The sequence below is a fragment of the Croceicoccus hydrothermalis genome (assembly GCF_022378335.1).
Classification (GTDB): Bacteria; Pseudomonadota; Alphaproteobacteria; order Sphingomonadales; family Sphingomonadaceae; genus Croceicoccus; species Croceicoccus hydrothermalis.
Map to the genome: position 1 here is coordinate 55,803 of NZ_JAIQCI010000016.1, position 48,413 is coordinate 104,215.

At 65.1% G+C, this 48,413-nt stretch carries 47 protein-coding genes, 1 tRNA gene and 3 pseudogenes (1 of these 51 only partly in view); 24 read left to right on the forward strand and 27 right to left on the reverse strand.

Annotation, left to right across the window (positions count from 1 at the left end):
- Positions 1-640 carry the 3' portion of a murein transglycosylase A gene (gene mltA / locus K4G67_RS10575; protein ID WP_239806339.1) on the forward strand. It extends 593 nt beyond the left edge of the window, so the window shows 640 of its 1,233 coding nt (coding positions 594-1,233); its start codon lies beyond the left edge, outside the window; the stop codon is at positions 638-640.
- Positions 637-1,194, forward strand: a complete 558-nt coding sequence (locus tag K4G67_RS10580; protein ID WP_239806340.1) for a Smr/MutS family protein — start codon at positions 637-639, stop codon at positions 1,192-1,194. Before mltA ends, K4G67_RS10580 begins: the two co-directional genes overlap by 4 nt.
- A gap of 64 nt (positions 1,195-1,258) precedes the next feature.
- Here K4G67_RS10580 and ahpF read toward each other — a convergent pair whose 3' ends face one another.
- The 4 genes and pseudogenes from ahpF to K4G67_RS10600 form a co-directional block, all read right to left on the reverse strand.
- On the reverse strand, positions 1,259-2,857 hold the full coding sequence (gene ahpF / locus K4G67_RS10585) for an alkyl hydroperoxide reductase subunit F (protein WP_239806341.1): 1,599 nt from the start codon (positions 2,855-2,857) through the stop codon (positions 1,259-1,261).
- Positions 2,858-2,974: 117 nt separating this feature from the next.
- Positions 2,975-3,541, reverse strand: a complete 567-nt coding sequence (ahpC, locus tag K4G67_RS10590) for an alkyl hydroperoxide reductase subunit C (protein ID WP_202086444.1) — start codon at positions 3,539-3,541, stop codon at positions 2,975-2,977.
- A 207-nt stretch (positions 3,542-3,748) separates the two neighbouring features.
- Positions 3,749-4,843 (reverse strand): annotated as a pseudogene (gene aroC, locus K4G67_RS10595) (chorismate synthase).
- A 90-nt stretch (positions 4,844-4,933) separates the two neighbouring features.
- Positions 4,934-5,389 (reverse strand): PAS domain-containing protein, encoded by a 456-nt coding sequence (locus tag K4G67_RS10600; RefSeq protein WP_239806342.1) that lies wholly within the window; start codon positions 5,387-5,389, stop codon positions 4,934-4,936.
- A 222-nt stretch (positions 5,390-5,611) separates the two neighbouring features.
- Between K4G67_RS10600 and K4G67_RS10605 the strand changes: the two genes are divergently transcribed.
- Both K4G67_RS10605 and K4G67_RS10610 read left to right on the forward strand, forming a co-directional pair.
- The gene (locus tag K4G67_RS10605) at positions 5,612-5,962 is read left to right on the forward strand and encodes an ArsC family reductase (protein WP_239806343.1); all 351 of its coding nucleotides are present in this window, start codon (positions 5,612-5,614) and stop codon (positions 5,960-5,962) included.
- Positions 5,963-5,997: 35 nt separating this feature from the next.
- A complete protein-coding gene (locus K4G67_RS10610; protein ID WP_239806344.1) occupies positions 5,998-6,897 on the forward strand; it encodes a dienelactone hydrolase family protein in 900 nt (299 codons plus the stop codon).
- Position 6,898: 1 nt separating this feature from the next.
- Here K4G67_RS10610 and ubiG read toward each other — a convergent pair whose 3' ends face one another.
- Entirely contained in the window at positions 6,899-7,681 is a 783-nt protein-coding gene (ubiG, locus tag K4G67_RS10615; RefSeq protein ID WP_239806345.1) for a bifunctional 2-polyprenyl-6-hydroxyphenol methylase/3-demethylubiquinol 3-O-methyltransferase UbiG, read from the reverse strand.
- A gap of 53 nt (positions 7,682-7,734) precedes the next feature.
- Here ubiG and K4G67_RS10620 point away from each other — a divergent pair, with 53 nt between their 5' ends.
- Positions 7,735-9,003: an aspartate kinase gene (locus K4G67_RS10620; protein WP_239806346.1), complete on the forward strand. Its 1,269-nt coding sequence runs from the start codon at positions 7,735-7,737 to the stop codon at positions 9,001-9,003.
- A 102-nt stretch (positions 9,004-9,105) separates the two neighbouring features.
- On the opposite strand, the gene katG is transcribed toward K4G67_RS10620, so the two are convergent.
- On the reverse strand, positions 9,106-11,295 hold the full coding sequence (katG, locus tag K4G67_RS10625) for a catalase/peroxidase HPI (RefSeq protein ID WP_239806347.1): 2,190 nt from the start codon (positions 11,293-11,295) through the stop codon (positions 9,106-9,108).
- A gap of 175 nt (positions 11,296-11,470) precedes the next feature.
- Between katG and K4G67_RS10630 the strand changes: the two genes are divergently transcribed.
- Entirely contained in the window at positions 11,471-12,481 is a 1,011-nt protein-coding gene (locus K4G67_RS10630) for an NAD(P)H-dependent flavin oxidoreductase (protein ID WP_239806348.1), read from the forward strand.
- Positions 12,482-12,505: 24 nt separating this feature from the next.
- On the opposite strand, the gene K4G67_RS10635 is transcribed toward K4G67_RS10630, so the two are convergent.
- From K4G67_RS10635 to pepN, 3 genes are read right to left on the reverse strand one after another with little or no spacing between them, the layout of a single operon-like run.
- Positions 12,506-12,730, reverse strand: a complete 225-nt coding sequence (locus K4G67_RS10635; RefSeq protein WP_239806349.1) for a hypothetical protein — start codon at positions 12,728-12,730, stop codon at positions 12,506-12,508.
- Positions 12,731-12,771: 41 nt separating this feature from the next.
- Positions 12,772-13,536, reverse strand: coding sequence for a peptidoglycan editing factor PgeF (gene pgeF, locus K4G67_RS10640; RefSeq protein ID WP_239806350.1), 765 nt, complete (start codon positions 13,534-13,536; stop codon positions 12,772-12,774).
- Positions 13,537-13,538: 2 nt separating this feature from the next.
- Entirely contained in the window at positions 13,539-16,187 is a 2,649-nt protein-coding gene (gene pepN, locus K4G67_RS10645) for an aminopeptidase N (RefSeq protein WP_239806351.1), read from the reverse strand.
- Positions 16,188-16,265: 78 nt separating this feature from the next.
- Here pepN and K4G67_RS10650 point away from each other — a divergent pair, with 78 nt between their 5' ends.
- On the forward strand, positions 16,266-17,087 hold the full coding sequence (locus K4G67_RS10650; RefSeq protein WP_239806352.1) for a Rossmann-fold NAD(P)-binding domain-containing protein: 822 nt from the start codon (positions 16,266-16,268) through the stop codon (positions 17,085-17,087).
- Here K4G67_RS10650 and K4G67_RS10655 read toward each other — a convergent pair.
- From K4G67_RS10655 to pyk, 4 genes are all read right to left on the reverse strand, one after another.
- A complete protein-coding gene (locus K4G67_RS10655; RefSeq protein WP_239806353.1) occupies positions 17,041-18,009 on the reverse strand; it encodes a DMT family transporter in 969 nt (322 codons plus the stop codon). The two genes, K4G67_RS10650 and K4G67_RS10655, sit on opposite strands and share 47 nt — an antisense overlap.
- Positions 18,006-19,007 (reverse strand): threonine aldolase family protein, encoded by a 1,002-nt coding sequence (locus K4G67_RS10660; protein ID WP_239806386.1) that lies wholly within the window; start codon positions 19,005-19,007, stop codon positions 18,006-18,008. Before K4G67_RS10660 ends, K4G67_RS10655 begins: the two co-directional genes overlap by 4 nt.
- Positions 19,008-19,063: 56 nt before the next feature.
- Positions 19,064-21,349: a TonB-dependent receptor gene (locus K4G67_RS10665; RefSeq protein WP_239806354.1), complete on the reverse strand. Its 2,286-nt coding sequence runs from the start codon at positions 21,347-21,349 to the stop codon at positions 19,064-19,066.
- A gap of 106 nt (positions 21,350-21,455) precedes the next feature.
- Positions 21,456-22,916, reverse strand: a complete 1,461-nt coding sequence (gene pyk / locus K4G67_RS10670; protein WP_239806355.1) for a pyruvate kinase — start codon at positions 22,914-22,916, stop codon at positions 21,456-21,458.
- A gap of 94 nt (positions 22,917-23,010) precedes the next feature.
- Between pyk and K4G67_RS10675 the strand changes: the two genes are divergently transcribed.
- The 4 genes from K4G67_RS10675 (at position 23,011) to K4G67_RS10690 (ending at position 25,043) form a co-directional block, all read left to right on the forward strand.
- Positions 23,011-23,322, forward strand: coding sequence for a DUF1244 domain-containing protein (locus tag K4G67_RS10675; protein ID WP_239806356.1), 312 nt, complete (start codon positions 23,011-23,013; stop codon positions 23,320-23,322).
- Positions 23,323-23,477: 155 nt separating this feature from the next.
- Positions 23,478-23,714, forward strand: coding sequence for a DUF2312 domain-containing protein (locus tag K4G67_RS10680; protein ID WP_239806357.1), 237 nt, complete (start codon positions 23,478-23,480; stop codon positions 23,712-23,714).
- Positions 23,715-23,830: 116 nt separating this feature from the next.
- Positions 23,831-24,691 carry an SDR family oxidoreductase gene (locus tag K4G67_RS10685; RefSeq protein WP_239806358.1) on the forward strand — a complete coding sequence of 287 codons (861 nt, stop codon included), beginning with the start codon at positions 23,831-23,833 and terminating at the stop codon, positions 24,689-24,691.
- A 31-nt stretch (positions 24,692-24,722) separates the two neighbouring features.
- Positions 24,723-25,043 (forward strand): heavy metal-binding domain-containing protein, encoded by a 321-nt coding sequence (locus K4G67_RS10690; protein ID WP_239806387.1) that lies wholly within the window; start codon positions 24,723-24,725, stop codon positions 25,041-25,043.
- Positions 25,044-25,046: 3 nt separating this feature from the next.
- Here K4G67_RS10690 and K4G67_RS10695 read toward each other — a convergent pair whose 3' ends face one another.
- Positions 25,047-25,481, reverse strand: a complete 435-nt coding sequence (locus tag K4G67_RS10695; RefSeq protein ID WP_239806359.1) for a VOC family protein — start codon at positions 25,479-25,481, stop codon at positions 25,047-25,049.
- A gap of 84 nt (positions 25,482-25,565) precedes the next feature.
- Here K4G67_RS10695 and K4G67_RS10700 point away from each other — a divergent pair, with 84 nt between their 5' ends.
- From K4G67_RS10700 to ruvB, 5 genes and pseudogenes are all read left to right on the forward strand, one after another.
- Complete coding sequence (locus tag K4G67_RS10700) at positions 25,566-26,315, forward strand: YebC/PmpR family DNA-binding transcriptional regulator (protein ID WP_202086409.1); 750 nt, start codon at positions 25,566-25,568, stop codon at positions 26,313-26,315.
- A 67-nt stretch (positions 26,316-26,382) separates the two neighbouring features.
- Complete coding sequence (ruvC, locus tag K4G67_RS10705) at positions 26,383-26,859, forward strand: crossover junction endodeoxyribonuclease RuvC (RefSeq protein ID WP_239806360.1); 477 nt, start codon at positions 26,383-26,385, stop codon at positions 26,857-26,859.
- Positions 26,849-27,349, forward strand: coding sequence for a nucleoside deaminase (locus K4G67_RS10710; RefSeq protein ID WP_239806361.1), 501 nt, complete (start codon positions 26,849-26,851; stop codon positions 27,347-27,349). Before ruvC ends, K4G67_RS10710 begins: the two co-directional genes overlap by 11 nt.
- Before the next feature lie 60 nt (positions 27,350-27,409).
- Positions 27,410-28,013: pseudogene (gene ruvA / locus K4G67_RS10715) on the forward strand (Holliday junction branch migration protein RuvA).
- 19 nt (positions 28,014-28,032) lie between these two features.
- Positions 28,033-29,091 (forward strand): Holliday junction branch migration DNA helicase RuvB, encoded by a 1,059-nt coding sequence (gene ruvB / locus K4G67_RS10720; protein ID WP_239806388.1) that lies wholly within the window; start codon positions 28,033-28,035, stop codon positions 29,089-29,091.
- A 33-nt stretch (positions 29,092-29,124) separates the two neighbouring features.
- On the opposite strand, the gene K4G67_RS10725 is transcribed toward ruvB, so the two are convergent.
- The 4 genes from K4G67_RS10725 to acnA form a co-directional block, all read right to left on the reverse strand.
- Positions 29,125-29,520, reverse strand: coding sequence for a PRC-barrel domain containing protein (locus K4G67_RS10725; protein WP_239806362.1), 396 nt, complete (start codon positions 29,518-29,520; stop codon positions 29,125-29,127).
- A gap of 89 nt (positions 29,521-29,609) precedes the next feature.
- The gene (locus K4G67_RS10730) at positions 29,610-30,020 is read right to left on the reverse strand and encodes a hypothetical protein (protein ID WP_239806363.1); all 411 of its coding nucleotides are present in this window, start codon (positions 30,018-30,020) and stop codon (positions 29,610-29,612) included.
- Positions 30,010-30,468 (reverse strand): hypothetical protein, encoded by a 459-nt coding sequence (locus K4G67_RS10735; RefSeq protein ID WP_239806364.1) that lies wholly within the window; start codon positions 30,466-30,468, stop codon positions 30,010-30,012. Before K4G67_RS10735 ends, K4G67_RS10730 begins: the two co-directional genes overlap by 11 nt.
- A gap of 155 nt (positions 30,469-30,623) precedes the next feature.
- Positions 30,624-33,299, reverse strand: coding sequence for an aconitate hydratase AcnA (acnA, locus tag K4G67_RS10740; protein ID WP_239806365.1), 2,676 nt, complete (start codon positions 33,297-33,299; stop codon positions 30,624-30,626).
- Between the two features lie 302 nt (positions 33,300-33,601).
- Between acnA and K4G67_RS10745 the strand changes: the two genes are divergently transcribed.
- Positions 33,602-35,059 (forward strand): L,D-transpeptidase family protein, encoded by a 1,458-nt coding sequence (locus tag K4G67_RS10745; protein WP_239806366.1) that lies wholly within the window; start codon positions 33,602-33,604, stop codon positions 35,057-35,059.
- 52 nt (positions 35,060-35,111) lie between these two features.
- On the opposite strand, the gene K4G67_RS10750 is transcribed toward K4G67_RS10745, so the two are convergent.
- Together K4G67_RS10750 and ispG are read right to left on the reverse strand one after the other, a co-directional pair.
- Positions 35,112-35,759 carry a murein L,D-transpeptidase catalytic domain-containing protein gene (locus K4G67_RS10750; protein ID WP_239806367.1) on the reverse strand — a complete coding sequence of 216 codons (648 nt, stop codon included), beginning with the start codon at positions 35,757-35,759 and terminating at the stop codon, positions 35,112-35,114.
- 64 nt (positions 35,760-35,823) lie between these two features.
- On the reverse strand, positions 35,824-37,014 hold the full coding sequence (gene ispG, locus K4G67_RS10755; protein WP_239806368.1) for a flavodoxin-dependent (E)-4-hydroxy-3-methylbut-2-enyl-diphosphate synthase: 1,191 nt from the start codon (positions 37,012-37,014) through the stop codon (positions 35,824-35,826).
- Between the two features lie 149 nt (positions 37,015-37,163).
- Here ispG and K4G67_RS10760 point away from each other — a divergent pair, with 149 nt between their 5' ends.
- The gene (locus K4G67_RS10760; protein ID WP_239806369.1) at positions 37,164-38,174 is read left to right on the forward strand and encodes a zinc transporter ZntB; all 1,011 of its coding nucleotides are present in this window, start codon (positions 37,164-37,166) and stop codon (positions 38,172-38,174) included.
- 47 nt (positions 38,175-38,221) lie between these two features.
- Here K4G67_RS10760 and K4G67_RS10765 read toward each other — a convergent pair whose 3' ends face one another.
- The 3 genes from K4G67_RS10765 to bla all read right to left on the reverse strand — a co-directional run bounded on the left by K4G67_RS10765 (position 38,222) and on the right by bla (position 40,446).
- Positions 38,222-38,707 (reverse strand): hypothetical protein, encoded by a 486-nt coding sequence (locus tag K4G67_RS10765; protein ID WP_239806370.1) that lies wholly within the window; start codon positions 38,705-38,707, stop codon positions 38,222-38,224.
- A 234-nt stretch (positions 38,708-38,941) separates the two neighbouring features.
- Positions 38,942-39,460: a GNAT family N-acetyltransferase gene (locus K4G67_RS10770; protein ID WP_239806371.1), complete on the reverse strand. Its 519-nt coding sequence runs from the start codon at positions 39,458-39,460 to the stop codon at positions 38,942-38,944.
- A complete protein-coding gene (bla, locus tag K4G67_RS10775; RefSeq protein WP_239806372.1) occupies positions 39,457-40,446 on the reverse strand; it encodes a class A beta-lactamase in 990 nt (329 codons plus the stop codon). The genes K4G67_RS10770 and bla overlap by 4 nt, the downstream gene beginning before the upstream one ends.
- A 143-nt stretch (positions 40,447-40,589) precedes the next feature.
- Between bla and K4G67_RS10780 the strand changes: the two genes are divergently transcribed.
- Positions 40,590-41,531 (forward strand): isoaspartyl peptidase/L-asparaginase family protein, encoded by a 942-nt coding sequence (locus K4G67_RS10780; protein WP_239806373.1) that lies wholly within the window; start codon positions 40,590-40,592, stop codon positions 41,529-41,531.
- A 23-nt stretch (positions 41,532-41,554) separates the two neighbouring features.
- On the opposite strand, the gene K4G67_RS10785 is transcribed toward K4G67_RS10780, so the two are convergent.
- Complete coding sequence (locus K4G67_RS10785) at positions 41,555-42,481, reverse strand: prephenate dehydratase (protein WP_239806374.1); 927 nt, start codon at positions 42,479-42,481, stop codon at positions 41,555-41,557.
- A gap of 187 nt (positions 42,482-42,668) precedes the next feature.
- Between K4G67_RS10785 and K4G67_RS10790 the strand changes: the two genes are divergently transcribed.
- Positions 42,669-43,412 (forward strand): c-type cytochrome, encoded by a 744-nt coding sequence (locus K4G67_RS10790; protein WP_239806375.1) that lies wholly within the window; start codon positions 42,669-42,671, stop codon positions 43,410-43,412.
- A gap of 94 nt (positions 43,413-43,506) precedes the next feature.
- On the opposite strand, the gene K4G67_RS10795 is transcribed toward K4G67_RS10790, so the two are convergent.
- Positions 43,507-44,169 carry an RlmE family RNA methyltransferase gene (locus K4G67_RS10795; RefSeq protein ID WP_239806376.1) on the reverse strand — a complete coding sequence of 221 codons (663 nt, stop codon included), beginning with the start codon at positions 44,167-44,169 and terminating at the stop codon, positions 43,507-43,509.
- Positions 44,170-44,201: 32 nt separating this feature from the next.
- On the reverse strand, positions 44,202-45,548 hold the full coding sequence (locus tag K4G67_RS10800; RefSeq protein ID WP_239806377.1) for a Ppx/GppA phosphatase family protein: 1,347 nt from the start codon (positions 45,546-45,548) through the stop codon (positions 44,202-44,204).
- A gap of 297 nt (positions 45,549-45,845) precedes the next feature.
- Here K4G67_RS10800 and K4G67_RS10805 point away from each other — a divergent pair.
- Positions 45,846-45,919: transfer RNA gene (locus tag K4G67_RS10805), tRNA-Gln, on the forward strand.
- Between the two features lie 327 nt (positions 45,920-46,246).
- Here K4G67_RS10805 and K4G67_RS10810 read toward each other — a convergent pair.
- Positions 46,247-46,957 carry an IclR family transcriptional regulator gene (locus K4G67_RS10810; protein WP_239806378.1) on the reverse strand — a complete coding sequence of 237 codons (711 nt, stop codon included), beginning with the start codon at positions 46,955-46,957 and terminating at the stop codon, positions 46,247-46,249.
- A 137-nt stretch (positions 46,958-47,094) separates the two neighbouring features.
- Between K4G67_RS10810 and K4G67_RS17770 the strand changes: the two are divergent.
- The 3 genes and pseudogenes from K4G67_RS17770 to K4G67_RS10825 all read left to right on the forward strand — a co-directional run.
- A pseudogene (locus K4G67_RS17770) lies at positions 47,095-47,250 on the forward strand (putative quinol monooxygenase); the annotation flags it as partial.
- 168 nt (positions 47,251-47,418) lie between these two features.
- Positions 47,419-47,913: a VOC family protein gene (locus K4G67_RS10820; RefSeq protein ID WP_239806380.1), complete on the forward strand. Its 495-nt coding sequence runs from the start codon at positions 47,419-47,421 to the stop codon at positions 47,911-47,913.
- Positions 47,914-47,932: 19 nt separating this feature from the next.
- Positions 47,933-48,292: an EthD domain-containing protein gene (locus K4G67_RS10825; RefSeq protein WP_239806381.1), complete on the forward strand. Its 360-nt coding sequence runs from the start codon at positions 47,933-47,935 to the stop codon at positions 48,290-48,292.
- Positions 48,293-48,413: the final 121 nt, after the last annotated feature.

Consider the following 48,413-nt stretch of genomic DNA (forward strand, 5'->3'; position numbering starts at 1 on the left):
TGGGCGATTCGTGCCCTATTTCGAACGGGCGGAGATCGTCGCCGGGGCGCTCGACGGGCGGGCACCGGTGATTGCGTGGGTCGCCGACGACATCGATTTCTTCTTCCTCCAGATTCAGGGTTCGGGACAGCTGATCGCCCCCGATGGTTCGGTCCTGCGCATCGGCTATGCCGGGCAGAACGGGCGCGGCTATACCGCCATCGGTCGCACATTGCGCGAACGCGGCGTGTTCGCCCCGGGCGAAGCGACGATGCAGGGGATTGTCGATTGGCTCCGCGCCAATCCGGGCGAGGCCGATGCGGTCATGAACGAGAATCAAAGCTGGGTCTTCTTTCGCGAGCTGACAGGCGACGGACCGCTGGGTGCGCTGGGCGTGCCGGTCCGTCCGCGGGTCAGTGTCGCGGCCGATCCGCGTTTCACCCCGCTCGGCGCGCCGGTGTGGATCGACGCGGCGAATGACCGTGCCGACGGGCTCTGGATTGCGCAGGATACCGGCGGCGCGATCAAGGGGGCGGGCCGGTTCGACACGTTCTGGGGCGCGGGCGAGATGGCGAAGGCCACCGCCGGCGCGATGAGCAGCGAGGCGCGCACGCTTCTGCTCCTGCCCAAGGGGACGCTGGCGCGTATCGCGCCGCGATGAGGCCGCCAAGGGGATTGAGCGCGGAGGAGCAGCGCGCCTGGGCCGCGCTTGCCGCGACGGTGACGCCGATGGATGGACGTCAACGGCCCGCGACGCCTCCGCCGGCGAAGGGAGCGAAACCCGCGCCCCCCCCGCCAAAACCGGCAAAGACGCAACGCCGCATGCCGCCACGCGCCACCCCGCAGCCCGTGCCCATGCGCGAAGGGGGCGGCACGCTCGATTCGTCCTGGGAAAAACGCATGAGCCGCGCCGCCATCGCGCCCGATTTCACGCTCGACCTGCATGGCCACACGCTCGACACCGCCTATCGCCGGCTGGATCGCGGGCTGGCACAGGCCAAGGCGATGGGCGCGCGCGTGGTGCTGGTCGTCACGGGTAAGGCGCGGCCCGTCGATGCCGCCGACCGGGCCGAAAGACGCGGCGCCATTCGCGCGAAATTCCTCGACTGGCTGGCGGCTGGGCCGCATGCGTCCGACATCGTCGCGGTACGCAATGCCCATCGCCGCCACGGGGGCGAGGGTGCGGTCTATCTGGTCCTGCGAAAACGGCGATAGGCGCGCATGAAAAAGGGCGACGACCGCAATGGCCGCCGCCCCGCTTCCGGTCAATCGCGCCGGTTCAGGCGGCCTGCGCCGCCGCGGCAATCTCCTCCGCCGGTTCGGTGCGGATGATATAGTCGAACGCCGACAAAGCCGCCTTCGACCCTTCGCCCATGGCGATGACGATCTGCTTGTACGGCACGGTGGTCACGTCGCCCGCCGCAAACACGCCAGGCAGGTTGGTGGCGCCGCGCTCGTCGATCTTCACCTCGCCGCGATCCGACAATTCGACGCCGCTGTCCTTCAGCCACTCGCTATTGGGGACGAGCCCGATCTGCACGAACACGCCGTCGAGATCGACCTTGCGCTGCTCGCCGCTGTCGCGATCCTTGTAGACGAGGCCGTTCATCTTCTTGCCATCGCCGGTGATCTCGGTGGTCTGCGCAGAGGTGACGATCTCGACATTGGCAAAGCTTTTCAGCTTGTCGACCAGCACCGAATCGGCCCGCAGCTGGCTGTCGAATTCGATCAGCGTGACGTGGCCGACGATATTGGCGAGGTCGATCGCCGCCTCCACGCCGGAATTGCCGCCGCCGATCACGCCGACGCGCTTGCCTTTATACAGCGGCCCGTCGCAGTGCGGGCAATAGGCGACGCCCTTGTTCTTGTATTCATCCTCACCCGGCACGCCGAGCTGGCGCCAGCGCGCGCCGGTGGTGATGATGACCGACCGCGCCTTCAGCGATGCGCCATTGTCGAACATGATTTCGTGCAATCCGCCCTTCTGCGTGGCCGGCACGAATTTCGACGCGTTCTGAAGGTTCATCACGTCGATGTCATATTGCGCGACATGGTTTTCGAGTGCCGCGGCAAGCTTCGGGCCTTCGGTATAATCGACGGAGATGAAATTCTCGATCCCCATGGTGTCCATCACTTGCCCGCCGAAACGCTGTGCCGCGATGCCGGTGCTGAACCCTTTTCGCGCGGTATAGATCGCCGCCGACGCCCCCGCCGGACCGCCGCCGATGACGAGCACCTCGAACGCGTCTTTCGCCGCGAGCTTTTCCGCCGCACGTGCCGACGCGCCGGTGTCCACCTTGGCCAGGATTTCCTTCACGTCCATGCGCCCGTTCGCAAAGGGTTCGCCGTTGAGATAGACGGCGGGCACGGCCATGACGTCGCGCTTTTCGACCTCGTCCTTGTACGTGCCGCCCTCGATCAGCGTGGCGGTGACATTGGGGTTGTAGATCGCCATCAGCGTCAGTGCCTGCACCACGTCCGGGCAATTGTGGCAGGACAGTGAAAAATACATCTCGAAATCGAACTGGCCGTCGAGATTGCGGATCTGTTCGATCACATCGGCATCGACCTTGGGCGGATGGCCGCCCGCCCACAACAGCGCGAGCACCAGCGAGGTGAACTCGTGCCCCAGCGGCAGGCCCGCAAAGGTGACCGACGCCGAATGATCGTCGGCGCGGCGAATGTCGAAGCTGGGCTTGCGGGCGTTCGTGCCGCCCTCGACCACCGTGACCTTGTTCGACTGGGACGCGATTTCGTCCAGCAGTTCCTTCGTTTCCACTGATTTCGCATCGTCGCCAAGGCTGGCGACAAGCTCGATCGGCGTCTTGAGATTGCCGAGATAGTTTTGCAACTGCTGCTTCAGATTGGCGTCGAGCATGTCTGTGTCCTGTAATGCTGATTGTTGCGCGGGGGCCGGACGCAACACGGCCCGGGGCGGCGTATCCCACCCCGGGCCGCGCGCATCGTCATGGCCCTTGTCGAAAGGGCGAAGCGATTAGATCTTGCCGACGAGATCCAGCGAAGGCGCCAGCGTATCGCTGCCTTCTTCCCAGTTCGCGGGGCAGACCTGACCCGGGTTGGCGCGGACATATTGCGCGGCCTTGATCTTGCGGACCAGTTCCTTGGCGTTGCGGCCGACGCCCTCGCTCGTGATTTCCATCACCTGGATCACGCCGTCGGGATCGACGAGGAAGGTCGCACGATCGGCGAGGCCCATTTCCTCACGCAGGACGCCGAAATTGTTCGACAGCGTGTGGAGCTGATCGCCGAGCATCGGGAACTTGATCTTGCCGATCTTGTCCGAGGTGTCGTGCCATGCCTTGTGGCTGAAATGCGTGTCGGTCGAAACCGAGTACACCTCGACGTCCATGTTCTTCAGCGTGTCGTACTGACCGGCGAGATCTTCAAGCTCGGTCGGGCAGACGAAGGTGAAGTCGGCGGGATAGAAGAAGAATACCGACCAGTGACCCTTTACGTCGCTGTCCGAAACCTCGAAGAAATCCTTGCCTTCCTGGTAGGCGGTGGCGTTGAACGGCTTGATCTGGCTTCCGATGATACCCATGCGGTCTTCTCCTGTTTTGGTGAGGAAAAGCGCGGCAGCAGCGCCGCACCCTTCGAATTTCTGATGCTGAGATAGGTGCGGCCCCGCCAAAACCCAAGCGGCAAAAAGCGATGATATTAATCGACTAAACCGATGAAACCTTTTGCGTCAGCCGAAACGTTCGATCAACGCGGCAAGTCGTTGATACGAGGCGAAATACGAAAGGTTTCAAAGTTCGCCCGGCCCGCATTGCGCCCGATGCAACATCGCATGATCGGCGAGGACAAGCGCCATCATCGCCTCGACCACCGGCACGCCGCGGATGCCGACGCACGGATCGTGGCGCCCTTTCGTCACGATTTAGCCGGCCCCGCCATCGCGCGTGACGGTCGGCACGGGGATCAGGATGGACGAGGTCGGCTTGAACGCGACCCGCACGCGGACGGGTTGCCCCGTTGAAATGCCGCCGGCGATGCCCCCTGCGTGATTGGCGGCGAAGGTCACGCCGTCCTCGCCGGGGCGCATAGGGTCGGCATTTTCCTCCCCGCGAAGTGCCGCCGCGCCAAACCCGTCGCCGATTTCCACGCCCTTTACCGCGTTGATGCCCATCATCGCGGCGGCAAGATCGGCGTCCAGCTTGCCATAGACGGGCGCCCCCCATCCCGCGGGCACGCCGGATGCCTCGCATTCGACCACCGCGCCGAGGGAGGAGCCGGCCTTGCGCGCATCGTCCACCGCCCTGGTCCAGCGTTCGGCGGCCTCGGCATCGGGACAGAAGAACGGGTTGTTGCCGATTTCTTCCGTATCGAAATTCGACAGGTCGATTGCGTCGCCGCCGATGGCCGACACCCATGCGCGGATCGTAACCCCGCCCACGATCCGCCGCGCCACGGCGCCCGCCGCGACGCGTGCCGCGGTTTCGCGCGCACTGCTTCGCCCGCCGCCGCGATAATCGCGAAAGCCATATTTCGCGTCATAGGCATAATCGGCATGGCCGGGGCGATAGCTTTGCGCGACGTCCGAATAATCTTTCGAGCGTTGATCGGTGTTTTCGATCATGAGCGAGATTGGCGTTCCGGTCGTACGCTGTATCCCATCCTCGCCTGCAAATACGCCCGACAGGATGCGCACCGCGTCGGGTTCGCGCCGCTGCGTCGTGAAACGGCTGGTGCCGGGGCGGCGTGCATCGAGGAACGGTTGTATGTCGGTTTCGCAAAGTGCGAGCCCCGGCGGGCAACCGTCCAGCACGGCGCCGAGCGCGGGCCCATGGCTTTCCCCCCATGTGGTAAAGCGCAGCACGCGGCCGAAAGTGTTGACGCTCATTTCCAGGCCCCCGCATTCCTATAGGATGACAGGGGCGCTTTTGGCGGTTTGCGCGCAAATGTCCACCGCAACCGATCGAACGTGCGGCGGTCAGGCGATATGCGCGACGATCGTGGTGTCGCCGTGTTCGGTGATGTCGCGCGACACGCACAGGATCGACACCACCGGTCCCGCCCGCGAAATCAGCGGCTTGAGATTGACCGACCAGCGTCGCGGCGTGCCGAGCGCCGTCGGGCAGTGCGCTTCGAACATGCGCGGCGTTCCGGAGAGTGCTTCCATGAATTCACGTTGCACGAACTGCCTGGATCGTTCGGGCCAGATCTCCCACCAGATCTTTCCGAGGAAGTCATTTTCATGCGACAGCTCCAGCGCCCGCAACCCGCCGCAATTGATATGCTCCAGCGTGCCGTCCACGCCCAGGATCTTGACACAATCCGCGCTCTGCAGCAGCAGGTCGATCGCAACATCGCCGTGCGAAAGCATGATGTCTTCATACAGTGGAAGGGAGATCGTGTTTGGAAGATCCCTTCGAGGTTTCTGTTTCATCGGCTTGAACCAGTTCAAATTTTGCGCAAGGAAGTCACGCAAGAGTGCTCAACCCGACGATAGAGGACGGTCCTTGAGAGACGATTTATAGGTGCCCTAAGGGAGATCGCGGGGTTCGATGCCGGGGCCGGGGCACCCGATATTAACCGCGAGGCACGACATTAACCCTAACAAGTGACAAGCGGCGTTGCGCTCGTTTCCTTTGACAGGAGGATCATGCCCATGACCGGGATCGTGCTTTACGGCATTCCCAATTGCGACACCGTGCGCAAGGCGCGCAAATGGATGGATGGCGAAGGCGTGCCCTATCGCTTTCACGATTACCGGAAAGACGGCACCGATCCCGAACGGCTGGCCGGATGGGTGCGTAAGGCGGGGCGCGATACGCTGCTCAACCGGCGGGGAACCACGTGGCGCAAGCTGCCGGATACGGCGAAGGACGGGATCGACGACGATGGGGCAGTCGCGCTCATGGCGGAGCATCCTGCGCTCATCAAACGTCCGGTGGTGGAACATGCGGGCGGGCTGATGGTTGGGTTCGACGAGGCGGAATGGCGCGCCGCATTGCTCTAGGCGCCTTATCGAGAACAGCGACAGGAGCGTGACCCATGTGCGAGGACCGGACCGGGCCGGACGATTTTTCCGAGCATGAGGCAGCGCTCGCGCGGCGCGGCCTTTCGCGGCGGCAGTTCGGCGCGATGGGGGCGGCCGCCTTCGCCGCGTCCTGCACGACCCTGGATGGCGGCATGGGCGGCGGCGCGACAAATGGCGCGGCATTGACCGAAGGCATGGTCGATATCGCGACGCCCGACGGCGCCGCCGATGCGTTTTTCGTCCATCCTGCAGAGGGGCGGCACCCCGCAATCCTGTTGTGGCCCGACGTGGCCGGCCTGCGCGAGGCGTTCAAGGTCAAGGCGCGCAAGTTCGCAGCGCAAGGTTATGCCGTGCTCGCCGTGAACCATTATTACCGCAATGCCCGCGCCCCGATCCTCGACACGTTCAGCGAATGGCGCACGCCCGAAGGCAGCGCGAAGATCGAACCGATGCGTGCCGCGATCAATCCCGCCCGCACGACAACCGACGCGCGCGCCTTCATCGCATGGCTCGATGCGCAGCCCGCCGTCGATACCGCGCGCGGCATCGGGACGCAGGGCTATTGCATGGGCGGTCACTATACCGTCCGAACAGCGGCGGCGGTGCCAACGCGGGTGCGGGCGGCGGCCTCGCTCCACGGCGGGGGGCTGGTCGTGACAGAATCCAATAGCCCGCATCGCATTCTGGATCAGACGCAGGCCGCGTTCCTGTTCGCCATTGCGCAGAATGACGATGCAAAGGATCCGTCGGTCAAGACCGAGCTGCGCCAGGCCGCCGATGCGGCGAACGTGCCCGCGGTGGTGGAGGTCTACCCCGCCGATCATGGCTGGACCGTGATCGATTCGCCTGCCTATGACGAGGCGGCGGCCAACAGGGCCTATGCCGCAATCCTGTCGCTTTACGAGGTGTTGTGAGCTAGCGGTGCGTGACCGCCACGATATAGTTCAACGCCACATCGTCCGACAGTTCCAGCCCGCGCATCGGTGAAAAGCCGATTCCGCGCAGGCCGTGCATCGCCAGCCCCGCGGCACTCAACAAAGGCTCGAGCTCCTCCGGCGTGAGGAACCGGTCCCAGTCGTGCGTGCCGCGCGGCACCATGCCGAGACGCTCCGCCCCCTCCACCAGCAGCAGCCGTGACCGCGCCGTCCGGTTCGGGGTGGACAGGATCATCAACCCGCCCGGCGCAAGCTTTTGCGACAGCGCGTGGACGAAAGCGCCCTTGTCCGCGACATGTTCGATCACCTCCATCGAGGTGACGAGGTCAAACGGCTCTGCCTCCAACGCGGCAAGCTCGCCCGCGTGGTAATCGATGGAAAGACCCATCGCATCGGCATGGGCCTGCGCCACCGCGATATTTTCCGCCGCCGCATCCACACCCGTGACCGCCCCGCCGAGCCGGGTCAGCGGTTCGCACAACAGCCCCGCGCCGCACCCGACATCGAGCACGCGCTTGCCCGCAAGGGGGCGGCGCACGTGAATATCGCCCGCCCAATGCGCATCGATCGCCTCACGAATATAGCGCAGCCGCACGGGATTGAGCCGGTGCAGCATCGCCGAGGATCCCGCCGGATCCCACCATTCGCGGGCGAGCGCGCCGAAATGCGCGGCCTCGTCCGCACGAATGGTCGCGCCGGCGGGGGCGGCGGCACGGGTTTCGGGCGATAAGCCGGTTTCAGGTGATACAGTTGCATTTTCCATAAAGGTCAGACTAACAGCGCGGCGAACCCACTTCCAGCGAAAGGCACAGCGGCTTGGCGCGTATCGTGATGAAATTCGGCGGCACCTCGATGGCAGGGACGGAGCGTATTCGCCGCGTCGCCAATATCGTGCGCCGTCAGCAAGAAGCAGGCCACGAGGTCGCCGTCGTCGTGTCGGCCATGGCGGGCGAAACCGACCGGCTGGTCAATTTCTGCCGGGAGGCGAACCCGCTGTTCGATCCGGCCGAATATGACGTCGTCGTCGCCAGCGGCGAACAGGTGACCGCGGGACTGCTCGCGCTCACGCTGCAGGCGCTGGGATGCAAGGCGCGGTCGTGGATGGGCTGGCAGGTACCGATCCGCACGGTGGAAAGCCATGCGAAGGCGCGCGTGGACGCGATCGATTCGGACCGGCTGTGCAATGCCATGGCCGCGGGGGAGATTGCCGTCCTGCCGGGGTTTCAGGGGCTGTCGATCGACGGGCGCGTGACCACCATGGGGCGCGGCGGGTCCGACACGTCGGCCGTGGCGGTCGCGGCGGCGGTCTCTGCGGATCGCTGCGACATCTATACCGACGTGGATGGCGTCTACACCACCGATCCCCGCATCGTCGCCCGCGCGCGCAAGCTGAAGGCGGTGACGTATGAGGAAATGCTCGAACTCGCCAGCGTGGGGGCAAAGGTGCTGCAGACCCGCTCGGTCGGGCTGGCGATGAAGGAAGGCGTGCGCGTGCAGGTCCTGTCGAGCTTCATCGACGACGACGCACCGCCGGCCGACGATTTGCCGGGAACACTGATCGTCTCTGACGAGGAAATGGAGAAGCTGGACATGGAACGCCAACACGTCACCGGCATTGCGCATGACAAGAACGAGGCCAAGGTCATCCTGACCCGCGTGCCGGACAAGCCGGGCGCGGTGGCCAATATCTTCACCCCGCTGGCCGATGCGTCGATCAACGTGGACATGATCATTCAGAACGTCGGCCGCGAAAAGGGCGAGACCGACGTGACCTTCACCGTGCCGCAGGCCGACCTCGCCCGCACCCAGGCGCTGCTCGAAGACCGGCGCGAGAGCATCGGTTTCAACCGCATCATCACCGACAGCCAGGTCGCCAAGATCAGCGTCGTGGGCGTCGGCATGAAGAGCCACGCCGGCGTCGCGGCACAGATGTTCGCCGCCCTGGCCGATCGCGGCATCAATATTCAGGCGATCACGACATCGGAAATCAAGGTGTCGGTGCTGATCGACGAGGACGAGACCGAGCTTGCCGTGCGTATCCTCCACACCGCCTACGGTCTGGATGCGGTGGACGAGGCGGCCTGACCCGTTCGCGTTGAAAAAATCGCCCCGCTCCCATGACGGGGGCGGGGCGAAGTGCCGGGCGTTTCAGGGGGGGCGCCCGGCTATTCCGTCACAGGGGCCCGATCATTTCAGGTCGAAACGATCGGCGTTCATCACCTTCGTCCACGCCTTGACGAAGTCGGTCACGAATTTCTGCTCGTGCCCGTTTTCGGCATAGACCTCGGCGATCGAGCGGAGTTGCGAGTTCGAACCGAAGATCAGGTCGGTGCGGGTCGCGCGCCAGATTTCCGCATCGCTGGCACGGTCCGAGCCGATGAATTCCTCGTCCCCGCTGTCGTCGACGACCTTCCACGCCGTGTTCATGTCGAGCAGGTTGACGAAGAAATCATTGGTCAGCTGGCCTTTGCGCTTCGTCAGCACGCCATGGTCGCTGTCGCCGTGATTGGCGCCGAGCACGCGCAGGCCGCCGACGAGCACCGTCATCTCCGGCGCCGACAGGCCCAGCAATTGCGCCCGGTCGAGCAATAGCTCCTCGGTCTTCACCGCATGCTTGGTCGACAGGTAATTGCGAAAACCATCGGCCTTGGGTTCGAGCGGCTCGAAGCTTTCGGCATCGGTCCATTCCTCCAGCGCATCGCCGCGTCCGCCGATGAAGGGCACGTCGATGGCGAAACCGGCGTCCTTCGCTGCCTTTTCCACAGCCGCGGTCCCCGCCAGCACGATCATGTCGGCCATCGAAATCGCGCGGTCGCCGCGAATTTCCTCCAGCTTGGACAGCACCTTAGCCAGCAATTCCGGCTCGTTCACGGCCCAGTCGCGCTGCGGAGCGAAGCGGATATGCGCCCCGTTCGCGCCGCCGCGATGGTCCGATTTGCGATAGGTGGAGGCAGACGCCCATGCCGTGCGTACCAGCGTGCCGATGGAAAGCCCGCTCGACAAAATGGCGTCCTTCAATGCGGCCACGTCGGCATCGGACGGCGCGGTCCCTGCCGGCACGGGATCCTGCCAGATCAGGTCCTCGCTCGGAACCTCCGGCCCGTGATAGCGGATTTTCGGCCCCATGTCGCGGTGCGTCAGCTTGAACCAGGCGCGGGCGAAGGCATCGGCGAATTCATCCGGATTGGCGCGAAACCGTTCCGAAATGCGGCGATATTCGGGATCGACCTTCATCGCCATGTCGGCGGTGGTCATCATGGTCGGCACGCGCTTGCCATCGCGGTGGGCATCGGGGGCGAGCTCGTCGTCGCTGTCCACCTTGGGTTGCCATTGATGCGCGCCGGCCGGGCTTTTCACCAGCTCGTATTCATGGTCGAGCAGCATTTCGAAATAGCGCATGTCCCATGTCGTCGGCGTCGGCGTCCACGCGCCTTCGAGCCCGGAGGTGATGGTGTGTTCGCCCATTCCGCTTTCGAACCCGCTGGTCCAGCCGAGACCCTGCATAGCGATATCCGCACCTTCGGGATCGGCCCCGACGAGATTCGCATCGCCCGCGCCGTGGCATTTGCCGAAGGTGTGACCGCCTGCCGTCAGTGCGACGGTTTCCTCGTCATTCATCGCCATGCGGGCGAAGGTTTCGCGGATGTCGCGTGCCGACGCCATCGGATCGGGATTGCCGCCCGGCCCTTCGGGATTGACGTAGATCAGCCCCATCTGAATCGCGGCGAGCGGGTTTTCGAGTTCCAGCTCCTTGTCCGGGTCGATACGCGTCTGGCCGAGCCATTCCTCCTCGGTGCCCCAGTACACGTCGGTTTCGGGGGCGTAGACGTCCTTGCGCCCGCCGCCGAAGCCGAACACAGGACCGCCCATCGATTCGATCGCAACATTGCCCGTGAGGATGAACAGATCGGCCCAGCTGATGTTCTTCCCGTATTTCTGCTTGATCGGCCAGAGCAGCCGGCGCGCCTTGTCGAGGTTTGCATTGTCGGGCCAGCTGTTGAGCGGGGCGAAACGCTGCTGTCCGCTGGACGCGCCGCCGCGGCCGTCGGCGGTGCGGTAGGTGCCCGCCGCGTGCCATGCCATGCGGATGAAGAACGGCCCGTAATGCCCGTAATCGGCCGGCCACCATGGCTTCGAATCGGTCATCAGCGCGTGAAGGTCCGCCTTCAGCGCATGGTAGTCGAGCGCGTTGAACGCCTCGGCATAATCGAAATCGTCGCCCATCGGGTCGGGCGAGGTGCCGCCCTGATGCAGGATGTCGAGCTGCAATGCATCCGGCCACCAGTCGCGGCTCTGCCGGCCGAGCAGGCCGCGCACACCACCATCGTGGCCAAATGGGCATCCGCCGCCGGGAATCGATCCTGTCGCTACGTCCATATCGTCTTATCCTCTTCCATCTGTGGGGCGTCGCACCCCGCTATCTGCAATGCCTCACTTCTAGCTCTTGTAGATCCATCGGGTAAAACGATGCATAATGGATAGAGTAAACGCTTTATCCGATTACGAATCCTCCTATTGCCGCAACGCCCAGGCGGGCGTAAGCGCCGTCCTCATGAGTGATTTTGTAAAAACGGCCGCGCTGATGCGGCGCGGCGCCGATTTTCTCGGCAGCGAATATGCGATCATGTGCGGCGCGATGAGCTGGGTTTCCGAACGGAACCTGGTTTCGGCCATGTCCAATGCGGGCGGGTTCGGCGTGATCGCATGCGGGGCGATGACGCCCGAATTGCTCGACACCGAAATCGCCGCGACAAAGGCGATGACCGATCGCCCGTTCGGCGTGAACCTCATCACCATGCATCCCGACATCATGGCGTTGATCGACGTGTGCGCAGGGCACGGCGTCGGTCATGTCGTGCTCGCCGGCGGGTTGCCGCCCAAGGGCAGCGTCGAGGCGATCAAGGCGTCGGGCGCGAAGGTGATCTGCTTTGCGCCGACGCTCGCGCTGGCGAAGAAATTGCTGCGTTCCGGCGCCGACGCCATGGTGATCGAGGGGATGGAGGCCGGCGGCCATATCGGCCCTGTTTCGACCAGCGTGCTGGCGCAGGAATTCCTGCCCTCGCTATCGGGCGATCATCTCGTCTTCGTGGCGGGCGGGATCGGCCGGGGCGAGGCGATGGCGGGCTATCTCGAAATGGGGGCGGCGGGTGTGCAGCTTGGCACGCGCTTTGCCTGCGCCACCGAATCGATCGCCCATCCCGATTTCAAGAAGGCGTTTTTCCGCGCCAATGCCCGCGACGCAGTGGCCAGCGTGCAACTCGACGCGCGGCTCCCGGTCATTCCGGTGCGGGCGTTGAAGAACAAGGGTACCGAGGCCTTCACCACGAAACAGCGCGAAGTGGCCGGAATGCTGGATACGCAAGGTCTCGAAATGGCGGAGGCACAATTGCAGATCGAGCATTACTGGGCAGGCGCCCTGCGCCGCGCAGTGATCGACGGCGATGTGGAGAACGGCTCGCTCATGGCGGGGCAATCGGTGGGCATGGTCACGGCGGAGGAACCGGTCGCGAAGATCCTCGCCGATCTGATGGCGCAGTCCGAAGACGCGCTGACCCGCCGATAGGGGGTAACCTGCGCGAAAGGGGCGTCAGCCGCCGATGCTGCGGCTCGTTTCCGTGGCGCGGCGCAGGCGTCGGGCGGTTTTCATCGCCTCTTCGCGGCGTTCGGGCGCGCAATCGTCGGCGACGATCTGTTCGAGCCTTTCGGCCTCTTCGGACAGCAGACGGCGCAGCATTTCGATCTGCGCTTCGAGGTTGCGCATCTCGTGGCGAAGCTTGGCGGTTTCGGCGCTGTCGGTTGTCTGCTCGGTCATTGGGCGCGATTATCCGCACCCTTTGCCCAAACGCAAGTATCCTATGATGCAATGCCGATCAGGCTGATCTGACGGCCATATCCGCCTTTACCGGCAAGCTGCGCGCGGCGATAGGAAAAATAGCGGTCCGGCTGCGACGCGGTATCCTCGCCAGTGATTGCGATCTGCGACAGGCCCGCTTCGGCAAGGCGCGACGCCACATATCCGGCGAGGTCGAATTGCGCATGGCCGGGCCGGCCGTCTTTGAAAAACCGTTCGTTCGCCTCGTCCCGGCCGACGAAGGTCAGGCGAAAGCCGTCGTCCACCTCATAGCTTTTCTGCGCGATGCACGGCCCGATTGCGGCGGCGATATTATCACGCGATGCGCCAAGCTTTTCCATCGCCGCAATCGCCGCGTCGGTCACCCCGTCTATCGCGCCGCGCCATCCGGCATGCGCGGCGCCGACGACCCCCGCGACCGCATCGGCGAACAGCACCGGCGCGCAATCGGCGGTCAATATGCCGAGCAGCAGGCCGGGCCGGTCGGTCACCATCGCATCGGCATGCGGCCGCGCATCGTCGGGAAAGGGGGCGCGGATCGTGACCGCGTCCGCCGAATGCACCTGATACACGGTACACAATTCGGCGCCGGGCATGACGGCATCCACCGCACGGGCGCGATTGGCGGCGATCGCACGCGGCAGATCGTCGGACCCCAGCCCGACGTTCAACCCCGCATATTGCCCCGACGATATGCCGCCGCGCCGCCCCAGGAATCCGTGCTCCACCGCGTTCAGCGTGTCGGAGCGGATGATGTCGACCGACATGTTCAGTCCTCGAGGCTCTTGCCGACCTGCTCGCGCACGTCCTTGGACAATCGGGGCCGCGCGGCGATACGTTCGAGCGCGGCGCGCATCATCGCCGCCCGCTTCGGCTCGATCCTGCGCCAGCGGCCGAGCGCGGGGACGAAGCGTGCCGCCGTCTGCGCATTGATCGGGTCGAGTGCGATGACGAGATCGGCGATCATGGTATAGCCGCGCCCGCTTTCGTCGTGGAACGCCGCCGGGTTGCCCGCCATTGTCATGAAGAGCGAGCGAACGCGGTTCGGGTTCTTCATCGTGAAATCGGGATGATCGGCAAGCGCGGCAATGTGATCGAGCACGTCGGCGTGGCTGGCACTGGCCTGAATGGCGAACCATTTGTCGATGACGAGCGCGTCGCCCGCATGGCGGCGATGGAAATCGGCGAGCAGTTCCTCGCGCTCGGCCACGTCGAGGTTGGCCATCACCATCATCGCGCCCTGCCGGTCGGTCATGTTGTCGGCGGCGCGATATTGCGCCTGCGCGAGCCGGGCCCCCTGCGCCGCGTCGGCGGCGGAGAGCAGCGAGAGCGCCAGCGTCTTCACCTTGCGCGCGCCGCGGCTTTCAGCCGAAAGATCATAGGGCACCGCCGCGGCCCGTTCGTAAAGCGCGTTGAGCGGCCCTGACAATCGCGTGCCCAGATATTCGCGCAAACCGTCGCGCGCGGCGACGAGCGCGCCCGGATCGGCGGGGACGGCCTGCTCGATCAGGAAGGAAATCGCCGGCAATGTCATCAGCTCGCCCCGCATCAGATCGTCGATGCGCGTATCGTCGAGCACCGCGCCCAGCGCATCGGCAATGGCCGCGCGGCGATCCCCACCGGCGCCATCCGCATCCCGGCCGAGCAATTCGCGGGTGAGCAATTGCTGCTGTGCCTCGTACCGGGCGAAGCTGTCGTCGTCATGCGCGGCGAGGAACACGAGGTCCGTATCGCTCATGTCGGCATCGAGCACGATCGGCGCCGAAAAGCCGCGATTGGCCGACACCACGGGCGGCATCGCACATCCGGTGAAGCGGAAGCTGTTCTCCGCAGCGTCCAGCATCAAGAGCTTTTCCCCGCCGTGGCGCCGCATCTCGCGGTCGAACAGCGCGATGCGCAGGGGGATCGGCATCGGTTTCTTGTCCGGCTGACCGGGGGTGGCGGGGACGGCTTGCGTGAAATGCAGCGTCACTGCCCCTTCGTCGGCGTCATGTTCGGCGCGCATGGTAACGCGGGGCGTGCCCGCTTGTTCGTACCAGCGGCGGAATTGCCTCAGGTCCAGCCCGGCCCCATCCTCCATCGCGGTGATGAAATCCTCGCACGTGGCCGCCTCGCCATCGTGACGCTCGAAATACAGGTCGCTGCCTTTGCGGAACGCCTTTTCGCCCGCCATCGCATGCATCATGCGAATGACCTCGGCGCCCTTGTTATAGACGGTCGCGGTGTAGAAATTGCTGATTTCCTGGTAGCTGTCGGGCCGGATCGGATGGGCGAGCGGGCCGCTGTCCTCCGGGAACTGCGCGGCGCGCAGGATGCGCACATCCTCGATCCGCTTGACCGGCGCGCTGCCCATGGCGGCGCTGAACATCTGATCGCGCAGGACGGTGAACCCTTCCTTCAGCGACAACTGGAACCAGTCGCGGCAGGTGACGCGATTGCCGGACCAGTTGTGGAAATATTCATGGCCCACGACCCCCTCGATGGCGTCGTAATCGGCATCGGTCGCGGTGTCCGGATTGGCGAGGATGTACCGGGTGTTGAAGATGTTCAGCCCCTTGTTCTCCATCGCGCCCATGTTGAAATCGGACACGGCGACGATGTTGAACAGGTCGAGGTCATATTCCCGCCCGAACGTTTCCTCATCCCAGCGCATCGCGTGCTTGAGCGATTCCATCGCGTGGCCGGTGCGGTCCTCGTCCCCTTCGCGCACCCAGATGGCGAGATCGACCTTGCGCCCGGACATGGTGGTAAAGCTGTCGCGGCGGGACACCAGCCGCCCGGCAACCAGTGCGAAGAGATAGGACGGCTTGGGCCAGGGATCGTGCCACACCGCATAATGGGTGTCGCCATCCTCGCCCGCCTCGGTGCAATTGCCGTTGGACAGGAGCACGGGGAAATCCGCCTTCGATCCTGTCATCCGCACGGTATAGCGCGACAGGACATCGGGGCGGTCGGGGAAAAACGTGATGCGCCGGAAGCCTTCCGCCTCGCATTGTGTGCACAGCATCCCGTTCGACGCGTAAAGGCCCATGAGCTGGCTGTTGGTAGAGGGATGCAGATGCGTTTCCACCATGATTTCGGCCGCGTCGCCCGAAAGGGGGAGCAGCAGGTTGGCGCCGCTCATGGTCCATCCCTCGGCCTGCGCGCCATCCACGGTCAGCTCCCGCACTGCGATCCCGTCGCCGCACAAATGGATCGTGCGGTCGGCCGCCCCGTCGGGATTGCGTTCCACCTTCATCGTCGTGCGCAGCTTCGTCACCTCCAGCCCCAGCTCGAAATCGAGGTGGATTTCGGGGACGAGCCATGCCGGCGGAGTGTAATCCTCCCGCCGCACGGTGGCGGGCGCCTGCGGTTCGGGGGCGGCATCCGCCATTTCGGGGTTGGCGTCGGGGCGTTCGGGGTTGCGGGCGATATCCATGCGGCACTACATGCGTGTTCGGCGGCGCGGGGCAAGGGGCAATCGCCCAATACCCCCAATCGAAAGGCAGGCGGCCCCATGCATCTCGTGATTTTCGGCCTCGGCTACACGGCAAAGCGGATTGCCGCCCATGCGCGGGAGGCGGGGTGGGACGTGACCGCGACGGGGCGCGACGGCACGCTCGACTTTGCCGATACGGCCCGGGTCGCCGATGTGCTGGATACGGCGGATGCGGTGCTGTCCTCCGTCCCGCCGGACCGGGATGGCGGCGGCGATCCCGTGCTCGACACGCATGGTGCGGCGCTGGCGCGGTTCGGCGGGTGGCGGGGCTATCTGTCCTCCACCGGGGTCTATGGCGACGCGGGCGGGGCATGGGTCGACGAAAGCGCGCCCACCGGAACCGGCCGCCGCGGCGCGCGCAGCGCCGCCGATGCGGCGTGGCTGTCCCGTGGCGCGCATGTCTTTCGCCTTCCGGGCATATACGGGCCGGGGCGCAGCGCGTTCGACAAGGTGCGCGCCGGCACCGCCCACCGCATCGCCATGCCGGGGCAGGTGTTCAGCCGCGTCCATGTCGAGGATATCGCCCGCGGGGTGATGGCCGCGCTATCCCATGACGTGCCGCCGGGCGCGTATAATCTGTCCGACACCATGCCGGCCAGCCACAATGAAGTGACCGAGGAGGCGTGCCGCCTGCTCAATGCCGAACCCCCACCGCTTCAGACGATGGAGGAGGCGGATTTGTCGCCGATGGCGCGCGGTTTCTATGCCGAAAATCGCCGCGTCGCCAATGTGAAGGCAAAGCGCGTGCTGGGCTGGTATCCGCGCTACCCCACGTTTCGCGAGGGGCTGGCCGCTATTCTGGAAGCGGAGCGGGGGGAGGGGGCGCCCGCTTCCCCCTGAGCGCGATGATGAGGCCCGCCATCGCCAGCACCGCGCCGCCGATCGCGAGCCCGCTCCACACATATCCCTCGAACAGGGTGGACAGCAGCATGGCAATCACAGGGACCGACACGCCGATATAGGCGGCCTTTCCCGCGCCGATCATGCGGATGATCCCGAAATAGAGCGGGAAGGTCATCACCGACCCCACCACGCCGAGATAGAGAATCCCCGCGCCATATTCCCAGCGCGGATCCCACGCCGGCGCGCCATAGATGACGAGCGCGAGACCCACGTTGATCGCCGCCCCGATCAGCATCGACCAAGCGAGCAGCGGGATGAAGGGCTGTGCATGGGCGGTGTCGGTATCCTGCGCGACATTGGCGATGCTGGCGCCCATCGTCGCGGTCAGCGCGAGCACGATGCCGATGGTGACCCCGCCGCCAAGCCCGGACCCCGCGCCCGCGATCCGGTATTCATGCGCGAACAGGAGCGCCACGCCCGAAAGCGCGATGACCGAGCCGACGATGAACCGCGCGGTCTGCCGCCGTTTGAGGAAAAGCCAGCTCATCGCCGAATTGGGAATGAGGATGAGCGCGAAGAGCACCGCCACGATGCCGGAGGTGAGGTAAAGCTCCGCCCGGTAGACGAATTGGAAATTCACGACGAATTGCGTCACGCCGATGAGCAGCGCCATGCCCCATCCGCCCGGGCCGAGCCGGAACCCGTCCCCCCGCACCGCGGCGAGGATGAACATGCCGATCGTCGCCACGATAAAGCGATAGGCCACGGCCCAGCCGACCGGCACGACGCTGATCTGATCCTTGATGACGAGCCAGGTGCTGCCCCAGATGAAGGTCACGAGGATGAAGGGCACCCATACGACGGGTTCGGAAAACGAACGCTGTACCGCGCGGCCGGGGCGGGGGGCGGCGCCGGTCACAACGCGGCGATCCGGGCGGCGAGCGCCTGTGCATCGGCAATGGGGGTGTTCCATGCCGCGACGAACCGCGCCGCCCCGGCGCCCCAGTCGTAGAATTGATAGCCCTGTTCGCGCAGCACGGTCCGCTCCGCCGCCGTCAGGGTCATGAACACCTCGTTCGCCTCGACCGGATGCATCAGCCGTTCGGGCGCCGCGTCACCCAGCGCCGCGGCCGCCGCATTCGCGCCGCGCGCATTGGCGAGCCACAGATCGTCCTCCACCATGGCGAGCAGTTGCGCGGCGAGAAAGCGCCCCTTCGACGAAAGATGCCCGGCCCGCTTGCGCCGCCGCCGTGCCTCGTCCGCAAGGGCTGTGTCGAAGAATATCAGCGCCTCTGCGCCCATGCCGCCGTTCTTGATGAAGCCCATTGCGAGGCTGTCGATGCCATGGGAGCAACTCGCCTCGGCAGGGGTGCAATCCAGATGCGCCACCGCATTGGCGAAGCGTGCGCCGTCCATGTGAAAGCGCAGCCCGCGTTCGCGTGCGAATTCGCCCAGCGCGGCCAGTTCGTCGGGGGTGTAGCATTCGCCATATTCGCTGGCCTGGGTGATGGCGATCGCGTGGGGCTGCACCTGATGCACGTCGTTGCGGATGGGGTCGATGACGGCGGCGGCGGCATGCGCCGTCAGTTTCGCGCCCGGCCCGTCCGCCAGCATCAGCTTTGCCCCATGGGTGAAGAAGCCCGGTGCGCCGCCCTCGTCCACCTCGATATGGGCTTCGCGATGGCATACGATGCCGCCGAACGGAGGCACCATGCTGGCGAGCGCGAGGCAGTTGGCGGCGGTGCCCGTCGGCGTCCACAGCACCGCGCATTCGGTGCCGAACAGTGCCGAGAACCGCGCATCGAGCGCGGCCGACATCGCATCGCCGTCATAGGGGGCATCGGCCGCGTCCGCGGCGCGCATGGCGTCCCACACGGCGGGATGGACGGGGGCGGCATTGTCGGAGAGGAATTGCATGTCCCGCCCATGCGAAGTGGTGCCGCCGCCGTCAAGCGCCGTATCGCGGGGCCGTCCTACCAATCGAAAGCAAGCTCCACGCCCACGCGCCGCCCTTTGATCAGCGGGCTGAACGTGCCGGTGGCGGGCGCGGGGTCGAACGGGGTGTTCTCCCCATCCGAAAACGGCCCGGCGGCGAATGGAATCTGCGTGTCGCCGCCGAACTGCACATTGTCGAGCAGGTTGCGCCCGAACAGCGTCAGCCGGATGCCCGGCTCGCCAAGGTCGAGGCCGATGCTGGCGTCCAGATTGTCGAACGCATCGACATAGCCGAAATTATTGTCGGTATAGGCGTAGCGGTCGCGATGCTGAAAATCCGCGCGGGCGGTCAGCATTGCACCCTGCCGCACCCCCGGCACCGGCACATTGGCCACCGCCCCTGCGCCATAGGTCCATTCCGGCACGCGCGGCAGGGCAAGCGCGCGATCGGCCCCATCGATGACCCCGTCGCCCGAGATATCCTGAAACACGCGGCGATATTGCGCGTCGATATAGCCGGCATTGGCGTGGATCGTCACGATCGGCGACACCGCGAAATGGCCCGCGATCTCGCCGCCGCGAATGCGGGCGTCGGCGGTGTTGTAGACCGATTGCGCAAGGCCGGATGCCACGCTCGCCACGCTGACCTCGCGCTGCAGATCGTCCACCTCGGTCCAGAACGCGGCGACGGTCAGCGCCGCGCGCCCGCCGGGGGAACGATATTTGAAGCCCGCCTCGAAACTGTCGACGCGCTCCTCGTCAAACGCCGCGCTGCCGAGGAGGTCGGCGACATCCTGAAACGCGGCGGGCTGCGTCACGCGCAGGTTGTAGCCGCCCGAACGATGCCCCCGGGTCCAGCTCGCATAGGCATTGGCGACCGGCACGATGGCGTAGGACAGCGCGATGCGCGGCGACAGGCTGTTCCAGGCGCGCGCATCGGAAAACCCGTTGTCCTCTCCGGTCACGGGGTTCGTGCCGGTAAAGGGGCAGGTGCCTTGCGTGACGAAACAGGGGGCGTTGCGCGGGCGAACGAAACTGATGTCGGCGCGCTTCTCCTCCCGCGACCAGCGCAGGCCGAGGCCGAGCGTCAGCCGCGTCGCGACGGGGTAATCGGCCTGCGCATAGAGGCCGTAGACATCGTGATCCTGCCGACCCCCGCCGTAGAAATTGAGCGCACTGAACGGCGGAAGCGAGCGATCCTCGTCATAGGCGACATCCTGCGTAAAGACATATCCGCCCGCCGTCACCTTCGCCCGGCCCAGCGCGCCGGACCAGAACAATTCGTTCGAAAACTGTTCCTGTGACGTGCCGGTGTTAGAGTGGAATATGAACGCCGGGCTGGAATCGATATCGTTGCGTGTGCGCAGGTCATATTGCCGCCACCCGAAAATATTGGTCAGCCGCCCGTTGCCGAGCCGATATTCCCCGCGCAGCACCGCAAAATCGGAGCGGCTGTCGTAAAACCCTTCCTCATCCACCGCGAGCGTATAGCCATAGCGCGAATGCTGACCGTGGTTCTGCGTCGGTGCGCCGTCGCCCGAGCTGTCGTGCCATTCGCCCTTTGCCGTGATGGTCAGCCTTTCGCTCGCCACGAAGGTCAGCCCGCCGCGCAGCACGCTCGTCCGTGCCGCGCCGAAATCGCTGTCGTTGAACCCGTTGCGAAAATAGCCGCCGTCGATGGTGTGCAGCGCGCCCAATCGGATCGCCAGCCGGTTCGACAGCGGTCCCGACACCACCGCCCGCGCCGTCGCCATCGGGGCGCCCCGGCCGCCGTCCACCGGCGTTTCCAACGTGATACCCGCGTGCCCTTCGCCGCGAAACGAAGGGTCGCCCGTTTCGACCAACACCGCGCCGCCCGTCGTGTTGCGCCCGAACAAGACGCCTTGCGGCCCGCGCAAAATCTTGACGCTGCTCACATCCAGCGCATCGAACACCGTGCCGGCATTGATGCCGACATACACTCCGTCGATGAACAGGCCGACCGCCGGGTCGATCGACGGGATCGAGCTATTGACGCCCAGCCCGCGGATCGAGAAATTGGCCACCCCGGCAAAGGTTCCGATGGGGTCGAGCGACACGTTCGGTTCGGCATAGGTCAGCGAGGACAGATCGCGAAACTGCCGCGCGTTCAGCATGGCCGCATCATAATTCGCGACATGGCCGGGATAGTCGAGCGCGCCGGTATCGCCCTTGCCCGCGGTGACGACGATCGTGTCGGCAACGGCGGGTGCTGTGGGCGCGATCTGCGCATGGGCGGTGCCGGTGCCGGCGATCAGGGCGGCCAGGCACAGAACGGGTCGGCGAAGTACGGCTGTTGCGGTCAATGTCGTTCCTACCCTCACGCGCGAAGTGCATCCTTCGCGCCGGGCAGCTATACCGGGTTTCGTCCTATTGCAATTGCGAGGCGTTTATTCCGCCCCCGCCCAAAGCTTACGGTTCGGTCAGGTAACCTTCAAGCTCGTTGCCCGTAAGGGTGACGACATGCAGCAGGTTCGTCGCGCCCGGCACACCGAACGGCACGCCCGCCAGCACGACCAGCTTCGAGCCCGCCGTGCCGAAACCGTTGCGCAGCGCCATGCGCTTGCCCTTGGCGATCATCTCCTCGAAACTGCCGATGTCCTTCGTGCGGACCGCGTGCGCACCCCAGAGCAACGCCGAACGCCGCGCCGTCTTCACCGCCGGGGTGAGCACGAGCAGCGGCACGCCCGGCCGTTCGCGGGCGACGCGCCGCGCCGTGCTGCCGGACGCGGTGAACACGGTGATCGCCGCGATCGGCAGGGTGTTGGCGATGGACGCGCTGGCCTCGGCAAGGGCATCGGAGGTCGTCGCATCCGGCTCCACATGGCCGAGTGCGATATGGTCGGAATAGCCGGGGTCGCGTTCGACCTGTCCGGCGATGCGGTCCATGATGGTGACGGCTTCCTCCGGCCATTGCCCGGCGGCGGTTTCGGCCGAAAGCATCACCGCGTCGGCCCCGTCATAGACGGCATTGGCGACATCCGACACCTCCGCCCGCGTGGGCGAGGGGCTTTCGATCATGGATTCCAGCATTTGCGTGGCGACCACGACCGGCTTGCCCGCCGCGCGGGCCTGGCGCACGATGCGTTTCTGAAGCGGCGGCACTTCCTCCGGGTTCAGCTCCACGCCGAGATCGCCGCGCGCCACCATCAGCCCGTCCGACAGTTCGAGAATTTCGTCCAGATGGCGCACGGCCAGCGGTTTCTCGATCTTGGCCATCAACGCGCCGTAGCCGCCCATGAGCTTGCGCGCCTCGGCCACGTCCTCTGGCCGCTGCACGAAGGACAGGCCGATCCAGTCCGCCTTGTGCTCCACGGCGAAGGCAAGGTCGCGGCGATCCTTGGGCGTGAGGGCGGGAATGGGAATTTCCGCATCGGGCACGTTCACGCCCTTGCGGTCCGAAATGACGCCGCCGACCTCCGCGCTGCACAGGATTTCGTCGTCGTCGGCGCGAATCACGCGCAGGCGGAGCTTCCCATCGTCGAGCAGCAGGCGCTGCCCTTTTTGAAGCAGGCCGAACAATTCGGGATGCGGCAGTTGCACGCGCGTTTCGTCGCCCGGTTCGTCCCGGCGGTCGAGCGTGAAATGCCCCGAATGACGGATCACGGCCTTGCCGTCCTTGAACTTGCCCACGCGCAGCTTCGGCCCCTGAAGATCGCACAATATGCCGATGGGGCGGCCGGTCTTTTCCTCCAGAGCGCGGATCGCGGCGATGGTCTTTGCATGATCGGCATGTTCGCCGTGGCTCATGTTCACGCGAAACGCATCGGCACCGGAGGTCAGCAGCCGCTCGATCATTTCGGGGTCGCGGCTCGCAGGGCCGAGCGTGGCGAGAATCTTGACCTTGCGGTCGCGCGGTTCGAACTTGTGCAAGAAGATTTGTCCCGATGGCTGCTCAGTGGCAAGTCCTATGGGCACAGTCCCCCGCTCGCAAGCGTTAGTGGCGATATTCAATTGGAGAAACGACATGACCGACCCCCTCGATCAGCTGCCCGACGAACAGGCCGCCGCCGCGTTCCGGCGCCTCGTGCGCCATCTGCGTCATCGCACCGACGTGCAGAATATCGAGTTGATGGGGACATCGGGGTTTTGCCGTAATTGCCTCGCCGACTGGATTCGCGACGCCGGATACGATGGCGACAAGGCAGAGGCCCGCGCGCTCATCCACGGCATGCCGATGGACGCGTGGAAGGACCGGCATCAGACCCCCGCGACCGAAGACCAGATCGCCCGGATGGAGGCGAGCGTGAAGCGCAACAAGGTTGAGAGCAATATCTGAAAATCCTGCTTCGGCGGCGGGGCGAGCGGGCTGAGGTGCACCCTGTGCATAAATCGCGCGGGCACGGGTTCACGCCCGCGCGCCTCTTGGCTAAGGCCGCGCCCTGCCGGGCATGACGCTCGAACCCGATTCTATCATTGTGGAGACACGCCGCCATGGCCGAAAACACCGACGATCGCCTGCGCCTGCTGATCGAGCGTATCGAACGCCTCGAAGAGGAAAAGAAGGGCATCGCCGACGACATCAAGGAAGTCTATGGCGAGGCAAAGGCCGTAGGCTATGACGTGAAGATCATGCGACAGATCGTCCGCCTCAGAAAGATGAAGGCCGACGACCGCCGCGAAATGGACATGGTGCTCGAAACCTACAAGGCGGCGCTGGGCCTCGACTGAACTCGACCGGCCGCCCCCGACTATTCGGCAATGCGGGCCGGACATGCGACCGTTCGCGGAACGGGGCTCATGTCCGGCCCGTTTCCTTTCAAACGCGATTTTGAAAGGACAACCCCATGGCCAATGCCGATTTCATTGGGAAGATCGACGAGGAACCCGGCCTTCCCGGCAGCGAGGCAAAGCTCGATCCGACGCCCGAATACATGCCCCGCTACCCCGGATCGGGGCGGCTGAAGGACAAGGTCGCCATCGTCACCGGCGCCGATAGCGGCATCGGCCGCGCCGTCGCCGTGCTCTATGCCCGCGAAGGGGCGAAGGTCGCGATCTCCTACCTGTCCGAGCATGAGGATGCGGAAAAGACCGCGCAGCTCGTCCGCGACGAGGGGAGCGAGGCGCTACTTTTCCCCGGCGATCTCGGACACAAGGAGCAATGCGACAAGATTGTGCGCGAAACGGTCGACAAATGGGGCCGTCTCGACATCCTCGTGAACGACGCGGGCGAGCAGCACCCCGACAAGGACGTGACCGACATCACGCCCGAACAGTTGCAGCGCACGTTTCAGTCCAACATCTTTTCGCAGTTCTACATGGTGCAGGCCGCGCGCCCGCATCTGAAAAAAGGCGCGGCGATCGTCAATTGCACCAGCGTGACGATGTACAAGGGCTCGCCCGGCCTGCTCGACTACAGCGCGACGAAGGGTGCGATCACGGCCTTTACCCGCTCGCTCTCGGGCAATCTGGTCGATGACGGCATTCGCGTGAACGCGGTCGCGCCCGGCCCGATCTGGACGCCGCTCAACCCCGCCGGCGGCGCCCCGCCCGAAAAGGTCGAGCATTTCGGCGAGGGCACGCCAATGGGCCGCCCCGGCCAACCCAACGAGGTCGCGCCCGCGTTCCTGTTCCTGGCGTGCGAGGATTCGTCCTACATGACCGGACAGGTGCTGCACCCCAATGGCGGGAGCGTGGTCAATGCCTAGTCCATGGAGCAATCGCGGCGATGGCGGCGGCATGGTGGTGACCACCACCGCCGTCGTCGAAGGGCGCGCGGTGCGCGAATATCTCGGCATCGTCACGGGCGAGGTGATCGTGGGCGCGAACCTGTTTCGCGACCTGTTCGCCTCCATCACCGACCTCGTCGGCGGGCGTTCGGGAAAATATGAGGAGGTATTGTCCCGCGCGCGCAAGGAAGCGCTTTCCGAGATGCAGGCCGAAGCACGGGAACTGGGCGGCAATGGCGTCGTCGGCGTCGATATCGATTACGAGGTGCTGGGCCAGAACGGCTCGATGCTGATGGTGTCGTGCAGCGGGACCGCGGTTACCCTCGATTGAGTATCAAGCGCCGCGGAAATTGAGTTCCAGAAGCACGCCATTCGGCTCGTGCACGAAAATCTGGCGCAGGCCGATTTCCGCGACCTCGTTGGTGCGCACGCGATAACCATTGCGGCCGAGCCGTTCGAGCAGCGCGTCATACCCGCTGCATTCGAGTGCGACGTGATCGAACGCGCCATTGTCGTCCCCGACCGGCGCGCCGGGTTTCTGCCTGAGCAGGTGGATGACGGCGCGGCCCGCCTGGTCGAGCAGCCATGCGTTATGCTCCACCTGCCGGCCCGGCGCGGCGGTGATTTCCATTTCCAGCATATCGCGAAAGAACGCGATGGTGCCGGCCATGTCCGGCGTGCGGATATTGACGTGGTCGATGGCGAGGATCGGCATGGGCGGGGTGTTCCGGATTGCGGCCTCGATGAAAGCCGGGGACGTGGACGGCATGCTGACGAAGGGTTGGCCTTGCGAAGGGATGGGCGCCGGTCTAAGCACCGCGCCAATCCATAATATGACGACAGGAGCGGATTGGTGGCAGGCCATTCCAAATTCAAGAATATCATGCATCGCAAGGGCGCGCAGGACAAGAAGCGTTCCGCGATGTTTTCCAAGCTTTCGCGCGAAATCACCGTGGCGGCGAAAATGGGCATGCCCGATCCGGACATGAACCCGCGCCTGCGCCTCGCCGTGAACGCCGCGAAGTCGCAGTCGATGCCCAAGGACAACATTCAGCGCGCCATCGACAAGGCATCGGCCAACGAAGGCGACGATTACGAGGAAATCCGCTACGAAGGTTACGGCCCGCAGGGCGTCGCGATCATCGTCGAGGCATTGACCGACAATCGCAACCGCACCGCGACGAACGTGCGCACCGCCTTTTCGAAGAACGGCGGCAATCTCGGCGCGTCGGGATCGGTCAGCCACGGTTTCGAACGGCTCGGCCTGATCGTATACCCCGCGAGCGTCGGCGGCGAGGACAAGGTGCTCGAAGCCGCGATGGAGGCGGGCGCCGAGGATATCCAGTCGGGCAAGGACGAGCACGAAATCTGGACCGCGGCGGACGATCTGCACGAGGTGGCGAGCGCATTGGAAAAGACGCTGGGCGAGGCCGAGACGGTCAAGCTGGCGTGGAAGCCCAACATCACCGTCGACATGGAAGAAGCGCCGGCGCAGACCTTGTTCAAGCTGATCGACGCGCTCGACGATGATGACGATGTGCAGACCGTCTGGGGCAATTACGAAGTGTCGGACGAGATCATGGAAAAGCTTGGCGCAGAATAAGCGGGCGATTCGGTTTCGCCTTCCAATGATCGTGCTTCGATGATCGTGCTTCGATGATTGTGCTTCGATGATCGTCCTGGGGCTGGACCCCTCGCTGACCTGCACCGGATGGGGGCTGGTCCGTGTCGACGGCGCGCGATTGTCGCATATCGCCAACGGGCAATTGCCGACAAATTCCAAGCTGCCCATTGCCGAGCGTTTGTTGCAGATACAGGAAGGCGTCGCAGCCGCCATTGCCGCGCATCACCCGGATGTCGCGGCGGTGGAGGAGGTCTTCGTCAACAAGAACCCGCAATCCACACTGAAACTCGCGCATGCGCGGGGGTGTGTCCTCGCCGCCTGTGCCGCGGGGCATGTGCCGGTGTTCGAACATTCGACGCGCATCGTGAAGAAAGCCGTCGTCGGCACCGGCGCCGCACAGAAGGAGCAGGTGCAGGCGATGTTGAAAGTGCTGCTCCCCGGCGTGAAGATTACAGGCCCCGATGCGGCCGACGCGCTTGCCGTGGCGATCGCGCATGCCCATCTGAAACCGCATGGATCATAACACACAGGACCGCGACTGGATGCGCGAGGCCATCGCCCTCGCCATTCGGGAAAAGGGCACCGATCCCGCCAATACGCCGATTGCGGCGGTGATCGTGCGCGATGGGTCGCAAATCGCGGGCGGGGTGAACCGCACCGTCGAAGGGTGCGACCCCACCGCCCATGCCGAAATCACCGCCATGCGCGCGGCGGGGCAGGCATTGGGCGACATGCAGATGCGCGGGGCGACGCTCTATTCCACGTTGCAGCCGTGCGGCATGTGCACCATGGCCAGCATCTGGGCCGGGGTCACGCGCATCGTTTATGGCGCGGGCCGGGACGACGTGCACGACATGTATTTCGAGGATCGGCACCTTTCCACGCTCGATTACATCGCCGATGCGTATAAGGACGATTTGACCATCACCGGCGGCGTGCTGGCCGACCAATGCGCGCCGCTTTACTTCGGGCCGGACGACGATGTGCCGCAGGACGCGCAGGCCAATAAATAGCGCCGGGAAAACGCGGGCGGGCATGTTCCCTTCCCGTTCCGCGTGCGCTAGCGTCCGGCCATGATTGCGAAACTCTCCGGCAGGCTGGACGAAACCGGCATGGACTGGGCCATTATCGACGTGGGCGGGGTGGGCTATCTCGTCCATTGTTCGGCGCGCACGCTTTCCACTCTGGGTGAGCGGGGGGATGGGTGCACCGTGTTCACCGATCTCCAGGTGTCGGAAAACGACATGCGGCTCATCGGTTTTGCCAGCGGGGCGGAGCGGGACTGGTTCCGGTTGTTGACGGCGGTGCAGGGGGTGGGATCGAAGGTCGCGCTCGCAATCCTGTCGGCATTGGCGACGGACGAGTTGCAGCGGGCCTGCGCGCAGCAGGACGCCGCCATGGTCGCACGCGCCAATGGCGTCGGCCCGAAGCTGGCCAGCCGCATCGTCAATGAATTGAAGGACAAGGCCGGCGCATTGCCCACCGCGCCTGGCGGGCCGGGGGGCGGTGCGGCGCCGGTTGGCGGCGCGAATGCCGACGCGGTTTCCGCGCTCGAAAACCTGGGCTTCAAACCCGCCATCGCGGCGAGCGCGGTCGCCCATGCGGCGGGCGAGCTTGGGCGAGGGCGCGGGCCTGAACGATCTGGTCCGCGTCGCGTTGAAACGGGCGGCGGGGTGATGGCATGAACATGGACGACATGCCGGGCGAAGGGCCGATCCACACCCCCGAACGCCTGCCCGACGATCCCGATGCGGCGCTGCGCCCCAAATCGCTGGCCGAATTCGTGGGGCAGAAGACCGCGCGCGAAAACCTGCGCGTGTTCGTCGAGGCGGCGAAATCGCGCGGCGAGGCGATGGACCACGTGCTGTTCTTCGGTCCGCCGGGCCTTGGCAAGACGACGCTAGCGCAGATTGTCGCAAAGGAGCTGGGCGTGGGGTTTCGCGCCACCTCCGGCCCGGTGGTCGCCAAATCGGGCGATCTTGCGGCGCTGCTGACCAATCTGGAGGCTGGCGACGTCCTGTTCATCGACGAGATCCACCGCCTCAACCCCGTCGTGGAGGAGGTGCTCTATCCCGCGATGGAGGATCGCGCGCTCGATCTCATCATCGGTGAGGGGCCGTCGGCGCGCTCGGTGCGCATCGACCTGCCGCCCTTCACCCTGGTCGGCGCGACCACGCGGCAGGGTTTGCTGACCACGCCGTTGCGCGATCGGTTCGGCATTCCGGTGCGGCTTCAATTCTATACGGTGGAGGAGCTGGAGCGCGTGGTGACGCGGGCGGCGCGGCTGCTCGACCTCGACATCGACAAAGGCGGCGCCATCGAAATCGCGCGGCGGGCCCGCGGGACGCCGCGCGTGGCGGGGCGCCTGCTGCGCCGGGTGCGCGATTTCGCGAGTGTCGCGGGCGCGCGCATCGTCACGAAGGCGATTGCGGATGACGCGCTGACCCGGCTGGAGGTCGACCGGCTGGGCCTTGACGCGATGGACCGGCGCTATCTCACCATGATCGCCGATATCTACAAGGGCGGGCCGGTCGGGATCGAGACTTTGGCCGCCGGACTGTCCGAGCCGCGCGACACGGTGGAGGAGGTGGTCGAGCCCTACATGATACAGCTGGGCCTGATCGCGCGCACGGCGCGGGGGCGGTGCCTTAACGACCGGGGGTGGCAGCATCTCGGCCTGACGCCGCCGGGCGGGGCGGTGCAGGGTGGCCTGTTCGCCGATGCGCCGGAACGCGAGGACGGGGCCGGGCCGTAACGCCCGCCCCCATCCTGTTCGCCGCGATCCGCCTTACATCGGCGTCGGGGCGAGCGCGTCGAGTTCCTCGGGCGAAAGCGTGGTCTGCACGTCCATCTCGCCGTCGATGTCCATGCGGGTCAGGCTGTCGAGCGGGACGGCGACCATTCCGCCGTTACGTTCCACGTTGAGCGCGGTCACCGTGCCCGACGCATCGCGGACCACACCCTCGACATCGCCGAGATCCTCGCCCGCAGCATCGACAAGATCGGCATCCATCAATTGCACTTCGGTCATGCCGAGCGCGGCCTCCGCACTGGGATCGGTCGCGGGGATCGTCGCGGTATCGGTCGCCATGGTGTCGGCGGGGACGGTTGCCTCTTCGGCATCGTTATCGCCACAGGCGGCAAGCAGGAGCGGCGCGGAGGCAAGAGCGATAAGGCGTTTCATAGCGGGTTCCTTCACAAACATTCGCGGACCGGGGCGACCCGCAACTCGCTGTTTCAATCGCCGGGAATGCGGCTTGTTCCGCGGCGCCGTCACGCCGGCGGATTCATCGCACGAACGAGGCGGGATCCTGTGAACCACATCGCATGGCGTCCTGCCGCCGGAATCATGTCATGGATCAAACGGTCGAACCCATCACGGTCGCCCGTCGCCGCCGCCGAGAGCATGTCGGTGAGCAGCATCTCGTCAAAGCTGAGCATGGGATCGCAAGGCCGGTTCAACGCGACCGGTTCGGGCCAGTACTGATCCACTTCGGACAAAAAGCAGTGAAAAGGGCGTATCGCAGTCCCTGAGCCGAGGAACCGCTGCAGCCCTTCATGGCAGTAACATTGCCCGATGCGCGCGACATGGACGTAACGGACCGCGCACACGATCATGGCGCGCAGGGGTGGGATCGCGCGCAGATCGTGCCGCGGGGTGAGCGTCGACAGGTCAAAGCCCATGATGCAGCGCCTCTGCCCCGGTCACGGCAGGCTGCTGCGTGCGGGGCACGGGCCGCGTTCCACGCAGGGTCGATGCGCGGGGCTTGCCCGACGGTACGGCGCCGCCCATGCCGATCGCCCGGCATACGCCGAGGGCCGCACGGTCGAGCGGATCGCGGTTATCCTCGCTCTCCGCCTTTGCCAGAAGCGCGATCAACGCCTTTTCATCAGGAGAGAACGTGCGCGCGCAGCAGCATTCGGGCCGCAATTCCCGGCCCAGCCTGTCCTCCACCATCTGAAACAGTCCGGCGCACAGCTGTGCCGCGTGGGCGGGAAGCATGAAACGTTGCGCCGCTTCGTGCATGTCGCATGCGACATTACCGTCGGTCCGCGCGGCGCTCCACAAACGAAAGAGCCGGACGAACATCGCTTCGACAAAGGGGCGGGCGGGGGAAATGGGCGACGGCATGTGACCTCCTATTCATGCTAATGAGAATAGGTTGCATTAGTGAAGCCGGGATGCAAGCATCTTTATGCCGAATGACCAAGGGCAGTTCGGCTCCATGAAAAAGGGCGGCCCCGAAGGACCGCCCTTTCATCGCCGCATATTGCGGTGGTCGCGGGTTACGCGGCCAGCTTGCGCAGCACGTAGTGAAGGATGCCGCCGTTCTTGTAATATTCCATTTCGTTGGCGGTATCGATCCGGCATTTCGCGGTGAAGGTGAACGTCTCGCCCGAAGGCCGCGTGACTTCCACCGTCACGTCCTGTGCCGGGGTCAGGCTGTCGAGGCCGAGGATGGTGAAGCTGTCCTCCCCCGTGAGGCCGAGCGACAGGCGCGTGTCGCCGTCCTTGAACTGCAGCGGAAGCACGCCCATGCCGACGAGGTTCGAGCGGTGGATACGCTCGTAGCTTTCGACGATGACCGCGCGCACGCCCAAAAGGATCGTGCCCTTCGCGGCCCAGTCGCGCGACGAGCCGGTGCCATATTCCTTGCCGCCCACGACGACGAGCGGCGTGCCGTCGGCCTTGTGCTTCATCGCGGCGTCATAGATCGCCATCTGCTCGCCATTATAGGTGGTCACGCCGCCTTCGACGCCCGGCACCATCTCGTTCTTGATGCGGATATTGGCGAAGGTGCCGCGCATCATGACCTCGTGATTGCCGCGGCGCGAACCGTAGGAGTTGAAGTCCGCCTTCGCGACCTGATGCTCCTTGAGGTAACGACCTGCGGGGCTGTCTTCCTTGATCGAGCCGGCAGGCGAGATGTGGTCGGTCGTGACCGAATCGCCCAGAATCGCCAGCGGCTTCGCATCGCGGATGTCGGCGATGGGGGCAGGCTCCATGCCCATCCCTTCGAAATAGGGCGGGTTCTGCACATAGGTCGACCCGGCGCGCCACTGATACGTGTCGGATCCGGTGACGTCGATCTTCTGCCAGTGCTCGTCGCCCTTGTAGACGTCGGCATAGCGGGCCTGGAACATGGTGCGGTCGATGGAACTGTTCATCAGCTCGGCGACTTCCTGATTGGTCGGCCAGATATCGCGCAGGTACACGTCTTCGCCCGCCTTGTCGGTGCCGATCGGCGTGGTGGTGATGTCCTCGGTCACCGTGCCCTTCAACGCATAGGCGACGACGAGCGGCGGCGAGGCGAGGAAATTGGCGCGCACGTCGGGCGATACGCGCCCTTCGAAATTGCGATTGCCCGAAAGCACCGATGCCGCGACGATATTGTTGTTGTTGATCGCCGCCGAAATCGGCTCGGCCAGCGGGCCGGAATTGCCGATGCAGGTGGTGCAGCCATAGCCGACGAGATCGAAGCCGATGGCGTTGAGGTCGTCCTGAAGCCCGGCCTTTTCCAGATAGTCGGTCACGACCTGCGACCCGGGGGCGAGCGAGGTCTTCACCCACGGCTTGGGCGTCAGGCCCTTTTCATGCGCCTTGCGCGCGACGAGGCCGGCGGCGACCAGAACGCTGGGGTTCGACGTGTTGGTGCAGCTCGTGATTGCGGCGATGACCACGTCGCCGTCGCCGATATCATGGCCCTTCGTTTCCACATCGACGCGGTCGGGCGCGGCCTTCTTGTACACCTCCGCAAGATCGGTGTTGAAAAGCTCGTCCACCTTGTCGAGCGCGACCTTGTCCTGCGGACGCTTGGGACCTGCGAGCGAGGGGACGACCTGCCCCATGTCGAGTTCCAGCGTGTCGGAGAAGACGGGGTCCGGGTTCGACGGATCGGCCCACAGCCCCTGTTCGCGAGCATAGGCTTCGACAAGAGCGATGTCGTCCTCCTCGCGGCCGGTCAGGCGCAGATATTCCAGCGTCTTGTCGTCGATGCCGAAGAAGCCGCAGGTCGCGCCATATTCCGGCGCCATGTTGGCGATGGTCGCACGGTCGGCGAGGCTGAGCGAGGCGAGCCCCGGCCCGTAGAATTCGACGAACTTGCCCACGACGCCCTTCGCGCGCAGCATTTGCACGCAGGTCAGCACGAGATCGGTCGCGGTGATGCCCTCGGCCATCTTGCCGGTCAGCTTGAAGCCGACGACCTCGGGGATGAGCATCGAGACCGGCTGACCGAGCATGGCAGCCTCCGCCTCGATCCCGCCGACGCCCCAGCCCAGCACGCCGAGGCCGTTGATCATGGTGGTGTGCGAATCGGTGCCGACGCAGGTGTCGGGATAGGCGACGGTCGCGCCGCTTTCATCCTGGCTCGTCCACACGCCCTGGCCGATATGTTCGAGGTTCACCTGGTGGCAGATGCCGGTGCCGGGAGGGACCGCCTTGAAATTGTCGAGGCTCTTCGCGCCCCATTTCAGGAAGTCGTAACGCTCGGCATTACGCTGATATTCCATCTCGACATTGTGTTCGAACGCCTTGGGGTGGCCGAATTCGTCGACCATGACGGAGTGGTCGATGACGAGATGCACGGGCACCTGCGGGTTGATCTTGGACGTATCGCCGCCCAGCGTGCCGATGGCATCGCGCATCGCGGCCAGATCGACGACGCAGGGCACGCCGGTGAAATCCTGAAGCAGGACGCGGGCGGGGCGATACTGAATCTCCTGCCCCGTGACCGGGTTCTTCTGCCAGTCGGCGATGGCCTGCGCATGTTCGCGGCCCACGGTAAAGCCTTCATCCTCGAACCGGAGCATGTTTTCGAGCAGCACCTTCAGCGAAAAGGGCAGACGCGATACGTCGCCGAGCTGCTCACCCGCCTTGTTCAGCGAATAATAGGCGATTTCGCGACCGCCGACATTCATCGTGGTGCGGGTCTTGAGGGTGTCTTTTCCAACGGCTGTCATGGTCGTGTCTTCCCCGTTTTGCCTGTGCGAACGGTGCGGCAGGGATGCCGCCTTCGCAAATGCGGTGATATTTGTATGCGGCGATGGGTCAGAATGGCGCAAACGTCAAGGGATCGGCAGGGCAAACAGGTGCCCGGGCGCGACGATATCGCCGCGCCGGAGGCACGGATTAAGCATGGCGAAAGCTGTATGAGCGGATATGGAAGGCAAGATGATCCGGGCGCATGGGCGCCCGACGAAGGAGAGTTGATTTGACCTGCCTGCCGCTGATTTCGAAACATTCGCGCGTTTCAGGTTCCCTCGTGGCCGGCGCGCTGGGTGCGCTGGCCCTTGCCGCAGGGGCCGGTGCCGGCGCCGCGCAGGCGCAGGATGCACCCGCGAAGCAGAACCGCGCCCCGCGCGACCTCCTGCAACATGGCGAGCCGGTGCAGGTGCGGCAGATGCCCGACCGCGCGCAGGCACGCGACCCGCAGGGGGCGGGCGAACAGGCGCTCCCCCGCCCGGTGAAGCGGGAGGCCGTCCCCGCCTCGCAAATGGAGTTCGGGTCAGAGGCGGTGGTGCAGGACATCCCGACCGATCATTTCGACGTCGCGCCCGACTGGACCGCAGCGCAGGCGCAGGCGCTGCTCGCCTATGTCCGCACGCTCGATACAGAAGGGCTTTTCCCCCGCGATTACGAGCCGGTCATGCTGGAGGCGGCGATCCGTTCGGGCGATGCGCAGATGCTCAACGACACGGCGACGCGCGTGTTCACCTGGGTGGCGCAGGATCTGCGCGACGGGCGGACCGAGATGGACGCGCGCCGGCAATGGTTCGTGGTCGATCCCGATGCCGACCGCCTGCCGATCGCGCCGCTTTTGACCGAGGCGCTTGAAACGGGCGATATCGCGGGCGCGCTCGATTCGCTCAAACCCGTGCATCCCGATTACATCGCGCTGCGCGAGATGCTGGCGAAAACCCCGGCGGCGCAAAAGGAAAAGCGCGCGCGGATCATGGCGAACATGGATCGCTGGCGCTGGCTCGCCCGGGATCTGGGACGCAGCTATCTGCTGACCAACGTGCCGGAGTATCAGCTTCGCCTGACCGTCAACGACAAGATCGTGCGCAGCTACAAGACCGTCGTGGGCAAGCCCGGCCGGACCGCCACGCCGCAGCTCGCCGAAACGGTGCAGGGCGTGATCTTCAACCCCACCTGGACCGTGCCGCAATCCATCGTCGTGGGCGAGGGGCTGGGCGCGCGCCTGTCGAACAATCCCGCGCAGGCCGCGCGCGAAGGGTACAAGGTGAGCAAGACCGAGAGCGGCATGACCATCGTGGTGCAGCAGCCCGGCGCCAATAACGCGCTCGGCCTCATGAAGCTCGACATGCCGAACGAGCATGCGATCTTCCTCCACGATACCCCGTCGAAACATTTCTTCACGCAGGACAGGCGCGCGCTTTCGCACGGGTGCATCCGGACCGAACGCGCGCTGGAACTTGCGTTGACGCTGGCGATCGCGGTCGGCGGGCTGGACAAGGAAGAGGCCGTCGCCATTTCGGGAAGCGGCGAATATACGAAGGTCCCGCTGGAAAAGCAGTTGCCGGTGTATATCACCTATTTCACCATGGCCCGCGATATCGACGGCAAGATGCGCAGTTTTGACGATATCTACGGCCGCGATGCGCCGGTGCTGGCCAGCATGGCGGCGCCGCGCGTGATGAAGACCGGGCAGCGCGTCACCGACGAGGAAGTCGTGCCGATCGAAGCGCCGGGCGCCTGAACCGGCCGGTCATTAAAGAGAAGGGCGGGGGCGATCCTCCGCCCTTTTCGTATCAGCCGAAGTTCAGCCGGTCGGCAAAGAGCAGCCGTCCGCCCGAAAGATGCCACAGCGCCTCGTTGAAATCGTCGGGCGCCATGGCGAAACACCCGTCGGAGCGGCCCAGCCGCCCCCATTCCTCGACATGCGAGGCCTCTGCATACCAGGCGGAGTGCATCACGATATAGCGGCGCAGCGCGTTGTCGTTCGTCGGGTCGAGCCCGCCCAGCCGGATCGAGGTGCCATATTTGCCGACATACCACTCATAGGTGATATAGGCGCCCCGGCTGGTCGCGTTCGATCCCTCGACATTGGAAAACTGGTCGAGCATGCCATCGTGGTCGGGATCGGACCCCTTGCCATGCGCCACGCGAAAGCTGCGCACCGTGCCGTTTTCCAGATTGGCGAAATGGAACCGGGGGACCGAACTGTGCACGCCGAAATCGGCGATGCCGGCAATGTCGCGTTGCCACAAGGTCGCACCATTGCGCTCCACCTCGCGCCTTGCCACGTCGAGAATGGCGCGGTCCCGCGGCGATACCGGCGACGCCTGCGCGAACGCGCGGGTCGCCGCGGCGCCCGGCAAAGCCAAAGCCGCACCCACGCCGAGCCCGGTTTTGAGCAGAGCACGGCGGGGCAGGGCGGTTGCGGATATATCGTTCATGCGGTGGGAAATAGCACGGCGCGCGTGGCGGGGATATGAACCGCCGCGCGGTCCGCCGCACGGATCATTCGGCCGGAACCGTCTGTGCCCCGTTCTTCGTCGATCCGCCGCGCGATCCATCCGCCTTGCCGGCATCGGTGCTGCGCGCTTCGAGTTCCGCCGCCTCGATCTCGGCGGCCTTCGCCTCCACGAGGCGCACGATATGGTCCAGCATGTCGTCCGACTGGACATGGTGGTCGGTCACCCCCGACAGATAGACCATATGCTTGTTATTGCCGCCGCCGGTGATGCCGATATCGGTTTCGCGCGCTTCGCCCGGCCCGTTCACGACGCAGCCGAGAACGGAGAGCGAAAGCGGCACCTTGATATGCTGCAGCCGGTCTTCCAATGCCTCGACCGTGCGGATGACGTCGAACCCCTGCCGCGCGCAGGACGGGCAGGACACGACGCGCACGCCGCGGGTGCGCAGGCCCAGCGCTTTCAGCATTTCGAAACCGACGCGCACCTCGGTCTCCGGTTCGGCGGAGAGCGACACGCGCAACGTATCGCCGATGCCCGCCCACAACAGATTGCCCATCCCGATCGAGGATTTGACCGTCCCGCCGACGAGCCCGCCCGCCTCGGTAATGCCGAGGTGGAGGGGGCAATCGACCGCATCGGCCAGCCCCTGATACGCCGCGACGGCGAGGAACACGTCCGATGCCTTCACGGCAACCTTGTATTCGTGGAAATCGTGATCCTGCAAAAGCTTGATATGGTCGAGCGCGCTTTCCACCAGCGCCTCGGGACAAGGCTCGCCATATTTTTCGAGCAGGTCGCGTTCGAGCGAACCTGCGTTCACCCCGATGCGGATCGCGCAGCCATTCGCCTTCGCCGCGCGCACGACCTCGGCGACGCGTTCGTCGCTGCCGATATTGCCGGGATTGATGCGAAGGCATGCGGCGCCCGCATCCGCGGCCTCGAGCGCGCGCTTGTAATGGAAATGGATGTCGGCAACGATCGGCACCTCGGCCGCGCGGACGATTTCGCCCAGCGCCGCCGTGCTGTCGGTATCGGGACAGGACACGCGGATGATGTCGGCGCCCGCATCCTCGCACCGGCGGATCTGGTCGATCGTGGCGCCAGCGTCGGAGGTGGGCGTGTTGGTCATGGTCTGCACCGTGATCGGGGCATCGCCGCCGACGGGCACGTTTCCGACCATGATCTGCCGGCTCTTGCGGCGCTCTATCGTGCGCCAGGGTCTGATGGAGGACATGGGCCCACCATACAGGCTCTTTGTGACACGGGCAATTCCAGCCGCGGATGATTTCGCGCATTTGATCGTGAGGGGCGGCGGACAGGCTTGCGCAGGGCGGCGTCGCCCTGCCATCAGGGCGCTTTGGCTCGCACTGGAAAGGGACGCAATTGACCGCAGCGCAGGACCATGACGTGGCAAATCCGGATGCCGCGCTGCTGTTCGCGCGCGTTCTCGACGGGAATGGGGGCGGGCGCGCCGTTTCGTGGGAGGAGGCGAATCAGTGGCGGCCCGGCCGTTCGGGAGAGATGCTGTGGATGCATCTTTGCCGCAATGCCGACGGATTGCAGGGCTGGCTCGAACACGCATTGCAGATGAGCGAGCCGACGGCCGAATTGCTGGTCAGCGACGATACCCGCCCGCGCGCCCTGCGCGAAGGCAATGCGCTGGTGGCGGTGCTGCGCGGGATCAACTTCAACCCCGGTGCGGAGCCGGAGGACATGATTGCGCTGCAACTGTGGTCCGACGGGCGGCGGGTCATCACCTTGCGCCGCGAACCGCTCCAGACCCCGCGTCAGACGCTGGCCGAAATCGACGCCGGCACGGGGCCGGGTGATGCCGGCGCGCTGATCACCAGCGTGACCGAACACATGATCGCGCGGATGAACCACTCCATCCTCGACATGAACGACAATATCGACCGGCTCGAACAGGCGGACCCGGAGGACGACGCGGACGACATGCTCGACCGCATCGCCGTCATCCGCCGCAATTGCCTCGCTTTGAAACGCCATATGAGCCCGCAGCACGAGGCGCTCGAACGCATCAGCCGCGACGCGCCCCCCTGGTTCGAGGAGCATGACCGGCGCGAAATCGCCGAATCGATCGACCGCCTGCGCCGCTATCTCGAAGATATCGACATATCGAAGGAAAGCGCCGTCGTGTTGCAGGACGACATCCGCGCACGTGCCGCGGCCAGCGCCGACCGGACGAGCTATTTGCTCACCATCGTGGCCGCGATCTTCCTCCCGCTCAGCTTCGTGACCGGACTGCTCGGCATTAATGTCGGCGGAATGCCGGGGGTCAACGACGGCGATGCGTTCTGGGTCGTGACGGGGCTGTGCTGCGCCATACTGGCGGTGCAGCTCGTGCTGTTCTGGCGCTGGAAATGGCTGGGATGAAACGGGCGCCGGGGCACGTCCTGGCACCTTGCTTTGCGAAGGAAGCCTTAGCGGCCGCGGCCCACCGGGGCGATCTCGCCGCAGGCCACCGGAAGCACGTTGAGATAACCGTTCGTCCCATCGACTTCGCCGGTGGTGCCGGTGCCCGGTCCCTGCGGAACGGTCAGACCGTGCAGCACGATGGCGCGGAAATCGAGCGGGGTGATCTGATCCGCATTCGCCCCGTCACCATATCGGGTCGTGGTGAGGTCGATGGTGCGATGATAGTTCACCCGTCCGTCTCCATCGGGATCGACATTGCCGAGCGGGATCAGGATGTCGCCATAGGACGGTACCCCCTCGGCCGGTTCGACGAAGCCGTCGCCGTCGCTATCGGCGGCCATCGTCGGGCACTGCGAATCGACCGCCGTGCCATTTGCGACCCGGCCGTGAATATGGCCGAGATGCACGCCGCCCGGTTCGAGACCCCGCGCATTGATGATGACGCGGATGAAGCGTCCGTCCGTAAATTGAAGTTGTGCCTTGCCCGTCACCCGCTGTCGTTAAGCGCGCCGAGATCGACGGTGTAGTTGTCCGCCTTTTGCGCGAGTGCCGGGCTGACGGTGGCGGCAATGGCCAGTGCGGCGGCGGACATGATTTTGAACGGCGACCCTATCATCGGTATTTCTCCTGCGTAATTGCCTGAAAAAAACCGATAAATTCGCGAATGGATCCCGATGTGCCACCCCGTGTCCCAAAGTGGGGCGGGGCGTTATGCGCCTGCGATGTTACAGGCGGCGTTCATAAAGATACTCATCGTCACGGTGGTCGCCGACCCAGAAATCGATGTCGGCGATCTTGCGAAATCCGTGGCGGGCGTAAAACCGCTGCGCAGCCTCGTTCTCGCTCCACACCGAAAGCTGGATCGCGTCGCAACCGCGCGACCGGGCCTCCGCGATGGCCCATTCGGTCAGCACGCTCCCGATTCCCTGTCCGGTAAGGGCGGGCGCGGTGTAGATCTGGCCCAGCGTGATGGGCCGGCGCGCATCGGAATGGCCGGGATAGCAATCGCGCGCGATGAGCTTGCAATATCCGGCCATCGCATCCCCGGCAAAGGCGAGGCGGTGGATCATCGCGGGGTCGGCGATCTCCTGCGCGACCGCATCGCGGGCATAGACCTGTTTCAGGAACGCCGCGAGATCGGCGGGATCGTAGACATGGCCGAACGCGGCGACGAAACTGTCCCGGCCCAGCATGGCGAGCGCATCGGCATCCTCCATCCGGGCGGCGCGATAATGAATGGTCATCGCGAGCGCTCCATGCGGGCGGAAAGCCATGCCGCGGCGATGCGCCCCACCTCGGCAAGAACGGTCTCGTCCGCCGGGTCTATGTCCGACTGCACCACGCCGGTATCGTAATAGGCCGTTATCGCGACGGGGGCATGGTCTTCCGGCTCGGCGATGGCGATGTCGATATAATGCGCGCTGGCATCGGGGTAGAGGCTCGTGCCGGTCTTGTCGCCTGCATGAAAGCCGGCGGGAAGTCCGGCGCGTATCCGCCGCGTGCCCGTGTTTGCCGCCGCCATCCAGTCGCGCAAGGTCGCCCGGGATGCGGGGGACAGCACATCGCCGGTGGCGAGGCGCGCCAGCGTCGCGGCCATCGCGGCGGGGGTCGTGCTGTTTTCCTGCGTGCCTGCGGGAATGCGGTTCAGCTCCGGCTCGTAAGCGTCGAGCCGGCTGATCGCGTCCCCCATCCCGCGCCAGAACGCGGTCAACGCCGCCGGTCCGCCGAGCCGCCGCAGCAAAAGGTTTGCAGCGGCATTGTCGCTCGTCACCACGGCCGCGCGGGCGAGCATGATCGCGGGCAGCCCGCCATCGTCCACGTGGCGCGTCGTGACCGGCGACACGCTCATCAGCGCCTCCGGCCCGTAGGGCAGGATCGCGTCCCCGTCGATCAGCCCCTTGTCGATCCGGTGAAGCAGCATCGCCGCCAGCGAAAGCTTGAACGTCGAACAATGGGGAAAGCGGCGATCCGCGTTCAGGCCGAAATGCGCGCCGTCCGTGGTATCGAGCACGAAGGCGCCCAGCATGCCGCCGGCCCGCTGTTGCAACATCGCAAGCCGGGCCGTGGCGTCCGCGCCCGATATGGGGCGGTCCCGCGATGCCGCCATTCCGGCCCCGCTTCCCGCCACCCCGGATTCCGGCATCCCGGATCCCGCCATCCCACATCCCGAAACCATGCTTCCGGCAAGAAGGCCGAGCCCGCCAAGCGCCCTGCGTCGATCGATGGTCATGCCCTGCTTTCCCGCATCCGTTTCACCTGCCAAACGCTTGCCCCCGCGTCGGCGAACGTGCATCGCGGGGGCGAATGCGCCACCGATGCCGTCCCATCGCCCGGCGTTCAAGCATCACGACGATTTTTCAAGGACCATGTTTCATGACCGACGCCACTGTTCCACATCCGCGCTGGAGCCTTGCCCTGCATGGCGGGGCGGGGTCGATGACGCCCGAAATCCTCGGCCCTAAGATGCAGAGCGCCTATCGCGATGCGCTGGGCGCCGCGCTCGATGCAGGGACCGCGGTGCTGACACGCGGGGGTAGCGCGCTCGACGCGGTGGAAGCGGCGGTGATGGCGCTGGAGAACGATCCGCTGTTCAATGCGGGGCGCGGGGCGGTGTTTACCTTCGAGGGGAAGAACGAGCTCGACGCCGCGATCATGGACGGGGCGACGCTTTCGGCCGGATCGGCCACGGGATTGCTGCGCACGAAAAACCCGGTGCGGGCCGCCCGCGCCGTCATGGAAGAAACCCCGCACGTGATGCTCGCCAACGAAGGCGCGAACCGTTTTGCCGAGGAACAGGGGATCGAGCAGGTCGACCCCGCATATTTCGCGACCGACGAACGCCGCCGCCAATGGGAGGAGTTCAGCCGGAAAAAGGACGCCTGGTTCGATACCGACCTGAAATACGGCACGGTGGGCGCGGTGGCGCGCGATGCGAACGGCCATGTCGCCGCGGCGACGAGCACCGGCGGTCTGACCGGGAAACGGTGGGGCCGCGTCGGCGATTCGCCGGTGATCGGCGCGGGCACCTATGCCGATGATCGGTCATGCGCCATATCGGCGACGGGCACCGGCGAAACCTTCATCGAACTGGCCGCGGGCCATGAAATCGGCGCGCGCATGCGGATGTTGAACGAAACGGTGGATGAGGCCGTTGCCGCCGTGCTGGCCGAACTGGGCGCGAAGGGCGGCAATGGCGGCGTGATCTATGCCGGCGCGGACGGGCGGACCGGTTTCGCCTTCAACACGCCGGGCATGTATCGCGCCCGCGCCGATGCGGACGGGATGCGCGAAACGGCGATCTTCGCGGGCGAGTAAGCGACAGGGCGCAGCGGCCGGCCTCAGCGGCGGGGCCGGCCCTGCGCATAGGTGCCGAGAATGCGCAGATCCTTCGCGAAATATTCGAGTTCCGCGAGCGCGCGATCCACATTCGGTTCGCCGGGCCGCCCGATGATGTCGCAGTAGAACGCGCTCGCGGAAAAACCCGATCCGTTCTGGTAGCTTTCCAGCTTGGTCATGTTGACGCCATTGGTCGCGAACCCACCCAGCGCCTTGTAAAGCGCGGCAGGGATGTTGCGCACCTCGAACTTGAACGTGGTCATGGCCGGCCCGTCGAGCCCGGCGGGGTCGAGCGCGTCTTTCGACAATATGACGAAGCGGGTCATGTTGTCGGCGCCGTCCTCGATGTTTTCGGCAACGATGGTGAGGCCGTAAAGCTGCGCCGCCAGTTTCGGCGCGATGGCCGCAACGCCAGGGTCGCGCGCATCGGCGACGCTTGCCGCCGCGCCCGCCGTATCGGCATGGTCGAGCGGGACGATATTGCGGCTGCGCAGCCAGCCCCGGCACTGACCCAGCGCCTGCGGATGGCTCATCGCCGCGCGGAACGGCCCCGGCCCCGTCGCCATCAGCGTGTGGTGAATCGGCATGAAAAATTCGCCGATGATGGCCAGCCCCGATTCGGGCAGCAGGAAATGAATGTCCGCAACGCGCCCGTTGTGCGAATTTTCGATGGGAATGATCGCGCGCGCCGCCCGTCCGGCCAGCACGGCATCGATCGCATCGGCAAAGGAAAAATGCGGCATGGGCAGGCATTCGCCGTCATAAAGCGTGGCGGCAAGGTGGGAATTGGCGCCGGGTGCCCCCTGATACGCCATGGCGCGGGTCGGATCGGCCGAGGCGGCGGCGGTCATCTCCTCCACAAGGGCGAGGGCCGGTGCGGAATAGCTGTGCGTGACGGGGGGGGCGCTTTGCGACGGGGTTTCGGACATGCGGGCGCGATAATGGGCCGGTCCCGCTCTGCCAAGCGATTAGCGGCGGGGTGTGGTCATCAAAGGGGCAAGAGGGCCGCGAAACGCGAAACCGCAAACCAGCCCTTGCCTTGACGCGGCGCAATAACTAGAGCGTCGCGCAAGCCTTTTGCGCCGGTTCGCCCGGCATGGACCGACGGATTTCACGATGCAAGACAAAAGCAATACGATTGCCGGCTGGGTGCTCTTTGGCGGGGTTGTGGCATTGGGCCTGTCCGCGATCAGCAGCCGGGTGTTCCATGCCGACAATCCGGAGACCGAGGAATTCGGCTATGTGATCGAGGCGGCGGAGGAAGAGGGCGGCGAATCCGGTCCCTCGCTCGCCGTGTTGCTGCAATCCGCCGACCCCGCCGCGGGCGAGGCGGTGTTTGCCAAGTGCACCGCGTGCCACACCATCGCGCAGGGCGGGCCGAACGGTATCGGTCCCAATCTCTGGGGCGTTCTGGGCAAGCCGATCGGCAAGCATGCGGCTGGTTTCGCCTATTCCGGCGCGCTTTCGGGCCACGGCGGCGACTGGTCGTTCGAGAACATGGACGACTGGCTCGCCAGCCCGCGCGCCTTTGCCAGCGGCACGAAGATGAGCTTTGCCGGTCTGTCGAAGCCCGAAGATCGCGCCAATGTCATCGCCTATCTGAATTCGATGGGCTCGAACCTGCCGCTTCCCGAGCCCGCGCTCGAAGATGTTGCGGCAAGCGGGGACGAGCCCGTCGCCGATAACGAGGGCGGCGATGCCGACACCCCCGGCGTTTCGGACACGCCCGCAGGGTCGGCGGGCCCGGCTACGAAGGTCGGGGCCGAGGCCGCCGGCGCCATGGCGCAGCCCGCGCTGAAGCCGAGCGGCGGCGACGGCTCCACCGGCGAGGTGAACCGCCCGGCGGGTGCACCCGAATAAGCCAGGCTTTCGCCAATCGATAGGGAAAGCCCCGCATCGGTCATCACCGGTGCGGGGCTTTTTCCATGGTGTCGGCAGTGCGTTCGTATCCGCGTTACGCCTCGCCCTTGAAACCCTTCGCGATGACATACCATTCCGAACTGCCCTTGCGGCTGGCGGGCGGCTTCGCATGTTTGACCGTGGTGAAATGCCGTTTGAGCAAGGCCAGCAATTGCGTGTCGGTTCCCCCGGCGAGCACTTTCGCAATGAAATCGCCACCGGGTTCGAGGGTGCGAATCGCGAAATCGACCGCCGTTTCCACAAGGCCCATCGTGCGCAGATGGTCGGTCTGCTTGTGCCCGACCGTGTTGGCGGCCATGTCCGACATGACGAGATCGGGCGGACCACCGAGCGCGCCGGTCAGCGCGGCGGGGGCGTCATCGTCCATGAAATCCATCTTGAAGATGGTGACGCCGGGCAGGGGTTCGACGTCGAGCAGATCGATCCCCACGATTTCCGCGCGGGGGCAGACCTGCGTGACGACTTGCGACCAGCCGCCCGGCGCGATGCCGAGATCGACGACACGCGTCTTGCCCTTCAGCAGGCCGAATTTCTCGTCCAGCTCCCGCAGCTTGTAGGCGGCCCGGCTGCGATAGCCGTCCGCGCGTGCCTGTTTGACATAGGGATCGTTCAACTGCCGCGTGAGCCAGCGGGCTGAGGATTCGCTGCGCTTGCGCGAACGCTTCAGTTTCTCGCGGTCCTGTCCGGCGCGGCTCATGATGGAATGTCCTGTTTCAAAATCAAAGGGGGTCAGAGCGGGCGGGGCGGGCGCGTCGGTTCGTCCTGTGGTGACAGCACGCCTGCCATGAGGCTGCGCAGGATGCCTTCGCGAATGCCGCGATCCGCAACGCCCAGCCGGTCGGCGGGCCACAGATCGAGTATCGTTTCGAGAATCGCGCACCCCGCCACGACGAGTTCCGCCCGGTCGCGCCCGATACAGGGAAGCTCCTGCCGCCTTTCGGGCGATGCGGTCGACAGCATGTCGGCAATGTCGCGCATGGCATTGGCCGGCACGATCAGCCCGTCGACCGCGCGCCGGTCATATTGCGGCAATTCGAGATGCAGGCTGGCGAGCGTGGTCACCGTACCGCTGGTGCCGAGAAGGCGGGGCGCCTCGCCATCGGCGCCGCGCGCGCGGAACGGTTGCAATCGCTGCGAAAATTCGCGGAAGCTGTGGTGCACGGCGTGGCGCATCTGCCGATAGCGGGCGAGGCGATCGGCATCGTCCTCGTCCTGCGCGGGCGGGAAGCTTTCGGTGAGCGAAACGACGCCCCACGGCACCGATTGCCAGTCCATGATGCGCGGCACGACATCGCCCGTCTCGATCAGCACGAGCTCGGTCGAACCGCCCCCGATGTCGAAGATCATGGCCGGACCTTCGCCCTGTTCGAGCAGCACGTGGCAGCCCAGCACGGCGAGCCGCGCTTCCTCCTGCGCGCTGATGATGTCGAGCGCGATGCCCGTTTCCTCGCGCACGCGTTCGATGAAGGCGGGCCCGTTGTCCGCACGGCGGCATGCCTCGGTCGCGACGCTGCGCGCGAGATGGACGTTGCGGCGGCGCAGCTTGTCCGCGCACACATGCAGCGCGGCCATCGTGCGTTCCATCGCCGCATCGCTCAGCCTGCCGGTATGCGCGAGCCCTTCGCCGAGCCGCACGACCCGGCTGAATGCATCGATCACGACGAAGTTTTCGCCAGACGGGCGTGCGATGAGCAGACGGCAATTGTTCGTGCCGAGGTCGATGGCGGCATAGGCCTGCCGACGCTGACCCGACCGTTTCGCCCCCCCCTGCGGCGCAGGCGCGGCGGGCGTGTGCGGCGATGGCGGGTCATCCAGGCGCGGTGTTTTCGGCAGGATCACGATCGGCGCTTCTTCCGCCGAATTGCCCCGGCGGGGTGCCGCGTCAATGCGTGTTTCCGCCGACGCCGGGTGTCGCGAACGCCGGGCGGATTTTTCGCTTTTCTTCTGGCCGGAAACGCGTCTGGAACGATGCGAGCGCTTTTTCCGCTCTTTTTCCGAATCGCCGGGTGGCTTTGCCATTTCGGGCGGGCCGCGACGATCCTTTTCCTGCGATGCCGGCGGGGATGTTTCCGCCATGGCGTTACTCTTCAATATGTTTTCAAGCCGTGACGTCGAACCGCCACGGGGAACCTGACGATAAGGATAACCGCACACCGGCGATGTAGCAAGTTTGCAACATGCGGTGCGCGCGTCTTGCGCGGCGACGGCGATCTCGCGGCACACGGCGGAATGCGCGACGTCCTGTCGCGGACATTCGTACAGGCTGCGCGGCGCTCAATCGCAGAACCCGAAAGCGTGGGCAATTTCCCCTTGACCCGCAGAACTCCGCCGATTAGAGGCACCGCTTCCATCGCGGCACGGCCCGATGTTCGATGCCCCGTCGTCTAATGGCAAGACTACGGACTCTGACTCCGTCAATTGAGGTTCGAATCCTCACGGGGCATCCAGTTTTTTCCCTCTTATTCAATGCGTTAGCTCAGTTTGCCGTCCGCTGGGCGAATTACAAACTGTTCCCTTTGTTTTCAAACGATTACGTGGCGTTCCGCGCGGCTTCCTAAACCTCCATGCAGCATGGATGCAGCATGGAGGTGGTTGATTTCACGGATCTGAAGGGATGCTATAGCGGTGAAGATATGGGCCGATCGTTTGCTGTCGACTGCAACGGGGCCGGCAGGAGAACGTCCGGTAATGGCGCTGTGGAGCGCTGAAGCTGACGTTCGGGTTATTCAGGCTGGATTTCGATGCCGACGTCGAGTTTGCGCGAGTTGACCTGCTCATTCCGCAGCGAGCAACGACAGCGCAATATCCGCTATTGAATTGGCAATCGTGACTAGCCGGCCTTGTGGTAGCCGCTGCTCCGCACCGTTCAGGCATAATCCGGCAACCGGCTCGCCGCGCACGCGCAGGGGGATCGCGACGCAGTTGAGGCCGGGTTGGTATAGCCCCTGCTCGATGGCGAAGCCGCGTTGGCGCACCGCTTGAAGCTCTTCGCTCAGATCCGCTGCCTCGTCCGTGGCAGCCAATGATCGCGCGACGCCGGGCATGAACGCAGCGAGCACGAGGCCGATCGCCGAGCCGGACAGCGGCTCGCGGCGGCCCAGGCGGCTGTGGGTGACAGGGTTGTTCGGCAATTCGATCCCGTCGAGATAATAGAGCTCGTCGCCGCTCGGCACGATCAGATAGGTCGATTCGTTAAAACGCTGGGCGGTCTCTTCGATCAGCGGCCTGAAGCGCCGCCGTAGTGCATCGTCGTCGCCCGCGATCCGGGCGAGATTGAGTATGCGGCCCCCGAGCCGGTAGTCCAATCCTGTCGCGGGACGACGAACGTAACCCAGCGCGACCAGCGTCGCGAGGATGTTGTGCGCGGTGGACGACTGCACCCCGGCAGCTCTGGCGATTGCGCCAAGCGGCGCGGCTTCCTGTTCCCGTGCGAGAAATTCCAGCATCCGCATCGCGCGCTCGACCGATTGGATCGGTTTGCTCATTCCGCTCTCCATTCAACCATGCTGAACTTATGCGCTTTGTGTTCGTCGATGGCCAGAACAACGGAACACCTGCGCGCCAAACTCCATTGCCAGTGCAGATGAACAGCAAAGGAGACCAGCCAATGCCCCAAATCGTGATGGCGCAATGCACGGCCTTGCCGGGCCGCGAAGATGCGCTCGCTCGCCACATCGCGGACCTTGCCGCAGCTGTTCGCCGAGAAGCGGGCAATGAAGGGTTCGAGGTGTTCCAGAGGCCCGAGGTCGAGCGCGGCTGGACAATGATCGAGCGCTACCGAAACCGCGACGCTTTCGAGACGCATCTTGAGCAGCCCCACACCAAAGCGTTCAACGAAGCCTTGAAAAGCCTGGTCGAAGGCGGCGCGTCCGACGTGACCGAGCTCGTACCGGCCTGTCAGCCGGACGACGCCGCGCCGGGAATTCGCGGCATCGATCATGTCGGCGTGACCGTGCCCGATATCGATGCGGCATCGGACTTTCTCTTCCGCGCTTTCGGCGCACGCACGCTCTACGATGTTCTGCCCGCTGATGCGGACCCGATGGCGGGTGACGAGGTGGAGCATCAACTCGGCATTCCCGAAGGCGCGCGGATCGAGCATATGCGGCTGATGCGCATCGGCGAATCCGCGAATATCGAGATGTTCCGCATCGCCAATACCGATCAGGCCGATGCTGCGGGACTGGCCGATTTCGGGTTGCAGCACATTGCCATTTACGTCGAAAACATGAATGCCGCTGCCTACCGACTGGTGCAGGCGGGCGGCACCCTTCTTTCGGACCCGCATCCGTTAGCCGGCGTTGAAGGGGGCGAGCGCAATTCCGGCGTCTATGCCCATGCGCCATGGGGTATGCTGATCGAGCTGATCTCTACCCCGGACGGTATCGACTACCCCGCCGATTGCCAGATGCCGCGCTGGAAACCCCAACACAACAGCTGACTTTCAAGGAGACCTGTAAATGATCAAGATGACTATGTTCCTGAAGCGCAAGGCCGGTATGAGTCACGAGGACTTCGTGAAGCACCATATCGAGGTGCACGGCCCCAAGTTCCGCTCTATCCCCGAAGCGCAGACCCATTGCCGGCGTTATATCCAAACCCATCCCGTGGAGCTGAAAACCGATGCGGCGCAAAATGCCAATTTCGACGGGACTGCAGAGCTGTGGTTCGATAGCGAGGACGGGATGCATGCGGTGCTGACGTCCGACACCTACCAGAACGTCGTCTTCCCAGACGAGAAGACCTTTCTCGACCACAACAATACTCTGATCCTCGTCGGCGAACAGGTCGAGATCATCGGCGATTTTCGCGAGGGTTGATCTCTGGCCGGAGGGAATAGGCTCAATTTGGGCCGGAGCACGAACCCGCTTCGCGGGAGGGGTGCTGGCGGCGGGGCGATGCAGAACGACGGGCGTAGCGCTTAGGGCGCACAAGGCAGAC

Bases quoted from the DNA above. Each gene is read 5' to 3' on its own strand.
- K4G67_RS10680 (WP_239806357.1), top strand. From the start codon at position 23,478: ATGGCCGAAAACACCGACGATCGCCTGCGCCTGCTGATCGAGCGTATC.
- K4G67_RS10610 (WP_239806344.1), top strand. From the start codon at position 5,998: ATGTGCGAGGACCGGACCGGGCCGGACGATTTTTCCGAGCATGAGGCA.
- K4G67_RS10795 (WP_239806376.1), bottom strand. From the start codon at position 44,169: ATGAGCCGCGCCGGACAGGACCGCGAGAAACTGAAGCGTTCGCGCAAG.
- katG (WP_239806347.1), bottom strand. From the start codon at position 11,295: ATGGACGTAGCGACAGGATCGATTCCCGGCGGCGGATGCCCATTTGGC.
- ahpC (WP_202086444.1), bottom strand. From the start codon at position 3,541: ATGGGTATCATCGGAAGCCAGATCAAGCCGTTCAACGCCACCGCCTAC.
- K4G67_RS10750 (WP_239806367.1), bottom strand. From the start codon at position 35,759: ATGAACGATATATCCGCAACCGCCCTGCCCCGCCGTGCTCTGCTCAAA.
- ahpF (WP_239806341.1), bottom strand. From the start codon at position 2,857: ATGCTCGACGCCAATCTGAAGCAGCAGTTGCAAAACTATCTCGGCAAT.
- K4G67_RS10730 (WP_239806363.1), bottom strand. From the start codon at position 30,020: ATGGGCTTTGACCTGTCGACGCTCACCCCGCGGCACGATCTGCGCGCG.
- pgeF (WP_239806350.1), bottom strand. From the start codon at position 13,536: ATGTCGGTCGACATCATCCGCTCCGACACGCTGAACGCGGTGGAGCAC.
- K4G67_RS10810 (WP_239806378.1), bottom strand. From the start codon at position 46,957: ATGAGCAAACCGATCCAATCGGTCGAGCGCGCGATGCGGATGCTGGAA.
- K4G67_RS10695 (WP_239806359.1), bottom strand. From the start codon at position 25,481: ATGCCGTCCACGTCCCCGGCTTTCATCGAGGCCGCAATCCGGAACACC.
- K4G67_RS10780 (WP_239806373.1), top strand. From the start codon at position 40,590: ATGACCGACGCCACTGTTCCACATCCGCGCTGGAGCCTTGCCCTGCAT.
- K4G67_RS10605 (WP_239806343.1), top strand. From the start codon at position 5,612: ATGACCGGGATCGTGCTTTACGGCATTCCCAATTGCGACACCGTGCGC.
- ruvC (WP_239806360.1), top strand. From the start codon at position 26,383: ATGATCGTCCTGGGGCTGGACCCCTCGCTGACCTGCACCGGATGGGGG.
- K4G67_RS10710 (WP_239806361.1), top strand. From the start codon at position 26,849: ATGGATCATAACACACAGGACCGCGACTGGATGCGCGAGGCCATCGCC.
- bla (WP_239806372.1), bottom strand. From the start codon at position 40,446: ATGACCATCGATCGACGCAGGGCGCTTGGCGGGCTCGGCCTTCTTGCC.
- K4G67_RS10675 (WP_239806356.1), top strand. From the start codon at position 23,011: ATGACCGACCCCCTCGATCAGCTGCCCGACGAACAGGCCGCCGCCGCG.
- K4G67_RS10600 (WP_239806342.1), bottom strand. From the start codon at position 5,389: ATGAAACAGAAACCTCGAAGGGATCTTCCAAACACGATCTCCCTTCCA.
- K4G67_RS10635 (WP_239806349.1), bottom strand. From the start codon at position 12,730: ATGACCGAGCAGACAACCGACAGCGCCGAAACCGCCAAGCTTCGCCAC.
- ispG (WP_239806368.1), bottom strand. From the start codon at position 37,014: ATGTCCTCCATCAGACCCTGGCGCACGATAGAGCGCCGCAAGAGCCGG.
- K4G67_RS10725 (WP_239806362.1), bottom strand. From the start codon at position 29,520: ATGAAACGCCTTATCGCTCTTGCCTCCGCGCCGCTCCTGCTTGCCGCC.
- pepN (WP_239806351.1), bottom strand. From the start codon at position 16,187: ATGGATATCGCCCGCAACCCCGAACGCCCCGACGCCAACCCCGAAATG.
- ruvB (WP_239806388.1), top strand. From the start codon at position 28,033: ATGCCGGGCGAAGGGCCGATCCACACCCCCGAACGCCTGCCCGACGAT.
- K4G67_RS10630 (WP_239806348.1), top strand. From the start codon at position 11,471: ATGAGTGATTTTGTAAAAACGGCCGCGCTGATGCGGCGCGGCGCCGAT.
- K4G67_RS10650 (WP_239806352.1), top strand. From the start codon at position 16,266: ATGCATCTCGTGATTTTCGGCCTCGGCTACACGGCAAAGCGGATTGCC.
- K4G67_RS10800 (WP_239806377.1), bottom strand. From the start codon at position 45,548: ATGGCGGAAACATCCCCGCCGGCATCGCAGGAAAAGGATCGTCGCGGC.
- K4G67_RS10735 (WP_239806364.1), bottom strand. From the start codon at position 30,468: ATGCCGTCGCCCATTTCCCCCGCCCGCCCCTTTGTCGAAGCGATGTTC.
- ubiG (WP_239806345.1), bottom strand. From the start codon at position 7,681: ATGGAAAATGCAACTGTATCACCTGAAACCGGCTTATCGCCCGAAACC.
- K4G67_RS10660 (WP_239806386.1), bottom strand. From the start codon at position 19,007: ATGCAATTCCTCTCCGACAATGCCGCCCCCGTCCATCCCGCCGTGTGG.
- K4G67_RS10770 (WP_239806371.1), bottom strand. From the start codon at position 39,460: ATGACCATTCATTATCGCGCCGCCCGGATGGAGGATGCCGATGCGCTC.
- K4G67_RS10785 (WP_239806374.1), bottom strand. From the start codon at position 42,481: ATGTCCGAAACCCCGTCGCAAAGCGCCCCCCCCGTCACGCACAGCTAT.
- K4G67_RS10580 (WP_239806340.1), top strand. From the start codon at position 637: ATGAGGCCGCCAAGGGGATTGAGCGCGGAGGAGCAGCGCGCCTGGGCC.
- K4G67_RS10790 (WP_239806375.1), top strand. From the start codon at position 42,669: ATGCAAGACAAAAGCAATACGATTGCCGGCTGGGTGCTCTTTGGCGGG.
- acnA (WP_239806365.1), bottom strand. From the start codon at position 33,299: ATGACAGCCGTTGGAAAAGACACCCTCAAGACCCGCACCACGATGAAT.
- K4G67_RS10690 (WP_239806387.1), top strand. From the start codon at position 24,723: ATGGTGGTGACCACCACCGCCGTCGTCGAAGGGCGCGCGGTGCGCGAA.
- K4G67_RS10685 (WP_239806358.1), top strand. From the start codon at position 23,831: ATGGCCAATGCCGATTTCATTGGGAAGATCGACGAGGAACCCGGCCTT.
- K4G67_RS10825 (WP_239806381.1), top strand. From the start codon at position 47,933: ATGATCAAGATGACTATGTTCCTGAAGCGCAAGGCCGGTATGAGTCAC.